The sequence below is a fragment of the Tissierella carlieri genome, from assembly GCF_018917285.1.
In the GTDB taxonomy this organism is placed as follows: Bacteria; Bacillota; Clostridia; order Tissierellales; family Tissierellaceae; genus Tissierella; species Tissierella carlieri.
On sequence record NZ_JAHLOH010000050.1, the window covers coordinates 57,672 to 103,287 of the forward strand.

Annotated in this window: 46 protein-coding genes and 1 other annotated feature (1 of these 47 running past the window's edge); of the genes, 5 read left to right on the forward strand and 41 right to left on the reverse strand. The window is 30.7% G+C overall.

Annotated features, from left to right (window positions below; all coding sequences use genetic code 11):
* From KQI38_RS18460 to KQI38_RS18515, 12 genes are all read right to left on the reverse strand, one after another.
* A protein-coding gene (locus tag KQI38_RS18460) for a YfcC family protein (protein ID WP_216562036.1) crosses the window boundary here: on the reverse strand, positions 1-1,311 show its 5' portion. It extends 219 nt beyond the left edge of the window; 1,311 of the gene's 1,530 nt are visible here — the first part of the coding sequence; the start codon lies at positions 1,309-1,311; its stop codon lies beyond the left edge, outside the window.
* Between the two features lie 264 nt (positions 1,312-1,575).
* The gene (locus KQI38_RS18465; RefSeq protein ID WP_216562038.1) at positions 1,576-2,328 is read right to left on the reverse strand and encodes a tRNA threonylcarbamoyladenosine dehydratase; all 753 of its coding nucleotides are present in this window, start codon (positions 2,326-2,328) and stop codon (positions 1,576-1,578) included.
* Positions 2,329-2,575: 247 nt separating this feature from the next.
* Positions 2,576-3,424 carry a hypothetical protein gene (locus KQI38_RS18470; RefSeq protein WP_216562040.1) on the reverse strand — a complete coding sequence of 283 codons (849 nt, stop codon included), beginning with the start codon at positions 3,422-3,424 and terminating at the stop codon, positions 2,576-2,578.
* An 84-nt stretch (positions 3,425-3,508) separates the two neighbouring features.
* Positions 3,509-4,903, reverse strand: coding sequence for a sensor histidine kinase (locus KQI38_RS18475; protein ID WP_216562041.1), 1,395 nt, complete (start codon positions 4,901-4,903; stop codon positions 3,509-3,511).
* Positions 4,900-5,559: a response regulator transcription factor gene (locus KQI38_RS18480; RefSeq protein ID WP_216562043.1), complete on the reverse strand. Its 660-nt coding sequence runs from the start codon at positions 5,557-5,559 to the stop codon at positions 4,900-4,902. The genes KQI38_RS18475 and KQI38_RS18480 overlap by 4 nt, the downstream gene beginning before the upstream one ends.
* Positions 5,560-5,959: 400 nt before the next feature.
* On the reverse strand, positions 5,960-6,646 hold the full coding sequence (locus tag KQI38_RS18485) for a hypothetical protein (RefSeq protein WP_216562045.1): 687 nt from the start codon (positions 6,644-6,646) through the stop codon (positions 5,960-5,962).
* Positions 6,643-7,491 carry an ABC transporter ATP-binding protein gene (locus KQI38_RS18490; protein WP_216562047.1) on the reverse strand — a complete coding sequence of 283 codons (849 nt, stop codon included), beginning with the start codon at positions 7,489-7,491 and terminating at the stop codon, positions 6,643-6,645. The genes KQI38_RS18485 and KQI38_RS18490 overlap by 4 nt, the downstream gene beginning before the upstream one ends.
* Positions 7,484-8,290: a MerR family transcriptional regulator gene (locus KQI38_RS18495; protein ID WP_216562049.1), complete on the reverse strand. Its 807-nt coding sequence runs from the start codon at positions 8,288-8,290 to the stop codon at positions 7,484-7,486. Before KQI38_RS18495 ends, KQI38_RS18490 begins: the two co-directional genes overlap by 8 nt.
* Positions 8,291-8,468: 178 nt before the next feature.
* A complete protein-coding gene (locus tag KQI38_RS18500; protein WP_216562051.1) occupies positions 8,469-9,233 on the reverse strand; it encodes a MerR family transcriptional regulator in 765 nt (254 codons plus the stop codon).
* Between the two features lie 136 nt (positions 9,234-9,369).
* The gene (locus KQI38_RS18505) at positions 9,370-9,849 is read right to left on the reverse strand and encodes a flavodoxin domain-containing protein (protein ID WP_216562053.1); all 480 of its coding nucleotides are present in this window, start codon (positions 9,847-9,849) and stop codon (positions 9,370-9,372) included.
* 19 nt (positions 9,850-9,868) lie between these two features.
* Positions 9,869-10,258 carry an FMN-binding protein gene (locus tag KQI38_RS18510; RefSeq protein ID WP_216562055.1) on the reverse strand — a complete coding sequence of 130 codons (390 nt, stop codon included), beginning with the start codon at positions 10,256-10,258 and terminating at the stop codon, positions 9,869-9,871.
* A 2-nt stretch (positions 10,259-10,260) separates the two neighbouring features.
* Positions 10,261-10,902 carry a TetR/AcrR family transcriptional regulator gene (locus tag KQI38_RS18515; RefSeq protein ID WP_216562057.1) on the reverse strand — a complete coding sequence of 214 codons (642 nt, stop codon included), beginning with the start codon at positions 10,900-10,902 and terminating at the stop codon, positions 10,261-10,263.
* A gap of 140 nt (positions 10,903-11,042) precedes the next feature.
* Between KQI38_RS18515 and KQI38_RS18520 the strand changes: the two genes are divergently transcribed.
* On the forward strand, positions 11,043-11,801 hold the full coding sequence (locus KQI38_RS18520; RefSeq protein ID WP_216562059.1) for a hypothetical protein: 759 nt from the start codon (positions 11,043-11,045) through the stop codon (positions 11,799-11,801).
* A 61-nt stretch (positions 11,802-11,862) separates the two neighbouring features.
* Here the strand turns inward: KQI38_RS18520 and KQI38_RS18525 are convergent, their stop codons facing one another.
* The 3 genes from KQI38_RS18525 to uvsE form a co-directional block, all read right to left on the reverse strand.
* On the reverse strand, positions 11,863-12,366 hold the full coding sequence (locus tag KQI38_RS18525) for a YybS family protein (protein ID WP_216562061.1): 504 nt from the start codon (positions 12,364-12,366) through the stop codon (positions 11,863-11,865).
* A gap of 456 nt (positions 12,367-12,822) precedes the next feature.
* A complete protein-coding gene (locus KQI38_RS18530; protein ID WP_216562063.1) occupies positions 12,823-13,248 on the reverse strand; it encodes a CBS domain-containing protein in 426 nt (141 codons plus the stop codon).
* 119 nt (positions 13,249-13,367) lie between these two features.
* Positions 13,368-14,321: a UV DNA damage repair endonuclease UvsE gene (gene uvsE / locus KQI38_RS18535; protein WP_216562065.1), complete on the reverse strand. Its 954-nt coding sequence runs from the start codon at positions 14,319-14,321 to the stop codon at positions 13,368-13,370.
* 189 nt (positions 14,322-14,510) lie between these two features.
* On the opposite strand from uvsE, the gene KQI38_RS18540 reads away from it, so the two are divergent.
* Positions 14,511-14,978: a 3'-5' exonuclease gene (locus KQI38_RS18540; RefSeq protein ID WP_216562067.1), complete on the forward strand. Its 468-nt coding sequence runs from the start codon at positions 14,511-14,513 to the stop codon at positions 14,976-14,978.
* Positions 14,954-15,259, forward strand: a complete 306-nt coding sequence (locus KQI38_RS18545; protein ID WP_216562069.1) for a 3'-5' exonuclease family protein — start codon at positions 14,954-14,956, stop codon at positions 15,257-15,259. Before KQI38_RS18540 ends, KQI38_RS18545 begins: the two co-directional genes overlap by 25 nt.
* A 132-nt stretch (positions 15,260-15,391) precedes the next feature.
* Here the strand turns inward: KQI38_RS18545 and KQI38_RS18550 are convergent, their stop codons facing one another.
* The 8 genes from KQI38_RS18550 to KQI38_RS18580 form a co-directional block, all read right to left on the reverse strand.
* Positions 15,392-16,162: a DUF2087 domain-containing protein gene (locus KQI38_RS18550; RefSeq protein WP_216562070.1), complete on the reverse strand. Its 771-nt coding sequence runs from the start codon at positions 16,160-16,162 to the stop codon at positions 15,392-15,394.
* Positions 16,163-16,566: 404 nt separating this feature from the next.
* Positions 16,567-16,968: a GNAT family N-acetyltransferase gene (locus KQI38_RS18555; protein ID WP_216562072.1), complete on the reverse strand. Its 402-nt coding sequence runs from the start codon at positions 16,966-16,968 to the stop codon at positions 16,567-16,569.
* Positions 16,969-17,116: 148 nt separating this feature from the next.
* Positions 17,117-17,266: a cytidine/deoxycytidylate deaminase family protein gene (locus KQI38_RS18560; protein WP_216562074.1), complete on the reverse strand. Its 150-nt coding sequence runs from the start codon at positions 17,264-17,266 to the stop codon at positions 17,117-17,119.
* A gap of 183 nt (positions 17,267-17,449) precedes the next feature.
* Positions 17,450-18,097 (reverse strand): Vat family streptogramin A O-acetyltransferase, encoded by a 648-nt coding sequence (locus KQI38_RS18565; protein WP_420857139.1) that lies wholly within the window; start codon positions 18,095-18,097, stop codon positions 17,450-17,452.
* 994 nt (positions 18,098-19,091) lie between these two features.
* On the reverse strand, positions 19,092-19,214 hold the full coding sequence (locus KQI38_RS22480; protein ID WP_276515609.1) for a hypothetical protein: 123 nt from the start codon (positions 19,212-19,214) through the stop codon (positions 19,092-19,094).
* 319 nt (positions 19,215-19,533) lie between these two features.
* Positions 19,534-19,947: a RidA family protein gene (locus KQI38_RS18570; protein WP_216562076.1), complete on the reverse strand. Its 414-nt coding sequence runs from the start codon at positions 19,945-19,947 to the stop codon at positions 19,534-19,536.
* 299 nt (positions 19,948-20,246) lie between these two features.
* Positions 20,247-21,011 (reverse strand): nucleotidyltransferase domain-containing protein, encoded by a 765-nt coding sequence (locus KQI38_RS18575; RefSeq protein ID WP_216562078.1) that lies wholly within the window; start codon positions 21,009-21,011, stop codon positions 20,247-20,249.
* Positions 21,012-21,473: 462 nt separating this feature from the next.
* Positions 21,474-21,998, reverse strand: coding sequence for a dihydrofolate reductase family protein (locus KQI38_RS18580; RefSeq protein WP_216562080.1), 525 nt, complete (start codon positions 21,996-21,998; stop codon positions 21,474-21,476).
* Between the two features lie 93 nt (positions 21,999-22,091).
* On the opposite strand from KQI38_RS18580, the gene KQI38_RS18585 reads away from it, so the two are divergent.
* Positions 22,092-23,066 (forward strand): helix-turn-helix transcriptional regulator, encoded by a 975-nt coding sequence (locus tag KQI38_RS18585; protein WP_216562082.1) that lies wholly within the window; start codon positions 22,092-22,094, stop codon positions 23,064-23,066.
* A gap of 137 nt (positions 23,067-23,203) precedes the next feature.
* On the opposite strand, the gene KQI38_RS18590 is transcribed toward KQI38_RS18585, so the two are convergent.
* The 4 genes from KQI38_RS18590 to pdxR all read right to left on the reverse strand — a co-directional run bounded on the left by KQI38_RS18590 (position 23,204) and on the right by pdxR (position 26,662).
* On the reverse strand, positions 23,204-23,773 hold the full coding sequence (locus tag KQI38_RS18590) for a bifunctional transcriptional activator/DNA repair enzyme AdaA (RefSeq protein ID WP_216562084.1): 570 nt from the start codon (positions 23,771-23,773) through the stop codon (positions 23,204-23,206).
* A 297-nt stretch (positions 23,774-24,070) separates the two neighbouring features.
* On the reverse strand, positions 24,071-24,697 hold the full coding sequence (locus KQI38_RS18595) for a DNA-3-methyladenine glycosylase family protein (RefSeq protein WP_216562086.1): 627 nt from the start codon (positions 24,695-24,697) through the stop codon (positions 24,071-24,073).
* Positions 24,684-25,157: a methylated-DNA--[protein]-cysteine S-methyltransferase gene (locus tag KQI38_RS22485; RefSeq protein ID WP_216562088.1), complete on the reverse strand. Its 474-nt coding sequence runs from the start codon at positions 25,155-25,157 to the stop codon at positions 24,684-24,686. Before KQI38_RS22485 ends, KQI38_RS18595 begins: the two co-directional genes overlap by 14 nt.
* A gap of 86 nt (positions 25,158-25,243) precedes the next feature.
* The gene (gene pdxR, locus KQI38_RS18605; protein WP_216562090.1) at positions 25,244-26,662 is read right to left on the reverse strand and encodes a MocR-like pyridoxine biosynthesis transcription factor PdxR; all 1,419 of its coding nucleotides are present in this window, start codon (positions 26,660-26,662) and stop codon (positions 25,244-25,246) included.
* Positions 26,663-26,825: 163 nt separating this feature from the next.
* On the opposite strand from pdxR, the gene KQI38_RS18610 reads away from it, so the two are divergent.
* Complete coding sequence (locus KQI38_RS18610) at positions 26,826-27,299, forward strand: pyridoxamine 5'-phosphate oxidase family protein (protein WP_216562092.1); 474 nt, start codon at positions 26,826-26,828, stop codon at positions 27,297-27,299.
* 104 nt (positions 27,300-27,403) lie between these two features.
* Here KQI38_RS18610 and KQI38_RS18615 read toward each other — a convergent pair whose 3' ends face one another.
* The 14 genes from KQI38_RS18615 to KQI38_RS18680 all read right to left on the reverse strand — a co-directional run bounded on the left by KQI38_RS18615 (position 27,404) and on the right by KQI38_RS18680 (position 45,474).
* Positions 27,404-28,306, reverse strand: coding sequence for a GNAT family N-acetyltransferase (locus KQI38_RS18615; protein ID WP_216562094.1), 903 nt, complete (start codon positions 28,304-28,306; stop codon positions 27,404-27,406).
* A gap of 169 nt (positions 28,307-28,475) precedes the next feature.
* Entirely contained in the window at positions 28,476-28,835 is a 360-nt protein-coding gene (locus KQI38_RS18620; protein WP_216562096.1) for a DUF4180 domain-containing protein, read from the reverse strand.
* A gap of 23 nt (positions 28,836-28,858) precedes the next feature.
* Complete coding sequence (locus tag KQI38_RS18625) at positions 28,859-29,347, reverse strand: helix-turn-helix domain-containing protein (RefSeq protein ID WP_216562098.1); 489 nt, start codon at positions 29,345-29,347, stop codon at positions 28,859-28,861.
* Positions 29,348-29,573: 226 nt separating this feature from the next.
* The gene (gene lysS / locus KQI38_RS18630) at positions 29,574-31,094 is read right to left on the reverse strand and encodes a lysine--tRNA ligase (protein WP_216562101.1); all 1,521 of its coding nucleotides are present in this window, start codon (positions 31,092-31,094) and stop codon (positions 29,574-29,576) included.
* A 224-nt stretch (positions 31,095-31,318) separates the two neighbouring features.
* Positions 31,319-31,586: a binding site (T-box leader), on the reverse strand.
* Between the two features lie 52 nt (positions 31,587-31,638).
* On the reverse strand, positions 31,639-32,715 hold the full coding sequence (locus KQI38_RS18635) for an ABC transporter ATP-binding protein (protein ID WP_216562103.1): 1,077 nt from the start codon (positions 32,713-32,715) through the stop codon (positions 31,639-31,641).
* A gap of 65 nt (positions 32,716-32,780) precedes the next feature.
* On the reverse strand, positions 32,781-33,941 hold the full coding sequence (locus KQI38_RS18640) for an ABC transporter permease (RefSeq protein ID WP_216562105.1): 1,161 nt from the start codon (positions 33,939-33,941) through the stop codon (positions 32,781-32,783).
* Positions 33,938-35,887, reverse strand: coding sequence for an HlyD family efflux transporter periplasmic adaptor subunit (locus tag KQI38_RS18645; RefSeq protein WP_216562107.1), 1,950 nt, complete (start codon positions 35,885-35,887; stop codon positions 33,938-33,940). Before KQI38_RS18645 ends, KQI38_RS18640 begins: the two co-directional genes overlap by 4 nt.
* 22 nt (positions 35,888-35,909) lie before the next feature.
* Entirely contained in the window at positions 35,910-36,788 is an 879-nt protein-coding gene (locus tag KQI38_RS18650; protein ID WP_216562109.1) for a carbohydrate ABC transporter permease, read from the reverse strand.
* A gap of 13 nt (positions 36,789-36,801) precedes the next feature.
* Positions 36,802-37,659: a carbohydrate ABC transporter permease gene (locus KQI38_RS18655; protein ID WP_216562111.1), complete on the reverse strand. Its 858-nt coding sequence runs from the start codon at positions 37,657-37,659 to the stop codon at positions 36,802-36,804.
* 22 nt (positions 37,660-37,681) lie between these two features.
* Positions 37,682-39,028 carry an ABC transporter substrate-binding protein gene (locus KQI38_RS18660; protein WP_216562114.1) on the reverse strand — a complete coding sequence of 449 codons (1,347 nt, stop codon included), beginning with the start codon at positions 39,026-39,028 and terminating at the stop codon, positions 37,682-37,684.
* Between the two features lie 142 nt (positions 39,029-39,170).
* Entirely contained in the window at positions 39,171-41,102 is a 1,932-nt protein-coding gene (locus KQI38_RS18665) for a sensor histidine kinase (RefSeq protein ID WP_216562117.1), read from the reverse strand.
* 11 nt (positions 41,103-41,113) lie between these two features.
* Positions 41,114-41,800 (reverse strand): response regulator transcription factor, encoded by a 687-nt coding sequence (locus tag KQI38_RS18670; RefSeq protein WP_216562120.1) that lies wholly within the window; start codon positions 41,798-41,800, stop codon positions 41,114-41,116.
* A gap of 184 nt (positions 41,801-41,984) precedes the next feature.
* On the reverse strand, positions 41,985-43,736 hold the full coding sequence (locus KQI38_RS18675; protein WP_216562123.1) for an ABC transporter ATP-binding protein: 1,752 nt from the start codon (positions 43,734-43,736) through the stop codon (positions 41,985-41,987).
* Positions 43,729-45,474, reverse strand: a complete 1,746-nt coding sequence (locus KQI38_RS18680; RefSeq protein WP_216562126.1) for an ABC transporter ATP-binding protein — start codon at positions 45,472-45,474, stop codon at positions 43,729-43,731. Before KQI38_RS18680 ends, KQI38_RS18675 begins: the two co-directional genes overlap by 8 nt.
* Between the last annotated feature and the right edge of the window lie 142 nt (positions 45,475-45,616).

Below are 45,616 nucleotides of genomic sequence, written 5' to 3' on the forward strand. Positions count from 1 at the left end.
AGCCATTATAGGCATAGAGAGTGTGGCTAACCCTGATGAAGATGGTATAAAAAATCCTAGAAAACTAAAGAGTATCATCTGAACTACTGCAAAAATACCACCATTCATATTTCTAATGATAGATGATGTATAGAATAGCAATGTATCAGATATCATTCCATTATCCATTACAATATTAATTGCTCTTGCAACTCCTATTATAAGTGCAACACCTACTAAGTCTGCTGCACCATTTATAAATGTATTAATAGCTTCTTTTTCTGATAGTCCTGACAAGAACACTATGACAATAGCTACTGCTAAAAATAATGCCGCCATTTCTGGGAACCACCATCCACCTCTAGAAACTCCCCAAATCATAAACGGAAATGCACCTAAAAATATAACAAGTATCAGGATTCTTCTCCAATTAAAGGGAGCTACATTCTTAGGGTCATAATTTTTCAAAAATCTTTCCTCTATCTTTTCCATATCCTCATATATTAAAGAATCCTTTGGATTTCTCTTTACTTTTCTGGCATAGTAGTAGATATATATTAAAGTTATTATAGTAGCCAACACTAAAGCTATAATACGGAATGTAAGCCCTTCATTAAATGAAATTCCAGCAGCATTTGAGGCAATAACTACTGAAAAAGGATTTACAGTTGAATACATGGACCCAATTGAAGATCCCATATATATTGCTGCAATACAAACTATAGCATCATATCCACTAGCTACAAATATAGGCATAAGTATAGGATATAAAGCAATTGTTTCTTCCGCTAATCCAAAGGTAGTTCCTCCTAAGGCTATTAGTGATGTAACAAACACTACTAATAAAAACTCTTTTCCCTTTGTTCTCTTTGATAGGGCCGCAATCCCTGCATCGAATGTTCCAGTCTTATTAACTAAACCTATAATTCCTCCTAAGATTAAGACAAAAACCATAATATCAACAGTATCCATAATACCTTCAATAGGTGACATGATAACTGCTAAAACTCCTTGTGGCGACTGTGGTATAGTCTGATAAGTATCTGGTATGGCTATAGGTTTTTTAATACTACCATCTGTAAACTTACTAATATCCATCCTAATGTTTAAGGTATTTAGTGTTTCTTGGGTCGCCGGAAGTGTGTTTATTTCCCCCTGATGATTTTCTGCCAAAAAAACATTCTGATCTGAATCATATTGTAATTTTGAATAAAATCCTGCTGGAACTATATAAGTTAATATAGCAGCAAGTATTAGAATTATAAATAAAACTGTAAAGGCTGTGGGAAATTCAAACCTTTTTTTCCTTTTATTTTTCCTTTCTTCATTCATATTTTCATCTCCCTATATAGTAATGATTACAATCATTTAGTATTTTCTAAACAGTATTTGCATTTATAAGCTAATTTATAGATATTTTTTTCATCTCTAGAGAAATTTATAAAGGATTATGAATTTCTTCTAACCACGTACCTACTTTAATTATTTTCTTATTAATTTTAAATACAAAAAGAGCAACTAAATAAATAGTTGCTCTAACAAATTTTATTCTAATACTATATTAAATTATCATTAACAATTAATATCTTATTTTCTTTATAATTCAATGATATCCTTTATTACTTCTCCAGCAATAATTAAACCTGCTACAGATGGAACAAATGATACACTTCCCGGGATTTGCCTTCTAATAGTACATTTACGAGCTGTACCTGGAGGACAAACACATTTATTTTTACAGTTATCTTCTTCGTTTTCTATAGGTTTTAATGCTGGTTCCTTTGAATATACCACCTTTAAGGAATCAATATCTCTTTTTCTCAACTCAGAACGCATTGTTCGGGCAAGAGGACATATACTTGTCTTATATATATCAGTTACTTCAAACCTAGTTGGGTCTAATTTATTTCCTGCGCCCATACAACTAATAATTGGAGTGTTACATTTCTTTGCTTTCTCAATTAGAGTTAACTTTGAAGAGACAGTATCAATAGCATCTACTACATAAGTATATTTAGATAGATCAAACTCATCTGCATTATCTACAGTGTAGAAGGTCTGATGTATCTCTACATTAATTTTTGGATTTATTTCCAATATCCTATCTCTCATGACCTCAACCTTGTGTTTTCCTATAGTCTTTCTTGTTGCTATCAACTGTCTATTTATATTTGTTAAGCAGACCTTATCATCATCAACTATGGCAATATTACCTACTCCACTTCTTACTAAAGCCTCTACTGTAAATGATCCAACTCCACCTATACCAAATACTGCAACAAATGAGTTTCTTAATTTATCTACACCTTCAACTCCAAGCAAAAGCTCGGTTCTTGAAAATTCATTCATCTACTTCTCTCCTTAATTGAAATTTTAATCTAAAAATCCCACAATAAAGTGGGATTCATTAATATATTATACTACTTAAAGTCAAGGATATCTACCCTTGATTAGTAATTTCCCTAAGTATTTAAGAAGTAAAATGTAGTTTTTTGACTCCCATAAAAATATACAATAGTTTTTTACTGAAACAATAAAGAGCATATCATAAATTAATTATAATATATAACCCAATAACCCTTAAAAACCTTTTTTATTAACCAAGATAATTATCATCATTGTTCCTATCAGGATCGATAGTATTAATAGTTTGGAGATTTTTGCTATCAGTTGATATGGTGACTTCTGTTTGCTGTCCTTCCTCATCGGTTACAATGACAACAACAAATATTTCATAGGCTCTTATAACACTATCTGCATCAGAAGGCGATTTTCCAGCTGGAATACTTTTCCCATCGATAGATGCAGCTATATCTTTGAACTCTGCTGTAATTGCTTTAGTTCCAAAATGTTTTTCAGTAAATTGCTTTGCTAACTGTAGGTATTCATCACAATTATCTCTGTACTCTTCTGTAACTTTTTGATAGTTAAAAGGTACAGTTGTTTCTTTTCTTCCGTATTGCTTTGAAACAGAATTTCTTTTACCAGATATAGCTTCGATGACGAATCTGTAAGTTGGTGGTCCATCTGAAATATCACTGCCCGTTTCAATAATATCGCCACTCCAGTATGCTTTGGCAACAGAAGGGTCAACGAAGTAGGACATATAAATTGTCTTACCCTCTAAATCAATCTGAAACATATCCCAAAGATATTGGGCCCCAATCTCAGCAGCTTCTTCAATTGGCAATGCACTGGCATTTGTAGATGACATGATTTTGTTCTCCAAAACATTGTAGTCAGCCTTTACATAATCATCAGCTTTATCAATTACTGTAGTACTGATATTGTACGTTGTAGGAATTGATTCCTCTTTATCCAATGCTAATGCCATTACTGTATTGCTGGCTCCTACAAAAATCGTACCACATAAGCCTATAGCAATTGTACTTGATGCTACTGTCCTCCAGATACTTTTTTTCTTTACTTCTTTTCTTTGTGCCATAGATGAATCTCCTTTCAAATTTATTTTAGTGATAGACACAAATAAAGTATAATCATAAGATATTATTGAATTATTATGAACTTGTTATGAACTTGTAAAAGTTAATTTTACTATAGTACCCATATTTGGTAATGATTCAATTGAAAGCATAGCATTGTGACAATGAGCTATTTGTTCACAAATAGAGAGTCCAAGTCCTGCACCACCTTTTGCTCGATTTCGTGATTCATCTACACGATAAAATGGATCTGTTACTTTGTTAATTTCATTTTGCGGAATACCTTCACCATTATCTTGTACAGATAGAACATGACATCCGTTTTCAATATAAGCATTCCATATAATGACCCCTTTAGAATTGCAAGCTTTTATAGCATTATCAGTAAAATTAAGAAGCAGACTTTGTAATAAATCCCTATCGCCATAAATAGTATCTATCTCACTTTTCCACTTAAGTGAAATCTGACTTTCAGTCAGCCTTGCCGCAAGGGATTTATAAGTATGTTCAAATAGACTTTTTACATCTACTTCTTTCATTTTAATTTTCTGGTTCCTTAATGTAGCTAACTCTAAAAGTCTGTTCGATATATTGAGCATACGTTGACTTTCAGACATTATATAATCGGCAGCTAGTATTTTTTCTTCGTCACTTATAGTAGCTTTCTGAATATATTCAGCGAATCCATAGACCGAAGTAAGGGGGGTGCGTATCTCATGTGCTAAATTGTCTATAAATTGCTGTTTTTGCTCCGACGCTTCCGCAAGTTGAGTAATGCGTCGTTGGATTTCCTCTGCCATGTTATTGAAACTCCCTGCCATTTCAGCAATTTCATTGCTTCCAGATACGGTAATACGGTTATCATATTGTCCATCAGCAATTTTTTTTGAGGCAGCTGACACCATATCCAATGGTTTGAAAACACGTCCTAGAAGATATTGAAGGCTTACGGCTAAAATAATGGCAAACATGATACCAACTAACAACAAAATACGCTGTATATCCTTCCATCCCTTCAATTCACCCGAAATATCGTAAAGATACTGAATGTTAAATTTATTATCAGTTCCCGGCAATTCTCCAATGACCTTAAAATAAACGCCATCACCTATATTTTCAAAAGTTGCTTTTCTCATACCTGTTTCTGTGGAATAATGTCCTAATTTATCTTGACGTTCTGATAAACTACTGTATATCATCTCCTCTTGCGAAAATAATTCTAAGAATACATTTTGCTTTTGATAGTACTCTGTATAGAAATCAAAAAGCTGCTCTATTGCTTCATCTAAGTCTCCTCCACGATTGACAACAGCCATTAGGTCTTTACCAAATGAAGAAGAAATGAAATAGTGCTCATTTATTCCTCGTTCCTTTATAATAGTCATCTGATTATTAAAAATAAAAGCTGAAATAAAAAACAAGCTGGCAAAAAATATTATCAAAAATAAAGTAAAGGTGGCAATGAATGTTCTGAACTTCAATCCAGCACCTCCAGTCTATATCCTAATTTATATACTGTCTTTATGTAATTATCCAATCCTAGTTTTTTCCGCAACTTTGTGATATGAACATCTACTGTTCTTGTATCACCTTCAAAATCATATCCCCATGCTAGTTCTAGTAACTTTTCACGTGAAAGAGCAATATTTCGATTTCGAATCAATACAACTAGCAAATCAAACTCTTGTGGTGTAATATCAACCAATTTATCATTGAGAAATGCTTGTCGTCCATCTAAATCCACACGAACATTGTTAAGTACAAAAAACTTTTGAGCCTTATTTGTCCGTCGTAGCAAAGCTTCAACACGTGCCTGTAATTCCACCATTTCAAAGGGTTTTACTATATAATCATCAGCACCTAATGTCAATCCTTTAACTCTATCTGAAAGGGAACTTTTTGATGTAAGAAATATAACTGGTATATTCATTTTCTTTACTACCTCTAAAACCTCATAGCCATTCATTTTAGGTAGCATTATGTCAAGTAGTATCAAATCAAATGTATGTTTCTGTATCATTTCCAACGCAGCTTCACCATCATATACAGATAAACACTCATGCCCTACTAACTTTAAGTTTCTGTTAATTAAAACATTGATAGGCATTTCATCCTCAACAATTAAAATTAATGCCATAAATCCACCCCTTTTCTTCTTCCTATTCTAAACTCTTTAAGTATAAAACATAGACACTTCTAACTTAAACCATGGAAAAGTAATTTTTAATTTTAATGAATTTATAATATCATTGAAGTTATTTTTTTTCAAATATAGTTATTTTTTTAATATTTAATGCCTATTTTCTAATCAAGTCATTTTCTTAAATATAGATTGGTAATTTCGATAAATTTTTGGGGAATCTAACTAAAAATAATAGAAAGTAATCTAGAAAGGATTTTAACTCTATAAAAATAAAAGAGAATATTATAATATTCCCTTTTTTGCTTTTAAAATAATTATTTATCAGTATATGGAATTCCAATAGAATCTTGAAGTATTTATTGAAGAGCAGTGCTGAATTGCCATTTTTATATACTTAATACCTATCTCCAATTTTTTTAATAGTAAAACCTAATACAAGCATCCATACAAATAAAAGCAACATTTCCATACATATTAAATCCTTGCCATCCAATATTCCCTGCATGACTTCACTAACCTCAATACTTGGAAGTAAAACTAAAAAATTATATGTCCATTTCGGTAGAGCCTGATAAAGAGCAACAATTAAAAATAATGATATCATAACTACAGATGATAGGGCTGAACCACTTTGCGAAGATTTTACAGTTAAACCGATTATCATACCGATTTCAACAAATACAATTCCTCCTATAATCATAGGCAGTAGTAAGGAAATAAGGTGAATGGAAAATTTTTCGTTAATTAAAACAACTACTATTTGAACTATTAGGGAACCAATCAATATAATGCCACCCTTAGCGCATACAATACCCTCGAATGTCAAATGTGAACATAACAATGCATCTATAGTTTTTGTCTCTCGTTCTTCAATAACTGTTGGACCTGCAAGCATAATTCCAATTAAAACTTGAGCAAATAATATCCATATTGATAAAAGAAGAAAATCTGCTCCTGATACCTTAATAGTAGTCAAAATCATTTTCGACATTATAATTGGCAAAAAAAGCACAGCCAAGGTTCCTGGATTTTTCAACATTTCTTTAGATTCCTGTTTACCTAAGACAAAGATACTTTTCAATTTAATTTCCTCCCCGTTAATTCTGCAAATACAGTGGAAAGTGAATTTTCCATTGTATGAAGATTTACAATACGCCTTTCTTGAATTAGTCGTACTATGAATTGATTTGTTTCATCGCTATCAAATGGAAGATTTTTTTTGTTAATATTGCCATTGTCCTTATACTCAACAAAAATTTCATTTTTTCCATACTGCTGCTTTAATCTTTCAGGAGTATCAATTGCAACTAATCGTCCTTCATTCATTATGCCAACTCGATTACTCATCTCGTCTGCTTCATACATATCGTGGGTAGTCAAAACAACTGTTGTACCTTTCTCATTTACTCTTTTTATATGATTACGAATTAGGGTAGCAGTGTTTGGATCAAGTCCGCTTGTAGGTTCATCTAGAAAAAGAATTTTTGGTTGGTGTAACAAAGCCCTCGCAATCAGCACTCTTTGCTTCCATCCTTTTGATAGTTTCTTAACTGCCATTTTTCTTCTTTCAGTCAGCTGTAATTCCTCCATAACCTGATTCACCTGTTTATCATTAACTCTATACAGAGCAGCAAATAACTTTAGATTTTCTTCTATAGAAGAACGGAGGTAAAGATTTTGAAGTTCAAATACAACGCCGATATCCTCACAAATGGATTTTTTGTTTGCTATAACATCATTACCATTTACAATAATACTGCCTGATGTTGGCTTCAAAAGACCAGTTATCATCCTTATTGTTGTTGATTTTCCAGCACCATTGGGACCTAAAAATCCAAATATCTCTCCCTCTGGAATAGAAAAAGAAATATCATTAACAACATTTTTCTGTCCATAGCATTTTATAACTCTATTTAATTTAATCATTATAGCCCTCCTCTAGCTCAGGAAAATCTATAGAATTTTTTTGAAAATAGATTGAAAGAGCTTCTTCCATGAATTCATCTACTGCCTTCTGTTGTGTTCGCATCCCCTCACTCCAATTTTCACGATTCTCACTGAAACTCAGAATTCCTGGTAGCAACTCCATATTTCCACCTGTAAAAGTAAATATTAAATCCCACCACTCTTTTGCCAATATCTGTCCTTCTTTGCTATCAGGTGTCTTACCTTGTGCTTTTAATGATATGGTTTTATCACACATCTGCTGGTATTGTTGAAAAAGTCCAATGCCAAGTTCTGGATTGTCTTCAAACAATCCCTTAATATGTGTTGCCAGCTCCTCATCTTCATTAAAAAATTCAACTGACAAAAATCCTTCATTCTTTGTGCGAATAAGTGAAACAATATCAGCATATCTATTAAAATCTACAGCATTCGTTTGGGTTACGCTTTTTTTCAAAGCCTTGATAGCTTCCAATACCCTATTCAAATTATCGATTTCATACTCTATAGCCTTTGTTTGTTCTTCTAGTAATTTATAGATATCTTTTGGATTATCAAGGGAGATAAGATTATTTTTTATCTCCTCAAGAGAAAAACCCAAATACTTCATTGATAGAATTTGATATAATAATACCATATCTTTTTTTGTATATAGCCTGCGCCCTCCCTCGCTTCTTGCAGCAGGATTCAGAAGTCCTTCTTTATCATAATACTGTAAAGTCCTGACAGTAACATTCATCTTTTTTGCTAATTCCCCAACAGTAAATAAATCATCTTTCATTCTTTTTCCCTCCTTGAATATATAATAGCATATGACGTAACGTCACAAGCAATATCGTTTTTAAAAAGTTATAATATTTAATTTTAATATTCTACCTAAGAGATCAAACTAGTATATTCAAATTACTTCTATCTATTTTTTAAATATAAAAAGAATAACACCAGAATAAAGTCTAGTGTTAAATTATAGAGTCTCTATTAAATTTTTCTTGCATGGCTTTTATGTGATCCAGCATATATAATGCATTTTGTTCGGCCTTTCGTAGTGATGTAAGAAGTTTATCACAGGCAGATGCAATGTCATCATCCCCTTTTGGAGTGTCAATGACTTCTCGTATATTAACATTTGGATTACAAGATAACGCATTCAACATACGCAAAATTGCTGCAAGAGAATAATTGGCACAGCGAAGTGAACGAATAATTTTTAGATGTCTAATATCGTTGTTGGTATAAACTCTATAACCATTCTGCTTCCTCTTAACTGTCAGTAATCCATTCATCTCCCAATTTCTCAAAGTATCAATTGTAATTTGCAAATAATCAGCTGTTTCTTTCCGTGTAAGAGATAATTCATCTCCTTCTTCCTGCATACCAGACAATAGTTTTTCTGCAATTCCTATAGCTTCCTCAGCATTATCCTGCTCAACTTTGATTTGTTTCAAATAACTTTCAGTAAGTACGATGGCTTCTTGAAAATTTCCTTTTGCCGAGAGTTTTATAATACGGATCATCTTTTTTCTCAGACCATTCTGCAAAACTTCAACTTTTAAAGCTATTCTTGCAAGTTTGAATTGTTCAATATGAAAATCGGTAAATACACGATAACCGTTTGACCTTCTCTGTGGCTTCGATATCAATTCAAGCTCCTCATAAAGGCGTACAGTATTAGGGTGTATTCCAATCTTTCTTGCAACTTCTGTTGTTTTATAAGTATTTTTCATGCCTGCTCCACCTCCTGCTCTTTAGGTATTATAATATAGAATCAAAGTCTGGTGTTATAGTGGAGAGTTTATTGTATCAAGAACATAAGTATACTTATTACACTCTTATATTTTATTAATAATTCATATAGATAAACTAAATAGAATTCATTTTTTGAGCAAATTTATAAATATTATCTTCCAATATATTTGATTTATCGGATGTTAGCTTTGATATCTTCTTTACTATTAATTTTTCCATAAAATTCATTTTATTAAAGATAAATTCTCCTCCAAAATGGCTCTTTACTTCTGCAATCTTCAGCAACTCAGAAGGAAAATTTTGATTTAATTCGGTATTTATCATCTCTCCCTCTTGCATACCACAAATAAATAATCCAATTCGTTTTTCCTTTAGTCTATCTAAATTCTTCGCACAAAATTCAGTGACTTCTTTTTGGATTCTACCAATATATATTGATCCCCCGATAATTACCTTATCATATTTTGAAAAATCGATAACCTTTATATTCTTAAGATTTATTAAATCTACTTTATCATTAAGCTCTTTAGACAACAGTTTAGCACATCTTTCCGTGCATCCATATTTACTTGCATAAACTATTAAAGTACTCATTTTATTACCTCCATATAATTTAATTATTATTAAATGCGTTTTCTATTGATTTAAGATAAGCTTTAGATGTCACAGTAGCTTCCGAAATTACATCAACTGTTGTGTTTTGTACTGTTATAACTTTATTAAATAAATCATGACTTACACTAGGCATAGAAAAAGTAACATCATCTTCTATATCAATTTTTATGATTTTATGATCCTTTACTGTAATATTTAACTCATTTGTCCATCTTCCAGCCTTGTATTTTCCATTATATACTCCATCACTTAATTTTGATATATCTATTTCGTTTATCGTAATGTCTTTTCCGTCGTTAAGTCCTCGAGATATATAAAATATTCCACTTACAAATAGAAGTATACATATAAATATTACTGATAATAATATTTTAAATATCGTCTTCAAATTTACACCTCCTTGCTATTACTTCCCTTTTCATTAACTATTCTCAATACTATTTCTTCTGAAAAATATCCTATTAATTTTTGCCTCTGTTTATCACCAATGTCTTTTTCTATAATGAGCTTTATAATAAGTCCTAATGTTGATACTGCAATCATTTGGGCAGTTAATTCAACTGTATTTGCATCTACCTTTTTATCTTTGTAAATTTCTTTTAAACAATTATATAGTGCAGCTAAAGCAGGCTTTTCTTTTGAAGCACCTTTAAATAATGAGGAGGTATGCTTTAATGCTATCTCGGATTGATTTAATTGGGCAGCTATAAATTCTTCTGGCATATCTAGTGCTGCTTTTATATAGTTTTTTGTCATTTCAACTAATCTTTCTTCAGGAGAATCCCCTTTTACCTTTGTCAAAGATACAGCTGTTACTATTTTTTTATAACCTCTTTGCATTACATTGTTTAATATTTCTTCCTTATCATTAAAATAATGGTAGATAATAGATGGAGAATATTCAATTTTTTTAGCTATTTTCCTAATTGATAACTTGTCAAAACCTTCAGCAGTAATAATATCATTTGCTGCTGAAAGTATAAGCTCTCTCATTTCTTCCTTTTCACGTTCTCTTCTCTCTTTAATAGTCATTACTCCACTCCTTATTTCATTTAACATCGTTCTATATTTAAACACTGTTCAATTCTAAAGTAACACTTTCTTTAACTTATGTCAATATAAAAAAGAAAAATGGGAAATAATTAATTTAACAATCTGAAAGGTAGGCTAATATGGATAAGAGTAAATTCAAATTTGTTTGGATCATAATATTTTTAATAATTTTCATAAGTGGAAGCTTTATAACTCTTGATTGGGCAAGACTTTTTATAGTTAAAGAAGAGCTTAAATACCATAGATTTCTATATACATATATAGCAAAATTTTTAATTGTCATTCTTTCTACTACACTGGTTTTCATAATTGGGAAAAATGGACTTAGCTATAGTGATACAAAAAATCTTAAATTTATTTATATATTTATCATTCTTGCAGATATATCATTGGTAATTTTTAAAGAACCTTATATAGGAATTATTCTGTTCTCTATAGTACAATTAAGATTGATATCAAGAAATGGATCGGCAATCTTAAAAAATTTTACAATAGATAAATCAAAGGTTTTATCAAATAATATATTTATTAATATTGTTTTAGCTACTGTTTTATTTATGCTAATTATCATGAAGATAGCTAATAATTTGATGAAAGAGTCAACTCTATTTTATATATTACAATTTTATGTAATTTTACTTTCTACATCCTTATTAATTGCAATTGCTAATCTATTGTTAAAAATATTTCCAAGACCAAACTCAATCCTAGTTACTATTGGGATGTTTTTCTTTGTTTTGTGTGACTTAAACGTAGGACTAACGATGGCTTTACAATTAGGTAATTTCAGTCTAATTACTGACAGTCTTATATGGATGTTTTATACGCCTGCACTAACACTCATTGCATTAAGCGGCTATAATTATTATGAAAATTAGGGATTTAAAAACACCGTTGTTATCCTTATATCAAAGGATAACAACGGTGTTTTATTTGATCTTATATGGATCTTAAATTTTTCTTCAAATACCTGTAAATAAAATTTAAAAAATAGTAATAAAAAATATTATAAGTTACTGAAACCAAAAATAATATTAGTATTTGAATTATTATTCCTCCAGGAATCTTCATGCCAAAAACAGGGATGCCTATGCCATAATTCATGATACTTAATGTAATTGTCAGAGCAATGGAGCTTAAAATCCAAATGGCAGACTCTTTTCTTATATAATAACTACATATTCCAAGTGATATTCCAACAATTCCATTAGTGCATAAAAAAAACAATCCCTCATGTACACTTAAAATCATAACAATTATACTTGCTACTAAATATGATAGAATTCCTGTCTTAGGATTTATTCTTGAAACAATATAAATGGGAACTGCACTAAAAATAGTCAAAAATACAAGAACTTCTGAAAAGAAAACAGGTATTAGCTGAAATAAAGCTGCTATGGCTGCAAATAAGGAACCGATTATAATGTTTTTAGTATTAATCATAATATTCCTCCAATAATTGATTTTATATATGTATAATGAATTATATTATATGAGATTAAGTTATTCTTTGTTACCTTATTATATTCTCAAAAGGAACTAACTGAATGCCTAGTGAATATGCTATTACAAATAATAATTTAAAAGGAGTTTTTTTATGAGAAGACAAGAACAACTTTCTAATTCAGTGAAACTATCTAGTGAACATAAAAAAACTATAAAAGAAAACTTAATCCCTCAGACATAAAACTACCTTTAAGCTATAAGATAGATGACCAATTGATGTAGTATTTGGACCCGACCAAGCCATGTATATACTTGATTTCGCAGTTACACCTGAAGATGAACCCGATGAATTTTACCCCAAATCAGGGGTCATATGGGAAATTACTAAAGATAATAAGCTGTAAGTTAAGTATAAAATTAAAGGTAGACTTCAGATATATCTGAAGTCTACCTTTAATTTCTTTGATTTACTTTATCTTTAAATAATAAATCTGCACAATAATTGATAATATCGCTTCTCTTTATGATTCCTATAAATATTCCCTGATCATCTATTACTGGAACAAAGTTTTGATTCTTCGCAAGTAAAATTAGATCCTCCATATTCGCGCTAATTGATACGGTGTTACTTTGTGTGTGTCTATGAACATCCTTTATTGATATATTATTTGTGCCTTCAATTGTAAGTCCACTGGTATTCTTAAGCTTCCAGAGTAAATCACCTTCAGTAATAGCACCAACATATTTACCCTTTTTATCAATTAGTGGTATTGCCGTATATCTATGATGCTCCATTTTCTCTAAAGCTTGTCTCATGGTCGCATCTATCGTTTCATATACAATTTCACTTTTAGGTGTTAGGAAAAATGCTATATTCATATTGGTCCCTTTCTTCTAAGATATTTATTCTAAATTTCAAGAGAGTTTTCAAAATCATTACACCCTCCATCACTTATTTTATAATCTCTCTATATAATAGTCAATCCCTAACCTAATATCTAAAATTCAAATGTAGAGGAATCTACCCATTTCCATTCCTTTCTTAAACTTTTTATGGATTCTACAAGTCTAAATAAAGCAATATCTTTCTTTTTTGCTTCTATCATTATGTCTATATCTCTATTTAAAGGTTTACAAATTTCTATAAATTCTACAAAATCATGACCATCAATAAAATCTGCATGTTTTCTATCCTTTAGAGCATCTTTAGGACTTGAAAAATGGAGCTTAGGTGGGAGTATCTCATCATCCCAGGTTCCTAATATACTGGGTAGTACTTCTCCTATTCTATATCCTTCATTATTACATATATGATGATGAACATCTAATACCATTGGTACACCTAAATTTTTGCATAGCCTAAGAGTTTCTTTTGCAGTGAAAGTTTTATCGTCATTTTCTAAAATCAGTTTAGATGTTATTTCTTTCGGATAATTTTTGAAATTGTTCTCAAATCTTTTAAGAGCTATATCTTTACCTCCTGCCGCACTCCCTACATGAAGTACCATTTTACCAAGAGGATAATCCATATCTTCAAATAAATTAGCATGAAACAACAGGTTTCTTTTTGTATTTTCTACTATCTTATTATCTACACTATTTATTACATTAAATTGATCTGGATGAGTATCAACTCTCATATCATTATCTTTTATTATATCCCCAAGTATCTTAAAATCCACATCAAACATTTTTCTATAATCCCAGTTTACATCTGGATGAGTTGCAAGTGGTATAAGGGCTGAAGTTATCCTATAAAAATGTATTTCATTGTCTATATTATATTTTAGTATTTTTTTCAAATCTACAATATTGGAATATGTAACTTGTTTAAGCTTTCTAATCTTCTCCTCAGTTGTCAGCTTTTGATAAAAGGTATAAGTAATATTGCTTGAGGAAGTAATTTGTGGAAGATTTAAAGCAATCGCAACATAACCTAATCTTACTCTCATAAATACACCACCCTATTTTCTTCTTACAGTTTATTATGTGTATTGAGAATAAGAATTATCTAATTTTATAATTAAAAGTCTTTTCATAGACTACAATATATTAGAATCATACTTAAATTCCTTGTTGGTAGAATAAACTTAATACATTTAGCTAAAAATAAATTAAAACGTAATTAAGGGAGTTTTTAAATGTATTATATTGTTTTTGATTTAGAGTTTAATCAAGATTTTTCTTCCTTCCATGAACAAAATACTATCATAGAAAGATCTAAATATCCTTTTGAAATTATCCAAATAGGTGCAATAAAACTGGATTTAGGCTTTAACACCATAGCAGTTTTTAATCGCTTTGTAAAACCAACTATTTATTCAAAGGTAAATTCATTTATTACAGAATTAACCAGCATTACTACGGAACAACTTCTTCTAGAAGATCCATTTTTTGAAGTTTATAATGCCTATATCGAGTTTATAGGTAATACAGAATCTATATTTTGTATTTGGGGTATGTCTGATATAAAGGAACTCTTTAAGAGTGCTAATTACTATAAATTAGATCTCAAATCCTTACCTAAAATGTTTATTAACCTCCAACCTTATGTTTCTAAGCATTTAGGCATTTCTCAAAAAAGTTGCTTAGTCTTCAAAATGCCATAGAAGTACTTAATATTCCAATAACGTATAGCTTTCATAATGCACTTTATGATGCCTACTATACTGCAGAAATATTTAAAAAAATATATACTTCATCAATTCAACCCAAAATCTATGATCCATCATATATAAAAATCAAACCCGCTCGACGTAAAAAACAGATAGATTATGATAGCCTTATTCAACAATTTAGAAAAATGTATGGTAGAAATATGACTGAAGAAGAGCAACAAATAATTAAATTAGCCTATAAAATGGGGAAAACACATCAGTTTCTAAAATAATTTAATTTTAGAACTCTACATATTCCTTCATTAGATAGTATTACATTAGAGATGCTTTAAGCTTACTCATAATCCTGATGTCTAATAAATTCTATCATGGAAATCCACTCTTCTTCCCGTAATATTGCTAAGTTATTCTTTTACCCAATAACTACTACAATCATTAGTGCGCTCAATAAATCCATATTCCACTAGGGCTCTTCGAAGAGTGGCATAGTCCTCATATATTCTTTGCAAAATTCTATTTATCTCTTTCTCAGAGTATTTCTTTCCTTTAGAAAAATGCTTAACTATTTCAGATAAAACTATTATTTTCTTCTTTTCTTTAGCAGGAAATGTTTTTATTGCTCCATTTTCATCCATATAATTTTTAATTGTATTTTCTCTTTCTTTATCAGTGATATTATATCTATCATCTATGGTAGTTGCTGTTTTATGGGCATCACATAGAGCATCTTTATCTAATATGTTTATCCTCTTATTTGTACTCGATGATATTAATTCCATCATCGCTAAAAATAATCTTGTTTGCTTTTCTTTTTCACGTAATTTATAACGATGATTTCTTATAGTAGACTGTGCTACCCCCAGTTTTACAGCTATTTCCTTATCAGATAACCCTGCTGCCATTAATGTTAATAGCTCTTTTTGAACCTCTGTTACCCCTATAAATGATGGGTTCATCTTTAATAGATATTCTAAAGTAGAACCATGTTTTTCTGATATATGAAGTTCAATGGCTTTTCTTGCATCATAAAGCATAGAATCTATCTGATATATTCTTCCCTTTGTAAATTCCTCCTCGCAAATTATACATTTATAACTTTCATCTACTTCAACATATCCTCTTTTCATATCTTCAATAGTTACATCCCAAAATAGTTCTTTATTATTTTCTTTCATTTTACTCAACACCCTTTAATATATATTTATATATTGATTGTATACCATTTTTGATTTATTGTCTACATATAAATAAACTTTTTCTAGTTTTGTCTATTATTTGGGCATTTCTGTTAATAAAAAAGTAGTAGTTCTTATATAAGAACTACTACTTTTTTATATGTTATTTATACCTGCCAATATAAATCAGATTTACTAAGTTAAATATTTATAATATAAATTCTAATTCTTACTCAACAAATTAAAAGCTATTCAGCTACTTATGATTCGACTCAGCGTTCCTAATTCTAATACTTTGATATAGTCAATTCATTATATTCTACAGCTATGAATTAAAGCTACCAAAGAAATTAATCATATATAAAATTAGTGACTTTGTGAGGTGTTATATTAATGCCCTTTTATTATAGCTCTTTTTTAAAAAAATATTGTCCATAGTCACTAAAGCATGGCTCGATTTTTCCAAATAACTGATAACCTTGTTTCTCATAAAAAGCCGGTGCTTGAAATCCAAAGGTATTTAATATGATTCTTTTTACATGCAAACGAATGGCTTGTTCTTCGAGATGAATCAATAATTCTGATCCATATCCATTTTTTCGATATGCATCATCAACAAACAAATAGTCTACTGTAATACAATCCATATCTCTTGATGCAACAATACCAGCAATGCATTCACCATTTTCATTTTCAATACAGTAAGACAAATCTTCACAATCCGTAATATATCGACTATTATACTCCTGTAATCGTCTGTGGATATAATTCACCTTTTCTTCACTGCAACTTTTTATCTGCTCCATATAAATCACCTCTCAGAATATAATATTTTACATTCACCACTATGAATAATCATACGTAAGTATTTTATCTTTTTTATCATTACTTCACATTTATAATTTTCATCATGGATCTGACAAATAAACTCCCTACATCTTCCACATGGTGGAATTATTGTTCCATCTTCATACACACTCCAGTATAAACTTTTCCACTTTCACTCAAAATAGCTGCTGCAACAGAACCAGCATAAGAATTTTTAGAGATTTCTCTAGGATTTAATGTATTTTTTGCGATATCATACAATTCATCAAATTCCATAGTTATCATCCTTTCAAGTAAATTCTTGTATTTGAATCAATACACGATATATTAATATAAATATTAGGTTGGATTTTTTAATCATCACAGTCTTCGTTCACTTCAATAGTGAAGATAAATAGCAGAAGCTATATCCACTATTTTTAATTTCTTATAGCAAAAAATTATTCTCACTTTAATAAGTCATTTAATAGACTTAATTTTATCTAAATTTGGACTACAAAGTACTTCAAGATTTTTAAAAATCTTTTCTTCAGACCAATCCCACCATTTTAATTTTAATAGATAATCAATCAACTCATCATCAAATCTCTTTTTTATAATTTTACATGGATTACCTCCAGCAATATGATATGGAGGAACATCTTTTGTTACCACAGAATTAGCAGCAATAATTGAACCATCTCCAATATGCACACCAGGCATTACTGTAACATTCTGTCCAATCCAAACATCATTACCAACCACAGTATCACCTTTTAGAGGTAACTCTTCAAGAGTAGGTGTGGTTTTTTCCCATCCATTGCCCATAATATTAAAAGGATATGTGGTTATGGATTTCATTCTATGGTTTGCACCATTCATGACGAATTCTATTCCCTTTGCTATTGCACAAAACTTTCCTATAATAAGTTTATCACCTATAAATTCATAATGATGAGTAACATGTTCTTCGAACTTTTCTGCTCCATTTATATCATCATAATAAGTATAATCTCCAACTTGAATATTAGGATTTTTAATAACATTTCTTATATAACAAATATTTTTTATGTTTTCATTAGGGTAAATACTGTTTGGGTTTGGGCCGAATCTATTCATATATCTCATCTCCTCTATATTTTTTAATTCATTTACCATTTAGCTTATTTTGCTTATATCTACATTATCTGTAGGTTCATCTACAAATAATAATTGATATTTTTTAGATAAAGTCTCTCTTATTTTTAATATTGTTTTTTCCACCACTTTTAATACCTTCTACGTCTTTACCCATTTAAGCTTTATAAATGTAGAGTATCTAGATCCATTCTGATACCTACATTAGGTTTTATATTTTTAATTAACATGTTTAGCAAAGTTGTTTTATCTATATCATTATTGCTGTATCTTTATATATCTAAATCCTCCAACAACATAAGCATTCCTCCTTACATAAAAAATAAATCCCCATAGATGAAAACAATATCATCCACGAGGATTTTATTTACATAAATATCTTTTATTATATTCAAATCAAATTTAATACCGCAATATATACTTAGTATATATTTAAATTATAAATGAGCATATATATTCTTATATATTCATTTGTAGTTATTCTATTTTTATGTAAAAGAGTTTTATAGATGATATTGTTCTTAAAATGCATAATTAAACAAAGTTCTATCATAGAACTTCTAAAGCATTTCTAACTATTTAATTTTAATAGTTTAGTTAAGAACAACTATAATCATCTGATTAAATCTCCTTTCTATATAATTAGAATTTTAGTTAAGTATATAATCTAATCTTCTTATTGTCAACAGATATTTATTTAGAACCATATTGAGTATTTCATCAATTCTAATCCTAAGTCATCAACTTCATGTTATCTGCATCCAATTTGAGTATACTATATACAACCCAAACAAGAGAAAACTAGCAAACTAGCATAGCTTGGTAATTCTTCAAACATATTAAATTGATGCTTAATCTGACATATAAGATTATAAGAACTTAACAAATACGATTCCAAATATTTTACTACATGTATTTTAAATTCGCCAGAGTATGTTCCAGACTTCATAGAAAGACCTTCATCGCCATGAAGTTGATACATCCTTCACCATCTCTTTCCACTTGAAACAGATATACCTAATTCATTTGCTGCAGTATTAATAGAATACTTATTAGATTCCATTAATGCCACAAACTTTTTCTTTAATTCTAAATCGAATTTAATCATATAAAAATGCACCTCCAAAAGTTAAAATTCTTGTCTAACTTTTGGGGTGCACTTCAATAAACCTGTGGTTAAAGTACGATGTTTTTAAATCATTTACGAGTAAAGCTTATTCTGCATATTAAATCTGCTCTAAGTTTAAATTTAAGACATAGTTGTGTTTTCAAGATTTTACTAGAATTTTAAAAATTATAAAGAGCAATCTAATGCTTTGATTGCTCTCTGTTGACTTAAGCCCTAAAATTTATATAAAAAAGATAAGTTTTGCTTAATTCAAATAACCTAGTTTAATTATTTTCTTATAATAAAATAAGTATAGTAATTACTTTGCAGCCCATATTTCTATTTCGATTTTTAATTCCGGCAATCCTAATTCGCTTATATATGCAACAGTCATAGACGGTGAATTATCACCGAAAAATTCATCCCACTTAGGGTCAAAGAAATCCCAAGCTATTTGTTCAGTAGCCCAAATATTTACTTTTATAACATTATCTGGATTCAAATCTTGACTAGATAGTAAGTTGGATATATTAGAGAAAGTATTGCTTACTTGTTCATTAAGATTTGAAGGAACATTTCCTTTAAAATCTACTCCTATCTGACCTGAAAAAACATAAATTTCAGAATCTCTTGGTATTTTAGTAATATGACTATACCTACCAACTGGCTCTGGAACTCCAATTGGATTTATTCTTTCTATTCTATTATTATCTTTAGATTTATTATTTTTCATTAAATTACCTTCTTTCGATATAAATTAACTACTATTTCAATTAGCTTGAGAAAATTTTAGGTAACTTATCTCTTTCTCAAGCTAATTCAGAAAAAAATAGCAGTAGAATATCCAATTCCGAAAGATAAAAATCTTAGGATTCTCTTTTTCATCTCTACCTACTCCTTATATTTAGTATATCAGTTCCTTACATTATAAACCAAGCAGATTATAAATTCAATTAATTTATAACTCCTCTTTAAATATGTGTTTAGGGAGGAGCTGAGTGACGTACTTAATCATACAATATTTTGGTTAAATCAAATAGTAAAATAATCGATATACTCTAATATCTCTGTATGTATCAACTTTTTTTCACCCCTAAGTATCAACCTGATTTTTTTAAAAGATTCTTCTTTTGGAAAATAATGATTGAGTATAACTAAATTTTCTTGAATATTTATCGACCAGCTTTCATCTTCCGCTGATACAAGACAATATGCACCTCTGATAATACGCTTTAGAACTGTTATCAATATACCATTATCAAAATCTCCTTCAACTATTTGCTTCCTATAACTTTTAAGCGTATCAACAATATCTTGATTTAAAGATTTACATATATTGATATTAGGTTTCATTCTAGGAAAATGGACAGATAAATCTTCTCCATAAATACAAGTACATATGTGTTTTATCCAAAACCCCCAATAGTATAGATTATCTTCTTTTAATACCCCGTCCAATATTCCAATATCAAAATCTACTTTTGGTACAATATGATAATTAGCATTTATAAATTTTATTTTTTCCTTATTTAGTATTTCTATTTCAGTAGATGTAAGTGGCGATGTCAATATTATAGATAAATCAATATCTGATTTACCTGGAACTTCTTCTCCCCTTCCTACACTACCATATACATATATACTATGTAGCTTATTATCTGTACACTGTTTTAAGATCTCAGTTAACTGATTTAATAAAAGGAGATAAGTAGAATTTATTTTATTTTTAGATGTTTGATTTAGTATATATCCGTCTGAATCTACACCAATTTTAGTTGGAAAATTCACGAATATCATTCCCTTCTTATTTGCATTTTATTAAGTATATCATACACCACTCTTAGAAAGTGTGTATAAGATAATATCTTCCATCGGGATTTTTCTTTTCCTAATTAAACTTTTTGAGTAATCCAAACGTGCATATTTTTTGTCACATCCCAATTAATCACTTTAACTATTTTCTTAAACTTTTTCTTATAACTTTTAACTATATAACCATCCCTACCTTTATTTTAACCTATATATAAACTTAAGGAAACCTGATAAACAGTAAATGTTATATCAGATTTCCTTAGGTTTATGATGTTGCGCATAGCAGGTGGTATTCATAATACAAAGAACAAAAGCACCAAGATATTATTATCTCAGTGCCTTTGGATTTTTTGTTTAGCTCTACTTGCAGTACAATAAAGGATATGCTCATAATAATCACGCAATTCCAGTCCCATCAAATAGATATTGAATGATTTCGACTGGGAATCAACGTTTTTTATAACACAGGACTGTAACCCCATTATCAATATAATATTCTTCTAGCTTTAATTTTACAGTAGGATTGTTTCCCAAAAACAATGGTCTGCCTTTTCCTAAAACAGTTGGAATAATACCTATAATAAATTCATCAATTATGTCTACTTTGATAAAGCTATCTATAAGAATACCACCACCAAATAAAAAAATATCTTTGCCCTCTTTTTTCTTTTCATCAAGAATAACTTTGCAAATATCACCATTAATAAAATTAATATTTTCATAATCATCCAGAGATTTAGAAGTAGCGACAAATACAGTTTTTTCTTTAAACTCCTCGTAAAATTTTTGGTCATAGCAGTTTTTCCCCATAACAACAGTATCAATTGTATCTAAGAATTTATTATAATCCCATTGTTTTTCAGTATTAAGTTTGTTATTTCCATCACCAACGATCCAATCAAAACCACCATTTTCATCAGCAATAAAGCCGTCAATACTCATTGCCAAATTCATTATAATTTTTCTACTCATCATAGCTCCTCCTTTTAGTTGACTAATACTATATTAATATAATTACTATTACTTGATATTAAATACATTATAGCTTATAATAGTTGACATCCTATGTCATATTGGAAAGGAGATATTATGAGAGCAGATAGACTAATTTCTATATTAATGTTATTGCAGATGCATAAAAAACTAACAGCTAATGAATTGGCCCAAAAGTTAGAGGTTTCTATCAGAACTATTTATAGAGATATCGAAGCTTTAAGCAGTGCTGGGGTACCTATATTCGCTGATAGAGGAACAAATGGAGGAATAAAATTATTAGGGAATTACAAAACTTCTTTAAGTGGAATAAATAATGACGAAATTTACTCTTTATTTATTCCAACTGGTGACAAAGTTTTAGAAGACTTAGGTTTTGAAAAACTTAAATACTCTACAATACTTAAAATTTTAGGAGGTTCTGCTCCAAATCAAATTAAAGAAGTTGAGAACATTCAAAACTATATCTATATAGATATGCATACTTGGAATGAGAATCCTGCGATTATAGATAAGGACATTCTTTCTTTATTACAAAATGCTATCTGGAATAGCAATATAATCAGGATAGTATATCGAAAAACAAACGAAACAAAAGAAGTAATCCTAAATCCACTGGGATTGGTATGTAAAAGAGGCATCTGGTATTTGATTTCAATAGATGCTGAAATAATTAAAATATATAAGGTAAGTTCCATAGAAAGTGCTCTTTTGACAAACGAGCACTTCGATAGACCAATGGATTTTAATTTAGAAGCTTATTGGAAATCATCTACCAGCAATTATAAATCTCGAATTCCTAAATATACATTTACTTTTATGGTTAACCCCTCGATTATAAATCATATAAAGGAAAGAAAATTTATCACTATAAGTAAAGAATTTGTAAGGGACAATAAAATTTACTTAGATATAGTTTTTGAAGATATTTGGCAAGGCATTGAATTTGCTTTTACGTATGGAAAAAACATAAAAATCATACAGCCTGTTGAAGCAATTAATGAAATTAAAACAAAAGCTGCTGAAATTATTCAGCTATATAAATAATTAAAATTTAAAATTGGATGAGTAGTCCTTCGATCACTCATTTTGGTATTGTGGAAAAGACTGATATGAACATAGCCAGTTTAATAACTATTATTAATAAAAGTCCAGAATATCTGTGCGGCGACTTGTACTGATAATCATCTCACATCTTCCTTTTTAGCAAAAAGTTTTCTGTACTGTGTAGGCGACATACTTACTAAATGTCGGAAAAACCTGTAAAATGTTGAGAGGCTGCCAAAGCCACATTGCAAGGCAATAGATAGAATCGTATCCTGTGAATTTAACAAAAGCTCCTTTGCCTTCTCAATTTTAAGTTTATTAATATATTGAACTGGAGTCATGCCTAACTGTTCCTGAAATAATTTAATCATACTGTTTTTACTAATACCAAGTCCGTCAATTTCCTCTTTAAGCTGTTTTGGATGAGTATAAAACTCATTAATTATTTCTTTAATTCCCTCTATAGTTTCTACCTTAGGTTCAAATTTCAAGAGATCAGGTCTGCATCGCTTACAAGGACGAAATCCAGCAGTTTGAGCCTGTTTAGCAGTATCAAAAAATATCACGTGATCTCTTTTTGGATTTTTAGATTTACAGGACGGTCGACAAAAAATTCCAGTTGTTTTTACTCCATAGAAAAACTGACCATCATAGGATGAATCACAATCAATAGCAGCTTTCCATTTCTGCTCGTCGCTTAGTAGCATGTATACCACCTTCTTTTTTATTTTTTCTTAATATCACGGATTATCTCTTTGATTTCTTATCTATACCCCAACACGATCCCAATTTTCCACTGTAAACTTAAGCTCGATGAAAAAACTATTACATATTGACTAATTATCAATTTTGGGTACAAAGCTATTTGTATATGTGAACCGTTCTTCAACTTCATAAAATGCGTACCAAATCACCATGCCTTTCAATATTCTCTCTTCCAAATAGTCATTTTCTGTGGTGATATGATTTTTTATCAGGGTATATAGCTTTCCACCATTATTCCTCTAATAATCCTTTTCAAAGGAAATCGCCCACAAATAAATAGAGGCCACCGAACCATAAGGTGAATAGCACTTTCGATATTCATCAAACTGTTGCTTTGTAAGTTCTTGGAGACCGTACAGCTTCTTCGTCCCTCGGCGTATAGCAAGGTCACCCCAGCTAACCACATTGGGACGTTCCATACAATTTAAGAGGATCATTTCAGCAGTCCACCGTCCAATGCCAGGCAAGGATATTAATTGTTTAATGACCTCACTGTCGGACAAAGTATTCAAAATAGACAGATTAAATTGCCCTTGTACAATCTTTTCTATAATATCATGAATGCAAATTGCTTTTTTCATTGTCATACCACAGGCTTGAATACTATCAGCAGTGTAAGTGTATAGATTCTCCGGTGTGATGTCACCAAAGGTAAGCTGCATCCTTGACCAAACAGTATTTGCTGAACGAACAGATACAAGTTGCCCGATAATAGTATAGACAAGAGCAGTAAAAATATCTGGAATCACTTGACGTTCCACTCTCCCAAAACGCCTGATTGCGGCACCAAGGACGGGATCCATATACGTCAGGTAATTTAATTCTGTACTGCCGTATTCAAAATACTTTGTTTTAACCGTTGACATAGTTCTTTTCCATCTCCAACAGTTTTTCTTTAACTGCAAGTCCCGCGGCGTAGCCTACAAGCTTTCCGTCTGTACCTATAACTCGATGGCATGGTGTAATAATTAAAATCGGATTTTTACTGTTGGCTGTACCCACTGCACGGGATGCTTCTGGTCTTCCGATCACCTCCGCCACCTGCTTGTAGGTGCGAGTTTCACCATAAGGTATATCCCGCAGAGCAGCCCATACAGCTTGCTGAAAATCTGTACCCTCTGGTGCAAAGGGTATGTCGAAGAATTTAAGCTTACCGTCAAGATATTCCTCCAGTTGACGTGCGGCCTCCTTTAGTAATGGGGTTTCTTGCTCCTCACAGTCTGTGGACTTATGTTCTTTGCCAAAGAAAAGTTCAATAATTGTACCGTTTTTTTCTACAATGCCAATCAAACCAAGGGATGTCGGATAGAAGGCAATATTTTTCATATGAATAACCTCCTTGTCTTATTATATCTTTAGTATACATTTGTTTTACCTAGTATGTCTTCCGAAATTTCACCATTCAATTCTCATTATGGTAATGCGCTAAACCATGCGGATTGTAGCAATACAATACCTTCTCGTATCTGTTGTTCACTCAATAAGCTGTATCCTGCAAATATAACGTTTCGAGGACAATCATTCCTGTTATTCCAGAATGGAATCATAGAATATACTTTAACTCCGACTTTTGCTGCTTGTTTAATAAGCCAAGCTTGCTCTTCACCACCTGGAAACTCCAAAACGAAATGCACCCCTGCTCCACGGCCATGTAAGATTACTTTTCTTCCAAACATTTTTGTTGCTTCCTGTACAAATACATCATGACGTCTTTTGTAGGTGAGGCACATTTTTCGAATATGACGCTCATAATTTCCATCCCTCATATATGCGGCTAAAACATGTTGCGTCAACCATGATACAGGAGAATTATAGGAACGGAATAAGCTATGATATCTCCTTAGCAGGCTCACTGGCAACACCATATAGTTCATCCGCAGAGAAGGTGAAAGAGACTTTGAAAAAGTTCCGATATAGATAGTCCGATCTTCTGCATCTAAGGAATAGAGCGCTGGCACTGGATTGGCATCATATCTTAGCTCACTGTCATAATCGTCCTCAATAATATATGCATCTTTAGTATTTGCCCAATCAAGGAGTTCCTTACGTTGAAAAATTGGCATAACAGTTCCATAGGGAAATTGATGCGAAGGTGTTACATAAGCAGCACATGCATCAGAACGATGAATGGATGAAATGATAAGTCCATCTTTACTAACTGGGATTGCATGCAATTTATAATTATTGTTGATAAATACGTCCCTTGCTCCATTATATCCTGGTTCTTCCATTGCAATAGTGTTATTTTCCTTACGCAGAAGAGTACACAAAATATTTAGTGAATATTGCAGCCCACAACCGATGATAATTTGTTCTTCACAACAAACCATACCTCTTGATCTGTACAGGTGTTTTTTAATTTCTTGCCGTAATAACAGATCACCCTGCTTATCTGGATACTGATTAACTACTTCTTTCTGCGATGATAGAATAATCTGAGCTGTGTATTTTCGCCATAACTTGAAAGGAAACTGCTCATACGGAAGGGTGCCGTACTGAAAATCATACAGACTTATAGGTTTTTCCGACTCTAATATTTCACCAGATAAAGTATTTATATCCTGCGGAACATAATTCCTCTCCGTAAGCTTACTTGAAGTGCCTAGAACGAAAAACCCTGACCCATGTTTTGGTTGAATATATCCCTCTACAGCCAGCTGAGTATAAGCTTGATTAACGGTATTTCGCCCGATACCTAATGTTTGGGCTAGTGTGCGAATACCTAGAAGTCGTTCTCCAGGTGCAATATTTCCTTGTTCAATATCTTTTTTTATCTGATAATAGATTTGAAGATATATTGGATCTTCTGAATTTTCTTGAATATATATCATATAATTATAACCATCCTTATTTTAAAGTGTACCCTATATTATATCATATAAGTGTATCTTTTAGCAGATACACTTATATGATATAATACCTTTGATTGTATATCAAGTACATATATATCTTGAATATAAATCAAATTTATATGATTAGGAGGATGATTAGGTTATGCAATACAGAATGAAGAAGTTTCAATTAACCTCAGAACAGATTGACGAATTACTTCATCGTGCGGATACTGGACGATTCGCTACTATTAATGAGAATGGTTATCCATATGTTGTTCCAATGCACTTCGTTTACTACAATGAAAAAATTTATATGCATGGACTACCAAAGGGGCAAAAAATCGATAATGTCAATCGAAACTCCAAAGTATGCTTTGAGGTTAATGAATTGTTTGGTCTCTTGACTGACAATATTGAGAATGCCTGTGATACTGAAGCAGAATACAATAGTGTTATAATTATTGGAAATGCTTCATTGATTGAGGATTTGGATTATAAACGTAAAATATTGAATAAGATAGTTGAGAAATACACTCCTCAATTTGCTGGAAAAGAGCTTCCTGATAACATGATAAAGGGTACTGCTATAATTGAAATTGATATCGTAGAGCGTACAGGAAAATATCATAAATAGGGCAAAAATAAAACTTAATTTACCTGATTGCCATAAAAGTCAAATATGATTCTCTTAATGGAAAATATCCCGCTTTTTATTACGGGATATTTTTTATAACCTTATTATGCATGAGACAATACCGGAAACATTAAATCTCTTATTTTAAATGGATTTTCTTTTCCCATCTTAATAAAAAGAGTAGTATCCTCCTCATTCACTAAACTTTTTTCGTAAGAAGTGATATTATTTGGAGCAAATCCTAAAACTACTTTCTTAGTTTTCTCATTCATCATTGCATTAATAATTTTATCTAAATCTATTTCTTTTGTGGCAAATACATCTTGTATATATAGAATATCTTCATGAAAATCACAAATAACAATAGTATCATAATCTTCAATATAATAAATGCCGTCCTTCATAAAATACGTACAATAAAACATTATGAGAGATACATTATTTTTCATAAAAACTTTTGAGAGAGGTATCGCATTACAAACCATATTATAGACAAATTTTCTATCTATATTACTATCCATATTCATCCTTATTATTTTTTCTGACTTATCCTCTTTTATTCTTTTTATAGAGTATTGATATTCATCACACTGCTCAAATCCAAACTTTGGGTAGAAATCAAGAACACTATCATTAGCAAAAAGATAAATAAGGTCACATTTATCCTCCCATTCTTTTATAACTCTTTCCATAAGTATTCTACTTAATCCCTGCCCTCTATATTCTTCAGCTGTCATAACTGTTCCAATTTGTATATATCTCTTTTGTTCTTCTAAAATTATAAAATCCATGATATTTACTGAGACATTAGATACTACCTCATCTCCATCTAACAAAGAATATGGTATATATTTGTCTTCCCAATAACCATTCTCATACCATTGTTTAAAATTAAAACCATAAGTTTTTTCTGTTAATCTATCAAAGCTACTTCTTAACATTTTATTATCTCTATAATTACATCTATAAATATATTTTTTATCATTAATTAATAGAATTTCACTCATTTTGAGTTCCCCTTTTTTTCTTACTATTTTCGTTTATCTTGAATTACAAAATAATTCTATTTCCATCAATTATAGAAAACCTATTAAGAATATATAAACACTATTTCCTGAACTAAAAACAATCCGAATAACAAGAAACAATTATATTATGACTCCAATCTCTCTTATTTTAAGCTAAAATCCAATTTTCTGCATCAGTGATGTTCCTAAATATTCTATAATCATCTCTTTTATTAGCTTCAATAATCATTTCTCTAAATCTATCATTTAAATTTTCTTCATTAGCTATAATTATTGCAACCTTAATCTTATAGTTCACTAACTTTTGCAATATCGCTCCCGCTAATCCTGTCCTAAGATTAAAAAAATCTTCAGAAAGTGTTTCATAGTGAATTATCAATAAATTAGTATTATTTTCGAAACAAGCAGCAATAAGATCCATAGCATCTGTTTCTTTACTAATCAATTTTTCATTAGAAATATATTCAATATATCTTTTATCGTCTTTATCTATTAAATTATAATTCATATTGTTTCCTCCTTAACTTTAAACTAATATAAATTAGTTGATTCTGTAAAAAGTGAAATTGTACTCAACATCTCCTCAGTAAACTTCATAGTGCCCCATAACATCACTCTTAATCTATTGTCTTCTTTAGAGTATTTCATATTCATTGTTGATTTGCCAACACTTGGGTCCTTGCAATTCATAATAGCTATAAGAGTATTAGATATTCTCATATACTGTTCCATATCTATTTCATTGATTTCTATAACAGTAGATACGCTTATTTTTGGTCTTATAATACTTAAATTTATTTCATTAGTTGAAAACTCAATCTCTTCATCTTCTTTAATGTCTTCATCGCTAGTATTAACATCTTGTTTCATAAAGGAATTTAAATCTTCCTCTGAAATTCTCCACTGTTTTCCAAGCTTATTTGCCCCAAGCTTACCTTGTGTTATAAATTTTCTTATAGTTTTATGATGCATACCTAATATTTCAGCAACCTGATTAACTGTATAAAATTTGCCCTCCATAAATATCCATCCTTTCGGTATTACTATCTGAGATGATTATATACACTTTCATTGTATAGGTCAAGTATTTTATTAGATTTTATTATACTTTATTGCACTTTAAGGAGTCAATATCATTCTTCATTATTTTTTATCTCATATTTTCTGATAGTCGTAGAATTTATAATCACAGTAAAAAACACTAATCTTTTCTAATAAAGATTAGTGTTTTAATAAGATACTCGATTTATCTTCTTATCAATGGAAACGCTATTACATCTTTTATAGATGGAGAATCTGTTAAAAACATCATCATCCTATCTATTCCTATTCCCAGACCTCCAGCTGGTGGCATTGCAGTATCTATTGCTACTGCAAATTCCTCATCCATTGGGCTTGCTGTTTCGAGTCCTGCTCTCAATTTATTAGCTTGGTCATGTAATAATATTCTCTGTCTTAATGGATCATTAAGTTCTGAATACGCATTTCCAAGTTCTACTCCAAAAGCATAAGGTTCAAATCTTTCAATTAATTCTGGATTAGACCTATGAACCTTGCATAATGGAGAAGAATCTAATGGAAAATCTATTACAAAGGTAGGTTCTATTAAGTATTTGTCGCTATAAGCTTCAAATAATATTAAAATCAAATCTCCTTTTGAAGTTTCCTCCAACTCTAACCCTTCCTCTTGCTCCTCTAATAAAAGCTCCTTCTCTTTTATTAAACTTATTATATTTTCTCTTGAAAGTATTTCTACATCTATACCTGTATTTTCTTTTACAAGATTACACATAGTCTCTCTTTTCCATGGAGCTTTAAAATCAATTTCTACTCCATCATAAGTTGCCTTAGTCGTTCCTTTTACTTTTAAGAATACATATTCGTATAGCTGTTCCATAAGTCTCATCATATCATCATAATCCGCATAGGCCATATAACATTCAAATAATGTAAACTCTGGATAATGAGTTCTATCTATACCTTCATTTCTAAAGGCTCTTACCATGGTATAAACTCTATCAATCCCCCCTACCATTAGTCTTTTTAAATATAATTCTGGAGATACATTCATAAATACTTCACAGTTTAGAGCATTTACATTAGTTATGAAAGGCTTTGCCTCTCCTCCACCGTATTTTGTATCTAATATTGGTGTCTCCATCTCCATAAAATCTCTTCCATCCATAAATTCTCTTATGGCAAACATAGCTTTTGAGCGGTTAATAAATCTTTGTTTTACATCTTCATTCATTATCATATCAAGGGAACGATGTCTTTGTCTTAAATCAGCATCTTGAATCCCATGATATTTTTCTGGTAATGGTCTTATGGATTTAGAAAGCATAGTGATTTTCTTTGCCTCTACAGTTATTTCTCCTGTTTTAGTTCTAAATACACTCCCTTGTACTCCTATAATATCCCCTGTATCTATTAGTTTAATTAGATTATATTCTTCTTCTCCCACATCTGCTTTGCTTATATAAATTTGAATTGTTCCTTGCTGATCTCTAATATTTAAAAAAGTAACCTTTCCCATCCTTCTTAAGAGCATAACTCTACCTGCTAAAATAAATTCTTGGTCACTATTTATAGAATCAAAATTTTCCATTATATACTTAGAATTGGAATTTGTGATAAAAGAATATGGATACGGGTTAATCCCGCACTCCTTTAATTGAATTAATTTTTTTACTCTTTCTACCATAAATTCATTAGCATCTTGCATTATCTCACTTAAATTATTTAAATCTGTATAGTTGTTATACATTGATAATACCACCTTTCATTTTTTTAATAGATATTTATATATCCCTAAAATTTTTATAATCCAATAGGAAAGCTTTCATAAATTACTCTTTTAAAATATGAAATCTCCATAAATGGATTTCAAAAAAAGATACTTTAATAACACTTTGATATAAGTTCTTTTTATAATTTCAAGAATATTTATCTTTATGACAATAAAAAAACTCTCACCTCCAAGACATAAGTCTTGGGGACGAGAGATAATTACTTCGTGGTACCACCCCAGTTTATTAATATGTCACCATATTAACCTTTTCAAGTACGTCTCTTAACTGTATAGTCAATAGGTTATACTCTAGCTCTTTAACGGGAGCTCCCGTTACATCATCCCCTATTTTTAGGTTCAATGTAAGACTCAGAGGCTTTTTTCAATAAATATTTTTTGCTTCCTCTCACCAATGGAAACTCTCTGTAAAAAATTTAATCCATTTACTCATCTCTTCGCAGTCTTTTGATTTTTATTTATTCTATTATACTTTATTTATAAAGTCAACGTTTTTTTAATATTAATATATAGCTTGTTCCGTTATCTTATCAAAAACATGCATTTGCTTTGTATCAATAGAAATTCTCACAATCTCACCAACTTTTATATTTAATTCAGAACTTACCTTTGCTTTAATACTCGTTTCAGATAAATTTAAATACAAATTATCTTCAGGACCGAGATGTTCCACTACATCTACTTTTGCAAACTCTGTACCATTTTGACATATCTGTATGGCTTCAGGATGTAAACCCACTACAACTGTTTTATCTACATAGTTCTCCATTGCATTTTCAATTGATTCTGGAGATATTATATCAATACCATTGAAATGAAAATAAATTTTATCATTAATCCTTTTTACTACTGTATCAATAAAATTTATTTGTGTATCAATAAATCCTGCTACAAACATATTCTTAGGATGATGATACAATCTTTGAGGAGTGTCAACTTGCTGAATTACTCCTTCTTTCATTACGACTATTCGAGTTCCAAGGGTCATTGCTTCTGTCTGGTCATGGGTTACATAAACTATAGTTGCTTGCAGTCGATGATATATTTTGGCAATTTCTGCCCGCATCTGAATTCTTAATTTTGCATCTAAGTTTGATAAAGGCTCATCCATAAGAAAGACCTTTGGCTCTCTAACAATAGCCCTCCCCATGGCAACACGTTGCCGTTGACCACCAGACAATGTTTTGGGCTTGCGATCTAGCAAATCATAAATATTAAGAATATTTGCTGCTTCTTTTACTTTACAGTCAATTTCTGCTTTTGGTAATTTACGTATTTTCATACCAAAGGCTATATTATCATATACACTCATATGTGGATATAAAGCATAATTTTGAAAAACCATAGCAACATCCCGATTTTTGGGCAATATATTATTCATAATTTCTCCATCAATTTTTAGTTCTCCACTTGATATTTCCTCCAAACCTGCAATCATCCTAAGTGTCGTAGTCTTTCCACAGCCTGAAGGTCCTACAAAGACTATAAATTCTTTGTCTTCAACATTTAAATTGAAATCTTTTACAGCTGTGAATCCATTTTCATATATCTTACTAATATTTTTTAGTTGTAACTTCAAACAACATCCCTCCCTTCTCTATATGTTTTCATATATCATTTAACTTAGTTCTGGTTGAGAAACTTCTAAATAAATGATTGATTCTTTTTATTTTCTAATTTGTCATTATCTTCAACTAAATTCCTTGGATTTCTTCTAAATAATACACATAAAATAGATGTAGCTGATAATATAGATAGGAAAAACAATATATTAGATACAGTGTTTAGATGGTTTAGATATTGTAATGCTGGAACTCCAATATTAGGTTGTATATAAAAATCCAACATATCTCTTAAAACATAAAAATTATAATCTCTCCACATAAAAAACTCACTGGGCATACATGGTTTAAATCGAATTATCTTCCAAATTAATAAAGCAGATAATATATAGGCTAAGGAATATAGCAGTTTAAAAAGAACTTTCCTATTACTAAAAATTGGCCATATATCTCTTATATAATTTTCTTTCAAAAACTCTATTATTTCTAGCTTTAAAATCCTTATGTTATTCAATATCATTTTCCATAAAAAAATGATAATAACTATACCAACAATGAAAATGATAAATTTAAAACGCTGCATAACAATATCCTTGTACTGATTTATTTCAACAATCTTTATGTCATTAGATAAATATCCCATTCCTATTATAATTGGCTCGACTTCCGATATATTGTCAAGTTGAAGCCATATATCTAAAACCTTCAATTCGTTAGAAACAAGTTGATTTAACTTTTCAAAAGGCATATATAAAAGTATTTCATCTTCTTGTGCTAAATCTTTTTCAAACACTCCAATTACTTGGAATTTTTCATTACCTATGATTATATCATTACCTACGCTTTGTTTATTTCCAAAAAAATGCCAAGCAGCTCCACTGCTTAACACAACTACATTGCTATTTTTTCCAATATGTATCTCATTAAAGAATGATCCTGATAATATTTTTAATTTCTTCATATAGGCAAAATTCTCATTTGTTCCAATAATCTCTGCCTGACCTTCAATTATACCAGAAGAAATATTTATATACTGTCTTGCAATAAAAGTAAAAGGATGTTTCTTTTCATTTAAGAAAGTAATATCTTTGGCATTAAAGAAAGCAGACTCCTCATCTATGGACATCATATAAAGGTTATTTGCCGTACTCTCTCCTATATATCCACCTATAAGCCAGCATAATCCCGTGGTTAAGCATAACAACAAAGTCAAAATCATCAGAACTCTTTTCTTTACTTTCATTCTTTACCACCAGTACCTTCATATTTTACCCGGCTTCCAGCTTCAATGGGAGAAGTGCTAGTTACAATAATTGGTTCAAACAAGCTTAATTCTTTAATGGCTGATAGCGAATTATCCGAATCTATTAGTTCCACATAGGTCTTATGAGCAATAAAGTTTCTGCCCAGTACATTATTTTCCTCTCGAAGCACTAAAACATAATATCCTTTTGTATCCTTTCTTACTGCATCATTTGGTATAATTGCATCGTATAACTCACTTTCAGTTTTAATCTTTATATCAGCATTTTTCCCTCCCAACTGAAAGGAAGTATTCTTTATAGCTATTGTTATTTTATGTCCTGTACTGTCTTCATTTCCACTTGGATTTATACTTAGAATCTCCCCCTTTAAGGTTTCTGCAATACCCTTTACTTTTATTTCCACAGAGCTTTCCATATTAAACAATTCTAGCTTTTCCTCATCAATAACCAACTCTGCCTTAAATTCATTTGACAGATCCTGCATCTGAACCAAAACATCGTTCTTATTTATAAATCTTCCCGCTTCACATTTTACATCAATAATAACGCCATCTGTTTCTGCTACAATTTTACTATTCTTTTCTTGCTCAAGCTTCTTATTCAATATCAAAAGCTCAGACTGAATATTATTTAATTGAAAATTCAATTCCAACATTGCATACTCATTCTCCTTTTCAAAGGAAAAGGTTTTTTCGTACAGGCTATTTAATTGTTCATGTTTAGCCTTTAATAAGTTATTTTTAGCTTCTTTTTCAGATTGTATATATTGCTTATATTGCATCTTAGCTATTTCAAGATTATTCTCTGTTTCATTTAGCTCGGATCTATTTGTCATTCCTGCATTAAATTGTTCCTGTTTATCATTCAATCTTTTCTCTGCCATATCAATATTAAGCTCATATTCTAATCTTTTTAAAGATTCATATGTTCCCTCTTCAATACTCCTTATTTCAGATTTTATATCTGAAATTTCAGTCTTCAACTTCCTAATTTCTCTTTTTTCCACAGATAAATCATCGGATTCTAAATTATTCAGCTTCATATATAAAAGCTTAATATCCTGTTCCTTTCTTCGTATGTCCAATGTCAGCTGTTCAATGATAATCTCATCTGTTTCTTGCTCTAGCTTCCTATTCAATATTAAAAGCTCATCTTGAATATTCCCTATTTGAAAACGCAAATCCGTCATTTCATATTCATTTTCCTCTTCAGAGGAAAATGTTTTTTCGTATAAGCTGTTCAATTGTTCCTGTTTATCCTCTAATAAATCATTTTTAGCCTCTTTTTCAGATTGTATATATTGCTTATATTGCATCTTAGCTATTTCAAGGTTATTCTCTGCTTCATCAAGCTCGGATCTATTTGTCATTCCTGCATTAAATTGTTCCTGTTTATCATTCAATCTTTTCTCCGCTATATCAATATTAAGCTCATATTCTAATCTTTTTAAAGTTTCATATGTTCCATTTTCAATACTGCCTATATCAGATTCTATATCTGAAATTTCAACATTCAATTTTTCAATTTCTCCCTTTTCTGCAGTTAAATCATCGGATTTCAAATTATTCAGCTTCATATTTAAAAGTTTAATATCCTGTTCCTTTCTTCGTCTATCTAATATCAATTGCTCAATATAATCATTATCTAAATCAAATTCTATAAGAGCTTGCCCTTTTATTACCTTATCACCGGGCCTAATAAAAATCTCCTTTACTATACCTTCTTTTTTCGCATAAACATCATAGCTATCTCTATAAGTAATAAGTGAAGTCCCTTCAACGGTATTCAGTAATTTCCCGCCTATAAGAGACACTGCAGTTACAGTTGGAAGATTAAAATTGTAGATGGTTTTAGAAAAAAAGGTTAGAAAAAGTATAGTTCCCCAAAATATACTTATTCCTTTTATAAATTTTTTGCTGTTCATATGTTTTAATCACCTCTCAATGTTATCCTTTTAATCCTGATAAATTTATTCCTTCTTTTAAATATTCCTGACCGTAAAACAATATAATCAATACTGGAAAAATATAAAAACATGATGATGCAAAGGATACTCCCATCTGTTCTTGATTAACTCGGGCTAAAAATAAGGACATGGGCTTTGCATAAGTGTCCTGAATGAAAATAACAGCCTGGTCAACTACATTCCAATAGTCCACAAAGGTAAGCATAGCTACAGAAGCAAGTCCTGATTTTATCATAGGCAGCACAATACTGAAGAATATCCTAATATGCCCAGCTCCATCCATTTGTGCTGATTCTATATACGCACTTGGTATCATCTTCATAAACTGTCTTAGAAGAAATACTCCAAAGGGATTAGATATACCAGGCAAAATGATGGCTAGATAACTGTCTGTCATATTTAACCAATCAAATACTATGTAGTTTGGCATTAAGGTAACCTGCAAAGGAAGCAGCATGACAATAATATAAATAAAAAATAAAAGTTCCTTACCTTTAAATTGAAGTATCGTAAATGCATAGGCTGCCATAGAGGATACAAATAATTGTCCCACCACAATGGGAACAGCAATTTTAACGGAATTCCAAAACATATTGAGATAAACAGGACTCTCTAAAAGTATATGAATATACTGAGATAGTGTAATCTTTTCCGGAATTATAGCCATATCAACAAACTTTCCTTCTGGATGAAAAATATCTCCGATAGTACTATAATGACGACTCACTTCATTCATACTCATCAAAGAGTTGGTAAAGGTAATGACCAATGGAAGAATATAAATGATTGCCATAATAGAAAATACAGTCAATAGGAATATATGAAAAATTCTTTTAGAATAATGTGTTGATTTACTCATAACTGCTACCTCCTTAGCTTCTTAAGTCCTTAGCTAATTTATTCTCTGCCTTAAATACCACAGCCACAAAGAATACAATAACAATAGTCAAGATATATACAGCACTAACAAGCTTTGAATAGTTTAGTGACAGAAACATATTATTCATATAGTGCTGTAAAACATATAAGCTTTCATGGGGATATTCCCCTGTAATAATATATATTTCCTTAAAAACTTTAAAGGAATTGACGAAGGTCATAATCAATACCAAAAATATGGTAGGCGTCAAATATAACAAAGTTATCCTTGTAAATTTGTAAAGCCAATTAGCTCCTTCAATATCAGCACTTTCATAATACTCTTCGGGAATATTATTTAGTCCACTGATAAAAAGAGCCATATTATAGCCTATGTTTTTCCATAGGAATATAAATATCATAACAAGCATACCGTATTTACTCTGAAACCAGTCTATTTTATCCATTCCAAAAATGCTTAAGTATTCATTGACAACACCGTTTACACTAAAAAGATTTTCCCAAAAAAATGCAATAGTCGCTGAGGGTATAACTAATGGTATTAAAAATACAATGCTAAACTGATTTCTATATTTTGTAAGCTTGTTTATAGCCAATGCTATAAACAAAGATAACAACATATTAAGAGGTATACTGACTACCATAAAAATAGCCGTATTTTTAAGCCCTAGCATAAAATATTGATTTTGGAATAAATCAATAAAGTTTTTAAGACCTACAAATTTCATGTTTATGGGATTATCAGTCAGACCATAAACTAAAGAGAAAATAAAGGGAAAGAGATAAAAAAATGAAAATCCTAATAAGCTGATGCTCAACATAATAATTGGTATTTTATTATTCTTTTTCATTTAATCATCTCACTCTCAAATGCTATTCGTTTAAATACTTGCTTATCTTTGCTTGTAATATCCTCGCAGCTTCTTCTGCCGACTGTTCTCCATCAAAAAATTTGTTGCTCTCTTCCCAGATAAATTCACTAATGACGGGGTCATTTATATCATAAGCATTAATTTCCATTACCCATTTTTCTAAAAGATTTCTATATTCTTCTTTGCTAACCTTTTCATCTTTGTTATATAATTTTAAAATTCTTTCAGCGGAATTATCAAAGCCTTTTTTATTTACACCTAGTCCATAGAAGCCCGGTAAACTTTGTACTTCTTCTGATAATAAAAACTTAATGAACTCCCACGCTAATTCTTTATGCTTAGAATTACTGTTGATTCCAACACTATTACTTGGATTTACATAAACATTTCCACTGGCATCAGACAATGGCATTGCATAAGTATAGGTATCTGGAAGTAAATTGAAGAAAGCACCCTGTATATCAAAATCGGCATTTAAGGCGAAGTAGTATTCCATATTATAGAAATCTATACTACCCTTTGCTGCGAAATAACCATTATTCTCTAAATCCTTTACATGGTTCAATAAACTGATATACTTTTCTCCGATACTTACCTTTTTATTTTCTATATCAACAAACTCATTAAAATAGTCCCTGAAAGCGTAGTTAAATAAATGTGCTCCTGACTCCAGCATTAAAAAGGTATTTTTTCTGCTTGTATTATCTACAAGCTCCTGTGCAAATTCTAAGGCTTTTCCAAAGCTGATTTTTGTCATGCCATCCCCTATTTTTTTACCGCTATCAGTTACCAAATGCTTGTCAAAGCTAACAACAGGAAATCTACTCATAAGCGGCAGCATATATATATTTCCATCTTTATCCTTTGGAGCTTCTAGCACATTCATAAAATAATTATCAGAGTTAATCTCAGGTGTAAGTCTCAATAAATTACTTAGCTCTTCAAATACACCCATATGTACATATTTATGAACTGGAAGCTGTGTTGCAAAAATAATATCCTCAGCCTTTCCTGTCATTATTTTTGTATTTAGATGATTTCTATAGTTCTCTACGGAAAATTCTTCAGAAGCACCTGTAGTGTTTTCATCTTCTATCTTTACATATGAATTGATGGAGATTTTCACATTAGGATACTTGTTCATAAACTTTTGGGCTGCTATTGTTAAATATTCTTGCTCAAACATAGTTGAAACCGTAAGCTCTCCCTCCATCTTAGGGGGTATATATTCCTCTTCATCCTTTTGTTCTGACAGGTTAAGAGTTTCTTCATCACTATTCTGGATATTTCCAGTACATCCAACTAATATTGTTAGAATTAACATAACAGCAAGTAAGCGTTTTTTCATTATCTCCTCTCCTTTTCTAATTAAATTTATTTACATATAGATTATATAAGAAGAAGCCGATAAAATTTCTTAGGATTTGCTTAGGATTGTTTTAGCCATAAAAAAAAGCGTAATATAGATTAACTATAGTACGCTTTTTCTGCTATAAAGATATCTCCTTTAACTCAATAATGACTTTAAACATATCTCCTTCTGTTTCAATACTGATACTGCCACGGTGGAGCTCTATGATACTCTTAGCTATGGCAAGCCCTAATCCCGAACCCTCAGAGTTTCTTGAACTGTCTGCTCTTTTAAACCGTAAAAATAATTCATCGGTTTCAAAATCCATTTTATAGGAAGCTATATTCTTTATACTTATAATGAGCTGCCTATCTTCTATATTTTCTATAACTGCTACATATATCCTTGTATTTGGCAAAGAATATTTAACTGCATTGCTTATAATATTATCAAATACTCTCCACATTTTAAGACTATCACAAGACCATAGAATTTGCTTGCTTGTGCTTTCTACAACTAACTCAAGCTTCCCTTCCTTCATTTTCTCTGTATATTCGTAACCTATTTGCTTAATCATCAACACAATGTCAACCTGTGAAATATCCAGCTGAATGTTACCGCTTTCTATTCTCGACAATTCGAATAAATCTTCAATTAAAATATTAAGCCGCTTTGCATTCGTATCAGCATTAAGAATATATTTTTCTATTTCATTTGATACTCCTTTTTTCTTAACTAATTCAATATAGTTTATAATAGATGTTAGAGGCGTTCTTAAATCGTGGGAAATATTAGTTACCAGCTCATATTTTAACCTTTCACTCTTTTTTTGCTCCTCAAGTGCATGGATATAGCTTTCTTTTATTTCATTAATACTATGGGCTATTTTACCATAACTATCACTTCCAATAACTGGAATATTTTGCTCCAAATCACCCTTTGCTATTTTTTGTGTGATGTTTATAACTTCTCTTGTATATATTCTTTTGTTTATTATGATCTGACGAATTAATATAAAGAATATCAAAATAATTAAATTATGTACGACCACTATGGGCCACTTAGTTTTAATCATTGAGATGTAATCGTATATGGTAGACCCTGGTCCAAAGAAGGATAATACAAAAAAATACCAAACAAGCTGCAAAATCAACCCAATAATCCATGCAGGTATATTTTTTGTGAGCCTGTTTTCCCACTCCTGACTAAACTTCATATTGTCCTTTTTATATTCATCTGCTTTTATTATCAACAATATGGAACCAGTTAGCATGACGAATGTCAATATAACAAAGGTGAAATATAAAATAATACGCCTCAACAATGCCGAAAAAAGCCCTATTGTATATAAATAGGTACTAAATAGAAAGATCAAAAGGATAAAAGCCAATATAGGAGCCCCTAATCTTACATCTATTGGTATTGCATTTATTCCTTCATTTAAATTCCCTATTACCTTTTTATATACTGCAAGATACAATACAGCTCCAAGTAAAAGAGAAACTACAGCAATTTTAATCTCTAAATATAATATTTTTTGCTGTTTAAATCCTGTTTCAATAATATAGCTAAATAAACCTGAAGTTGATTTGTCATCTTTATCGATAAATATGAAGCCTGAAAAATTCGTATGCTCTGAATTAACATTCGTATACTTCGATGCAACAATGGATAATCTTAAATCTTCCATATCTTTTAATAATATCTTTCGATAATTGCTATATTCAAAGGATATAATATTAGGCCGGGAAGAAAATTCAATATAATTAATATCCTCTGGAAGATTAGTAAAGGTTTCTTTTGTATTATCATTCATAATATAATAATATGTTCCTTTATTTTGTACCTGAAAGGCTCCTTCTTCTCCCTCTGACATATCTCCATTTATAAATCTATATACTTCAGAACAATATTCACTAACAGCAGGATTTAGATAACTATTATAGATATATCCTTCAAAGAAGAATCTCCTATTTTTCCATATACCAATAGAGGATACAATACTTATACTTATGAGTAAGGTGGAGATAAAAAATATAATTCTATATATCCTATTATTTTTATTTTTCATAGGCTTTCCTCTCATTCAATCATATATCCATGACCCCACACAACCTTCAAATACATAGGCTTTTTAGGGTCTAGTTCTATCTTTTCTCTTATCTTACTGATATGAAACATTACGGTACTCTCCGAATCTAAAAACGGCTGTCTCCATACTGATTCATATATGGTTTGCAATGATAATACTGTTCCTTTGTTTTTTGCTAATAGCAATAGAATTTTATATTCTGTAGGTGTGAGTTTAATCAATTCATCATTAACCTCCACCGTCTTATTCTTTTGATTTATTGTCAATCCTCTTATGTCAATCCGACTTTGATTTAAAAGTTCAGCATTTAATTTTGTATATCTCCTAAGCTGTGCCTTTACTCTCGCTAATAATTCAGGAGGGCTGAAGGGTTTAGTTATATAATCGTCTCCTCCAATTTCCAGCCCCTCTATCTTATCATATTCTTCAGTCTTAGCCGATAAAAAAATAATGGGGATATTGTTATTCTCTCTAATATGTAATGTAGTTTTAATGCCATCCAACTTTGGCATCATAATATCCATGATAATGAGATGTATCTTATGAAGCTTTAGTACATCAATAGCCTGTAGACCATCCTCTGCTTTATAAACATTATATCCAGCTTCTCTCAGGTATATCTCAAGGACTTCCAATATCTCTCCATTATCATCTGCAACTAGTATATTATACATCATCATCTAATCACCTTTTATTATATACATTATTCTCATGTCATTATATAATACCTTGACCCTTTTTTCAAACAGCCTTAATATAACGATATTTATCGATGAATTTATTTCTGCTTTAATATATAAATCTCCTTATATATTAAATATAATCTTACTATTGAAATTGAGCAAAACCTAGTCTGCTTTTCTAAGAATTACCTGCTATCTGAAGTTCATAAAGATGTCTATATATTCCTTCTGCAGATATTAAATCCCTATGGCTTCCCTTCTCCACAACCTTTCCATCTTGAAATACATAGATTTCATTCGCTGCTTCAATGGTTGAGAGCCTATGTGCTATAGCAATTGTTGTCCGTCCCTCCATTAATTTGTCTAATGCAAGTTGTACAAATTTTTCAGATTCATAATCAAGAGAAGATGTAGCCTCATCAAAAAGTAATATTGGTGCATTTTTAAGAATTGCTCTCGCTATTGCAATACGTTGTTTCTGTCCTCCTGAAAGATTAGCACCCTTTTCACCTACAATAGTATCATATCCCTCTGGAAGCCCCATTATAAAATCGTGAGCGTATGCCATTTTAGCTGATTCTATTATTTCTTCATTTGTTGCATCTAGCCTACCATACCTTATATTTTCCTCAATAGTTCCATAAAAAAGATAGGAATCCTGAGGTACATAAGCAATCATTTCTCTTAAGGATTTCAATGACCTGTTTGCTATAGATTTACCATCTATAAATATCTCACCATCATTCGTTTTATAAAATCCCATAAGTAATTTTATTAATGTACTTTTTCCTCCCCCACTTGCTCCTACAATTGCTACTACTTTCCCTTTCCCTACAGATATATCAACTTCATCCAGCACTCTTTTTCTATCATCATAGCTAAAGCAAACCTTTTTCATCTCTATCATACTGTCTGAAAATATATCAATTTTGTTATTTTCTTTACCTTTATCTAATTCAGTACTGCCATTTAATAATTCAATTACTCTACACGCACCAGCAAGTGAGCCCTGAATATCAGCAATAAACTGTCCAATATTACCAAATAGGAAGCTTGCATTTCCCTGTAAATGCAATATTGCAGCTATTGTACCAACATCTATTCTCCCCTTCATTGACATATATAGTCCTAATGCAACTATTCCTATTGTCTTTAAGGTCTCATAGGAGCTATTAAAAACCTCTAATATAGAGTTTATTTTTCCCTTATTAACAACTGCTGTTTTCAAATCTCTATTTTCACTTTCAAATTTATCAAATATCTCCGCTTCTATATTGAACATTTTTATTTCCATAAATCCGTCTGATATATCAATTAACCTCTGAGTAACTCCACCTATCTTTCTCTGAACATCATCGCCAGCCCTCCTTAATGACTTACTAAATAAAGTACTTATAAGAACTGAGACCATTCCAATAACAATAGCTACAATAGCAAACTGCCAATTCATTAAAAACATGGAAATCATTGCAGTAGCCCCAAGGATAAAAGCAAACATAAGGTTAGGTATATGTTTCATATATATTTCTTGAATGGCGTCGATATCATTTGTCATTCTAGTAATTAAATCTCCCGTATGACGCCCTTCAAAATTCTCCACAGTTAAAACTTCCATATGTCTAAAGGCATTAATCTTAATATTGCCTATTATTTTTATCACGCAGGATTGATATAAATACTTAAATATAGGCTGCAATATAAAAGCTATTAAAAATGATCCTATAGCTATAAAAAATGCTTTTTTTATTAGTGGAATACTTCCATGAATTATGGCATTTATAACATCCTTGATTATATAAGCAAGAACGATATTATAGCATATTGAGGAAAATCCAGCATCAATTATCATTGAAATTATATATCTCATTCTATGAGGCTTCATAAATGATAATATTCTTATAACTTCATTTTCTTTTAGCTTCTTAAGCATTTGCTATCCCTCCACTATACTCCTTAAAATCGAGCTGACTGTCCATCTTCATAAGTTCTTCATGCAGCCCCTTTTCAACGATTTCTCCATCCTTTATAACTAATATCATATCTGCATTTTTTATTGTGGTAATTCTATGGGCAACTACTAATACCGTTCGATTTTTCATGAATTCATGGAGAGATTTTTGTACCAAACGCTCTGATTCCAGATCTAGAGCTGATGTAGCTTCATCTAAAAGAAGTATTGGGGCATCCTTTAATATAGCCCTAGCAAGAGAAATTCTTTGTTGCTCTCCTCCAGATAATTTAACACTTCCATCACCTATTACTGTGCTATATCCATCTGGTAAGTTCATTATAAAATCATGGGCATTGGCAAGTCTTGCAGCATTTATAATCTCATCTTTTCTAGCCCCAGCACGTCCATACCCTATGTTCTCTAATATTGATGTTGGAAAAAGATAGGTGCTTTGTGATACATAGGATATATTCTTTCTAATTTCTAAAGGGCTACAATCATTCAAATTATTTCCTAAAACTTCAATATTTCCTTCCTGCCCTTTATAGAAGCTACACAACAGCTTCAAAATCGTCGTCTTACCACATCCACTTGGTCCTACAATTGCTGTTACAGTATCCTTTGCCAATTCAAAGCTTGTATTATTAAAAACTTGCTTTGCTTCACTATACCCAAAACAAACCTGTGAAAACTTTATACTTGGACAATCATCTTTAATTTTAAATTTATTTCCAGATTGAGTTTCCTTTTCTTTATCAATAATCTCAAATATTCTGTCGACTGCTGGTATGGCTAAACGTATCTGCTTTTTTAAGCTCAGCAAAGCCTCTACAGGAATAAATATGTACCAAATTAACTGTGTACTAGCCAAGAGCTGACCTACAGTAATCTCACTTTTAATTGCAAGATATCCTCCAAAAAGAGGTACTATTAGCTGTGGAATATACCTTAAAGCAAGGAAAAGTCTCGTTAGATTTGAATTTATTTTTACCATCTTTATGCCTTTATTAACCATTTCTTGTATATTTCTCTTATACTTGTTTAATAAAGTATCTTCCAAGCAAAATGCCTTTAATATATAAACTCCGTTTATAGTATCCTTAGCAAGTGCATTTACCTTTGCAATATCTTCCATTAGCCGTCTTGAATTTTCCTCCACAGGTTTTGAAACCAAATTAAATAAATATCCTGTAAGTGGTATTAATACTACACTTAAAATCAGCAGCTTCCAGCTTATAAAATACATATATATAATTGCAACAATAAACATAACTGGATTTAATATTAATTCAGGTATATATCCAATTAACTCTGTTATAATTAATACATCATTATTTATCCTCGAAATAATATCACCAGAATGATACTCGTCCTTAGATTCCATAGGTAAGTTAATGATATCTTTAATCATGTAGGTTCTTATATTATGAGCAAAATCTCCCTTATATCTTACCGATGAATATTTTTCTGTATAACTAATAATAATGCTCACAGCTACTATTATCATAGTGAAATATACAAAATCTTTAAACTCATTTGCCTGTTTATTTATGGCCATATCAGTAAGATTTTTTATTGCAAAGGCGAAGTAAATAGTTATAAATACTTTTAGAAAAGCCGCAACACAATTTAAAGCTATCCAACCTCTTAAGTTCATTAAAAATATTCTTAATGGACTTAATCTTCCAATAAGACTATTCACATCTTTTGCTTTCATTTTTTCCTCCTCAATAATATTTTCGTTTTGTAAACTTAAATGAAAATTGAGGACTCCAACCTCTGTATGGTACAATGTTTTTGCTAGAAAACAAATACCTCCCAGAAAGGATGAAGTCCTCATGCAAAAAATTGTATCAATA

Bases quoted from the DNA above. Each gene is read 5' to 3' on its own strand.
- KQI38_RS18465 (WP_216562038.1), bottom strand. From the start codon at position 2,328: ATGAATGAATTTTCAAGAACCGAGCTTTTGCTTGGAGTTGAAGGTGTA.
- KQI38_RS18470 (WP_216562040.1), bottom strand. From the start codon at position 3,424: ATGGCACAAAGAAAAGAAGTAAAGAAAAAAAGTATCTGGAGGACAGTA.
- KQI38_RS18480 (WP_216562043.1), bottom strand. From the start codon at position 5,559: ATGGCATTAATTTTAATTGTTGAGGATGAAATGCCTATCAATGTTTTA.
- KQI38_RS18490 (WP_216562047.1), bottom strand. From the start codon at position 7,491: ATGATTAAATTAAATAGAGTTATAAAATGCTATGGACAGAAAAATGTT.
- KQI38_RS18495 (WP_216562049.1), bottom strand. From the start codon at position 8,290: ATGAAAGATGATTTATTTACTGTTGGGGAATTAGCAAAAAAGATGAAT.
- KQI38_RS18500 (WP_216562051.1), bottom strand. From the start codon at position 9,233: ATGAAAAATACTTATAAAACAACAGAAGTTGCAAGAAAGATTGGAATA.
- KQI38_RS18505 (WP_216562053.1), bottom strand. From the start codon at position 9,849: ATGAGTACTTTAATAGTTTATGCAAGTAAATATGGATGCACGGAAAGA.
- KQI38_RS18515 (WP_216562057.1), bottom strand. From the start codon at position 10,902: ATGACTATTAAAGAGAGAAGAGAACGTGAAAAGGAAGAAATGAGAGAG.
- KQI38_RS18520 (WP_216562059.1), top strand. From the start codon at position 11,043: ATGGATAAGAGTAAATTCAAATTTGTTTGGATCATAATATTTTTAATA.
- KQI38_RS18525 (WP_216562061.1), bottom strand. From the start codon at position 12,366: ATGATTAATACTAAAAACATTATAATCGGTTCCTTATTTGCAGCCATA.
- KQI38_RS18530 (WP_216562063.1), bottom strand. From the start codon at position 13,248: ATGAATATAGCATTTTTCCTAACACCTAAAAGTGAAATTGTATATGAA.
- uvsE (WP_216562065.1), bottom strand. From the start codon at position 14,321: ATGAGAGTAAGATTAGGTTATGTTGCGATTGCTTTAAATCTTCCACAA.
- KQI38_RS18540 (WP_216562067.1), top strand. From the start codon at position 14,511: ATGTATTATATTGTTTTTGATTTAGAGTTTAATCAAGATTTTTCTTCC.
- KQI38_RS18550 (WP_216562070.1), bottom strand. From the start codon at position 16,162: ATGAAAGAAAATAATAAAGAACTATTTTGGGATGTAACTATTGAAGAT.
- KQI38_RS18555 (WP_216562072.1), bottom strand. From the start codon at position 16,968: ATGGAGCAGATAAAAAGTTGCAGTGAAGAAAAGGTGAATTATATCCAC.
- KQI38_RS18560 (WP_216562074.1), bottom strand. From the start codon at position 17,266: ATGGAATTTGATGAATTGTATGATATCGCAAAAAATACATTAAATCCT.
- KQI38_RS18565 (WP_420857139.1), bottom strand. From the start codon at position 18,097: ATGAGATATATGAATAGATTCGGCCCAAACCCAAACAGTATTTACCCT.
- KQI38_RS22480 (WP_276515609.1), bottom strand. From the start codon at position 19,214: ATGATTAAATTCGATTTAGAATTAAAGAAAAAGTTTGTGGCATTAATG.
- KQI38_RS18570 (WP_216562076.1), bottom strand. From the start codon at position 19,947: ATGAAAAATAATAAATCTAAAGATAATAATAGAATAGAAAGAATAAAT.
- KQI38_RS18575 (WP_216562078.1), bottom strand. From the start codon at position 21,011: ATGATATTCGTGAATTTTCCAACTAAAATTGGTGTAGATTCAGACGGA.
- KQI38_RS18580 (WP_216562080.1), bottom strand. From the start codon at position 21,998: ATGAGTAGAAAAATTATAATGAATTTGGCAATGAGTATTGACGGCTTT.
- KQI38_RS18585 (WP_216562082.1), top strand. From the start codon at position 22,092: ATGTCATATTGGAAAGGAGATATTATGAGAGCAGATAGACTAATTTCT.
- KQI38_RS18590 (WP_216562084.1), bottom strand. From the start codon at position 23,773: ATGCTACTAAGCGACGAGCAGAAATGGAAAGCTGCTATTGATTGTGAT.
- KQI38_RS18595 (WP_216562086.1), bottom strand. From the start codon at position 24,697: ATGTCAACGGTTAAAACAAAGTATTTTGAATACGGCAGTACAGAATTA.
- KQI38_RS22485 (WP_216562088.1), bottom strand. From the start codon at position 25,157: ATGAAAAATATTGCCTTCTATCCGACATCCCTTGGTTTGATTGGCATT.
- pdxR (WP_216562090.1), bottom strand. From the start codon at position 26,662: ATGATATATATTCAAGAAAATTCAGAAGATCCAATATATCTTCAAATC.
- KQI38_RS18610 (WP_216562092.1), top strand. From the start codon at position 26,826: ATGCAATACAGAATGAAGAAGTTTCAATTAACCTCAGAACAGATTGAC.
- KQI38_RS18615 (WP_216562094.1), bottom strand. From the start codon at position 28,306: ATGAGTGAAATTCTATTAATTAATGATAAAAAATATATTTATAGATGT.
- KQI38_RS18620 (WP_216562096.1), bottom strand. From the start codon at position 28,835: ATGAATTATAATTTAATAGATAAAGACGATAAAAGATATATTGAATAT.
- KQI38_RS18625 (WP_216562098.1), bottom strand. From the start codon at position 29,347: ATGGAGGGCAAATTTTATACAGTTAATCAGGTTGCTGAAATATTAGGT.
- lysS (WP_216562101.1), bottom strand. From the start codon at position 31,094: ATGTATAACAACTATACAGATTTAAATAATTTAAGTGAGATAATGCAA.
- KQI38_RS18640 (WP_216562105.1), bottom strand. From the start codon at position 33,941: ATGAAAGTAAAGAAAAGAGTTCTGATGATTTTGACTTTGTTGTTATGC.
- KQI38_RS18645 (WP_216562107.1), bottom strand. From the start codon at position 35,887: ATGAACAGCAAAAAATTTATAAAAGGAATAAGTATATTTTGGGGAACT.
- KQI38_RS18650 (WP_216562109.1), bottom strand. From the start codon at position 36,788: ATGAGTAAATCAACACATTATTCTAAAAGAATTTTTCATATATTCCTA.
- KQI38_RS18655 (WP_216562111.1), bottom strand. From the start codon at position 37,659: ATGAAAAAGAATAATAAAATACCAATTATTATGTTGAGCATCAGCTTA.
- KQI38_RS18660 (WP_216562114.1), bottom strand. From the start codon at position 39,028: ATGAAAAAACGCTTACTTGCTGTTATGTTAATTCTAACAATATTAGTT.
- KQI38_RS18665 (WP_216562117.1), bottom strand. From the start codon at position 41,102: ATGAAAAATAAAAATAATAGGATATATAGAATTATATTTTTTATCTCC.
- KQI38_RS18670 (WP_216562120.1), bottom strand. From the start codon at position 41,800: ATGATGTATAATATACTAGTTGCAGATGATAATGGAGAGATATTGGAA.
- KQI38_RS18675 (WP_216562123.1), bottom strand. From the start codon at position 43,736: ATGCTTAAGAAGCTAAAAGAAAATGAAGTTATAAGAATATTATCATTT.
- KQI38_RS18680 (WP_216562126.1), bottom strand. From the start codon at position 45,474: ATGAAAGCAAAAGATGTGAATAGTCTTATTGGAAGATTAAGTCCATTA.